Below are 57,671 nucleotides of genomic sequence, written 5' to 3' on the forward strand. Positions count from 1 at the left end.
CGTGGGCCGGGGTTCCACAGATCAGCCAGCTGACTAGTCCGTGAAAACTGGCCGTGAGCTGGGGAAATGCTGATCGGCCCGGTGACGGGGCGTTCACTAGGCCGTGGTGTTCGTCCTGGTCAGGGCGTCGCGGGGGTGGCCTCGAAGATGCGGCGTGGTTCGGGCAGGCCGAGCGCGGCGAGGATCTTCTTCTGGCCGGCGGTGAGCTCGGTGCGCTGCCGGAAGGAGCCGGCCGGGCCGGTGAAGGTGCCCAGGTGCAGGCGCTGGAGCTCGTCGCGGATGGCGGCCCAGGTCTGCCCGGTCTTGGTTTCGGCGATGCGGATGAGCAGCAGCGCCAGCCAGCACAGCAGCACGTGAGCACGGATCCGTGCCTCGACGCGGTGATAGACGGGCCGCATGTCGATAACCGACTTCATGTCCCGCCAGCCGCGCTCGACTTCCAGTAGCTGCTTGTAGCCCAGGGCGATGTCCTCGGCCGAGGGCTTCGGGTCCGAGCAGCGCAGCAGGAACTTGCCGTCCAGGTTGGCCTCGGCGTCGATGGCCTTCTTGTCCACCCGCAGCAGCCCGCCGGGCGTGGTGCGCAGGTAGCGGTTGAGCCCGGGCTTGGTCGAGATGACGCCGCGCAGTTCGGCGCGCTGGTCCCGAGACAGCGTGTCGGAGCCGTTAATCATCTCCTCGAGCAGCGCGACGATGCGTGCTCGGATGGCAGCGTCGCGGATCGCGGCGTCGGGGTTGAAGCAGATCACGAACCGGTCCTCAGCTAGATCCGACGACAGACGGACCTCCTTGACCTGCAGGTTGTCGGCGACGTGGCGGTAGCGGCCCTGTCGGGACAGCGCGGCGTCGGCCTCGGCGGTGCCGCCGCGCAGCTTCTCCCCGAGGATGTAGTGCCCGCCGGCGCGCTGCAGGTAGCGCCTGTTGGCGGCGGAGGCGAAGCCGCGGTCGGCGACCCACACGATCCGCGACAGCGACCAATCCCGCATGTCGTGTTTCACCTGCCGGATCAGCGCGGAATCGGCGGTGTTCCCGGGCCAAGACCAACACCTGACCGGGATCCCGTCCCGGGTCACCGCCATGCCGACCACGATCTGCGGCAGATCCGGCCGGGAGTCCTTGCTCTTGCCGAGGGTGCGAAACCCTGCCTGCTTTGCTGCGGCCGAGGCGTCGGCGACCGGCATCCCGCGCTCGTCCCGGCCGACCGGCGCGTCGGCGTCCTCGGCCTCGAAGTACGTGGAGATGGTGTCGAAGAACAACAGGTCCACCTCCAGATTCAGCAGGTCGGCGGTGTTGTCGAACACGATCCGCCCGAGCTCGGGCTCGGCGTCGATCAACCAGTCCATCGCCCGATAGCAGGACTCGTCCACGACCGGCACGTCCAGCCCGTCGATGACCACGTCGTGCTCGATCCACCGGGTCGCGCCCAGCTTGGAACTGGGGGCCAGCGCACGGTTCGCCACCAGCGCGAACAGGATCCGCTCCACGCGCGGCTCCATCCGCGTGGTCACCAGCATCCGCCGCATCACGGCATCGATCCCCAACGCATGCCACAGCCCGTCCAGCGCGAACGCCCCGCCCAACGCCTTCGACTCGGTGAACCGCAGTTCCGCTGGCGCGGTCGCGACCAGCGCCTCGCCCTGCTCGAGCAGTCGGCACAACGCCGCGACCAGCCGCCGGATCCCGGCGACGTCGAGCTGGTCCTCCCGGCCGAAGGAGTACAGCACCTTCGTCCGCGACGCCTTCGCGGCCGGGTCCCACTCGTTATGGGCCAGCTGCAGATAGCCCACCGTCTTGCCGTCGGCCATCCTGCGCGTCGAGCGCTTCACATACACGGACGGCGACCTTAACGATCAAGCCGCTATGAGAACAAGACCACGCAGCAGTTCACAAGCAGGCCACGGCGCACACCGTGTCACTAGTACTTTCCGCCGCTTCCGCTAGGTCGCAACCCTCTGACCAGCGGCGCGAGCCTCCCACGAGTCCCGGATCATCTGTGGAACCCCGGACTGGGGTCGTCCGGCCGGCGGCGTGCGACGCATATCGCGGGTGCGGTTGGCCCGTTGGCCCGCCCGTTAAGGGTGCCCCGGCGGCGATGCTGGCCGGTGGTCCCTTCCGTGTCTCGACGCGCCACCGGCTGCCTCGTGGCTCCGAGCCTGCGCAGCAGGTATCACGTCGAAGTGTGGCTACATGCGTTCGGGGGCGCTGATGCCGAGCAGGCCGAGCCCGTGTTGCAGCGTGCGCGCGGTGAGCTGGCAGAGGGCGAGTCGGTTGCTGCGAATGGGTTCCTCGGCGCCCAGCACGTGGCAGGACTCGTAGAACGTGGTGAAGTCGCGGGCCAGGTCGTAGAGGTAGCCGCACAGTCGGTGGGGTTCCAGGGTGTCGCCGACCTCGGTCACCGCGGTGCCGTAGGCGTCGAGTTCCAGGGCCAGCGCGCGCTCGGCGGGTTGGAGTTCGACGGTGGGGTCGATGTCTACGTCGGGGTCGCCGGCCCTGCGCAGGATCGAGCGGATGCGGGTATGTGCGTACTGGAGGTAGACGCCGGTGTTGCCGGTGAACGACACCATGCGGTCGACGTCGAAGACGTAGTCCTTGATCCGCGAGCTGGACAGGTCGGCGTACTTGACCGCCCCGATGCCCGCCTGCTCGGCGATTCGGTCCAGTTCGTCGGCGTCAAGCTCAGGGTTCTTCTCGTGGACGACGGCGCGGGCACGGGCGACGGCGTCATCGAGCAGGTCCATTAGGCGGACGGTGCCGCCCGAGCGGGTCTTGAAGGGGCGCCCGTCGGGGCCGAGTACCGTCCCGTACGGGACGTGGGCGGCTTCGATGCCGTCGGTGAGCCAGCCCGCGCGGCGAGCCGCTTCAAAGATCATTTGAAAGTGGAGGGCCTGGCGCGAGTCGGTGACGTAGAGCAGGCGGTTGGCCTTGAGGTCGTGGATGCGGTAGCGAATGGTGGCGAGGTCGGTGGTGTCGTAGCCGTAGCCGCCGTCGCGCTTGCGCACCATGAGCGGGGCGGGGTTGCCGTCCGGGCCGGTGACCTCCTCGGAGAAGATCACGATGGCACCTTCGCTTTCCACGGCGATTCCGGCCTCGGTCAGTTCGGTGACGACATCGGCGAGGAGATGGTTGTAGAACGACTCGCCGACCGAATCTTCCGGGGTGAGGAGCACGCCGAGCCGGTCGTAGATGTCGCGGAAGGCTTTCTCGGATTCGGCGACGATTTCCTTCCAGCGGGCGATGGTGGCCGGGTCGCCGGATTGCAGGGCGACCACCCGTCGGCGGGAACGGTCGGCGAAGTCGGGATCGGCGTCGAAGGCGGCGCGGGCGGCCCGGTACAGCTCGTCCAGCGCGGAGACCGCCGAGGTGCCGGGCTCCAGCTCGTCGTGGTGCCAGGTGGCCTGCGGGTGCTCGTCCAGGTACTGGATGAGCATCCCGAACTGGGTGCCCCAGTCACCGAGGTGGTTCTGTCGGATGACCTCGGCACCGAGGAAGCCGAGCACGCGGGCCAGGCTGTCCCCGATGATCGTGGTGCGCAGGTGCCCGACGTGCATCTCCTTGGCAATGTTGGGCGCGGAGTAGTCGATGACGGTCCGCTGGCCGTCGTGGGGCGTGCCGACCCCGAGGCGGGGGCTGGCCAGGCGCGCGGCGAGTTGGTTCCAGATGACCTGGTCGGGCACGGTGATGTTGAGAAAGCCCGGTCCGGACACCTCGACGCGGGCGATCGGCCCGCGGTCGTCGGCGAGGGCCGCGCTGAGCGCTTGGGCGAGGTCGGCGGGCTTGGTGCGGGCGCGTTTGGCCAGGGCGAGGGCTGCGTTCGACTGGAAGTCGGCGTGCTCGGATCGGCGAATCACCGGGTCGGCTCCGGCCAGCTCGGGGCGGGCGTGGGCGATCGCCTGGGACACGCTGTCGGCCACCTGGCCGAGCAGCGGCAGCACCTCATGGTTCGTCACTGAGTAGACCCTCCTTCTCGGCGTGCATTGTCCCAGGTCCTAATAACTGTCGTGTCAGCACGTCGGTGGCACCCGGCCGGCGTGGTGCCCGAAGTTGTTCGATAGCGGTCAGGCAGGCGCCGTAGTCAGGTTCGAACCGGGTTCCATCGAGGTGGCGGAGGATGCCGTGCCGTGCAAGCCGGGCGAGTCCGCGGCGCAGCGTCGCAGCCAGGTGCCGGTTGGGGGTGTAGCCGAGGAAGTCTTCGCCGGTGGCCTGCTGTGGACCGATGGTGACGGCGGTGATCGTCTCGTCGAGTGTGATGCTGGTCGCTTCACCCAGGAGGGTGATCGCCAGTAGGGCGACGGCGTGTTCGGCGCGCTCGCGATGCCGCCTGTAGGTGATGGCGTCGCCGCCGAGGAAGACGTGCGGGCTGGTCAGCGCGTTGAGTAGGAGTCGGTGGGCGAAGGTGCGGGAGTTGAGAAACCACGGCTCAACCACCACGGCGGACACGCTGAGGTGTCCGTCGGCGTTGGTGTCGAAGCAGCTCAGGCTGACCGCTGCGTCGACATCGGCGAAGCTCGCGTACACCTTGACCGCGTAGTCGACCTCGGTGTCCAGATCAAAGCCGTGGACCCGGTGCAGGTCGCAGACGGCCTCGATGAGCTGGGCCAGTTCGTCGTCCGCGATGGGCTGGGGGCCGATCAGCACGAGGTCGAGGTCGGAGCGTGGTGTCGCGGTGCCGGCGGGATGGGAGCCGTAGGCCAGTCCGTAGCCGGCGTCTCGAACGAACCTGCGACGCAGGGCGCGCGCAGTGGCGAACGCCGCGCGCTGGTTGGCCTCCACGGCGCTACCTCGGTAGGTGGTGGCTGGGGTGTGGGATGGCGTGGAAGTCGGCCACGTGCACCCCGCTCGGTAACGTCACCTCGCCCGAGGGCTGCTCGTAGTGGTCGATGAAGTCACGGATCTCGTGTTGGACGCCCGCGTCGTTCACCAGTGCGGGGAAGCTCTTGAGGTGGACGACGTTGAACCAGGCGATCGCCGCTTCGGCGTTGGGTGCCCATGCGGTGCCGCTGCGGCGGGTGTGGGTGAGGGCGCCGTGGCCGGAATCTTCGAGCTGCCGAAGTGCGGTGAGCAGCAGGTTGCGGGTGTAGCTGCGGCCTTCCTCGGGAAACGGTGCGATTCGCTCCCAGAGACGGGTCACCAAGCGTTGTTCGGGGGTGTCGGAGTCGAAGAACAGCGCCAGGAGGTGACCGCCGGGGGCGAGCAGGCGGGTGATGTCGCGGACGAATGCGATGGCCTGTCTTCGGGCGGCGGCCACGTCGGAGACCGGTTGGATGCCGTCGGCGGTCATGGTTTCGAAGAACTCGCCGAGTGGGTAGCTCAGCGACCAGAACGCCCCGACGAGGTCGAAGGAGCCCGCCCGTCCCTCGCCCAGCAGTTGGGCCACGGCATCGCGGGTATCCGCACGGATGGTGCGAGCCAAGGGGTATTGCACGCGGACGGTGTCGATCATGGTGGTGCTGTAGTCGGCGAGGATGAGGTGTCGCGCGTAGGGGGCGAGTCGGGCGGTGACGCGCCCGGTGCCGCACCCGAACTCGACGACCGTGAGGTTGCCTGCCGGCTCGCCGTGGTGGGCGGTCACTAACTCCCTGACCAGGTCGAGGTCTTCGCGGCCGTCGTAGTAGTGGGGCAGTAAGCAGCGGTCGTACACGCCGCCGGTTTCGTAGACCGAGCGGAACTGCTCGACATCGGTCACCGGATCTCTCCTTCGATCTCGCCGCCGAGCTTGGTCACGTAGTCGATCACTTCGGCCATGTGTTGGTCGTCGGTGCGCGGATTGTTGGCCATGAACCGCAAGGGGTACAGCGTTGATCCGGCCCGAAGGCGCGCGTGATCGTCGGGCAGGCTGAACTGGTGGAGGTGCCAGGTTCCTTCGGTGAGCATCCGATCGTGGATGCGTTGGTTCACCGTGTTGATCCGCGCGATGTGGTGCTCCGGCACGGGTGGTTCGCGCCGGATGTCGGTGGGCAGGTAGACGAACGCCACCGCGGCAAGGTCAGGATCGTGTAGGCGCAGCAGGCGCGGGTGTTCGTCGAGCAAGGCGGCGAAGCGGTGCGCCTTGCCCACCCGCTCTTCGGCGAGCGCGGCGAGGCCGGTGCGGCCGTGGGCGAGCATCATCATCCACAGCTTCAGCGACAGCCAGCCTTTGGTACCGATGAACGGCGTGACCTGGCCGAAGGCGTAATCCTCTTGCATGATCAGATCTGAATAGCTCGACACCGCGCGCAAACTGGCTGGGTCTCGGACGAGCAGGGCGCTCAGGCTGTAGGGCACGGCCATGACCTTGTGTGGGTCGACGGTCACGCTGTCGAACTCGGCGATGCCGTCGATGCGGTGGCGCAGCCGGTCGCTGAACGCCGCGACCAGTCCCCAGCAGGCGTCCACGTGCAGCCAGACTGCGGGGTCGGCCGCGCGGATGACATCGTGCACCTGGCGCAGATGCTCGACGGTCTGGGTGCGACTGTCCCCGGCGTAGGCGACCACGGCCATGACCTGCCCACGGTGCCGGTGGACCGCCCGCTCCAGCGCGGCGAGGTCGTAGCGGAACGCGCGTGTGTCGACTTCGATGGCCTGGTTTCCAACACCGATCCAGGTGAGCGCGCTTTTGATGCTGTAGTGCCCGATCCCGCGCGGCACGATGACACCGAACTGGCTGGGATCGCGGACACCGGCGCGCATGGTGTCGGGAGCCTTGTGCTCGCGGGCGAGCATCATCGCGGTCGCGTTGCTGCTTGTTCCACCGTGAGTGATCACACCGCCGACATCCCAAACCGTGCGGATGTCCGAAACCGGCGGGTTGTCGTAGCCCAGCAGGTCCCGTAGCCACCGCAACACTGCGATCTCGACGAATGTCGCGCTCGGCGAGTCGAAACTTTGGTTGATCAAGTTCTGTTGCGTGAACAGGGCCAGCAGGCCACCCACGAGCGCGGCGGGGTCGTCCCCGGTGTCGCCGAAGCCGAGGAAGCGGGGGCTGGCCTCGTTCTTGCACAGTGGGAGGACGACCTGCTCGAACAGCTCCAGAACGACGTCCAGCGTGCATCGTTCCCGGGGCAGATCGGACACCAGCAGATCTCGTATCCGCTCCGGCGGTAACCGGTCACGGAATATGTCTGGCTGGAGCTTGAAGCGCACACCGAGGTCGATCACTCGACGCAGCAGCTCGGACGCCGCGTCGACAGAAGCCGTGGTAGACATCCTGGGGGTCGATTCGTGATCCACCGGCCGGGCACTCACGTGGACTCCTTGTCACCGCAGGAAATACGGGCACAAACGATCAAGACTAGTCACCGGATCGGCTGCGGCTGTTCCGCCGAACAGGTCGCGCACCGAGCCGCGCATCACACCCCGCGACGACGGACGGTGATCGTCGGGGACAATGCCGACCGTGCAGAGGACGCCAACCACCCCGTACGAGCCGTGGATGCGCCGAGCACTCCAGGTCGCGCGCACATTGCCCGACCCAGGAGCTGACGATCCGCCCGTCGGCGCGGTGATCTACGACCGCGACGGCAACGAGATCGCCGCCGCCCACCACGACCGCGCCCGGACCGGCGACCCCACGGCCTACGCCGAAATCCTCGCGCTGCGTCAGGCAGGCCAAGCGTTCGGTACCTGGCGCCTGGAGGGCTGCACCCTCGTAACCACCCTCGAACCCGGAACCATGTCCGCGGGCGCACTCGTACTCGCCCGCATCCCGCGCTTGGTCATCGGCTCCTGGGACAAGTACAACGGCGCGGTGTGCTCCCTGTGGGACGTGGTCCGCGACCGCCGCCTCAACCACTACGTGGAGGTCATCCCCGAGGTGCTGATGGCCGAGACAGACGCCCTGCTCAACGCCTACCTCGACACGCCACAAGCGTCCTGATCCCGCGTTCGCCGTGTCTGGGCGGCCACGGCGCGATGTCGCGCCTGTTCAGGCCGCTTGATCCCGCTCGCCGGGTGTGGTGGCGTCGGGGTTGAACCAGACCAGGCGGGCGCGGATGTGGCTGCCGAAGTGGAAGGCGGGCAGCGTGTCTTTCGGCTTGCGCAGGCTCATGCGCAGGCTGCGGTCGACCGAGACGACCTCGGCGTGGTCGGCGAAGGCCATGCCCCATGCGACGATCTGGGCGTCCACGCGGTTGCCGTACTCCTGGACGACGGCGAACAGCCGAGGTGCCTCGTCCGCGACCATGCTTTCCAAGATCGCGACGAACTGTTGCTCGTCGCACAGCGGTGGGACACCGGTCGGGTCGGGCACAAGCGCGTCCAGCGGGTGGCGTTGTTGCTGCTGGTCGTGGGCGGTCTCGTTGAGCTGCGCTGGGGTCGGTGCTGCTGTCATGTGCGCCTCCCTGGGTTGGCCGTACACGGTCGTGGTGAGCGTGGGTGGCGCGGTCATGGCGGGGCATCCGCGTCGTCAGGAGGCCACCCGGAAAGGTCCGCCCTGGTCAGGGGTCGTAGGGCCGACGCCGTGAACCGGCGGGCACGTCGCTGGTGGCCAGCAACCAGTCCAGGGCATTGAGGACGTAGCCGGATCGGTGTTCCACGATCCGGCCGTGGTCGGCGGGGTGCTGGTAGTCGAAGGTGGCCTCGGCGCGCACGGCGTGGGCCAGCCCGTTCGGGCGCAGCGCGAGGTATTCGACGTATCCGGAGCGCACCCGCCACAGGCGGGTGCCGATGAGCATGCCGCCGTTGTCGGCGTCGGGCAGGGGGCGGAAGCCGGCGGCGTACAGGCGTCGCCCCAACTCCTGGGCTGTTTGCCGAGATAGAGGGCTCATTGCTTCTCCTCCCGGCGCGCGTGGCGGGCGGCGATCTGCCCGTCCACGCGGGCGCGGTAGAGCGCCGCTGAGAGCCGGACCAGGAACACCAGTGCGGCGATCGCCACGAGGATGGTTTGCGCGGCGGGGCTCATGCGTGGGCTCGCACGGTGGGGATGGCGTGCTGGTGTTCGTCGAGCGTGGCGCGGTTATCCAGCGCGTACACCACGTCTCGCAACGCACCCCGGAGCCGACCGGCCTGTAACGGGTCCAGCACGGCCACCTCGCCGGACGGCAAGACCAGCGCCACGCGGTCGTCATCGGTGGGCACGACAAGGATCTGGCGTCGTCGTCTCGCGATGTCCCGCCACGTTGAGACCTGCTCACCCGGCTTGCGTCGCCTCCGCCGCATGGTCACTCCCCGGCTGCCACACCAACCCGCGTGGGGTCGGCCGTCGGTACCGGCGGAGCCGGGGCCAGGTCGGGGGCTGACTGGCCCGGCTCCGCCAGGCTGGTCCTGACGCAGCCCTGATCACGAACGGCGAGGGCGGTGATCAGCGCCGCGTCAGGAGGGCTACGGTGTGCTCTGGCACACCATCCATGCAAGGCATAATGCCAGGCATTATTGCCGATCGGGAAGTGGTCCAAACGGGTGGTCGCGCGCGTCGCGCGTGATGGCAGCGTGGAGTGCGAAGCGGAGGAAACAGGGATGCGACCCACCGTGCGCAGCCGCCGACTCGGCAGCAGGCTGGCCCACTATCGGCGCGAGAGCGGCTTGTCCGGTACCGAGGTGGCCGCGCGGCTCGGCATCCACCAAGCCACCTGGTCCAAAATCGAATCGGGCAAGACCAAAGTGTCGCCGACGGTGTTGGCCAAGGCCGTCGAGGTGCTGGACATCCCCGCCTCCGTGGCCGCCCAGTTGGACACCTTGCGCCGCAAGTCCGAGGAGCAGGGCTGGTGGCAGGACTACGGCGACATCCTCTCCGAAGCCGTGCAGATGCTCATCGAGCTGGAAGCCGACGCCTCCTGGATCCGCACCTACGAAGGCCATCTGATCCCCGGCCTGCTGCAAACCCGCCGCTACGCCGAACGCGTCATCACCGCGGTCTCGCCCCACATCCGGGTCGCCGACATCGACCGGTACCTGGAACTACGGATGCGCCGCCAGAAACGCATCGATGAAGGGCTCCGGCTGACCGCGATCCTCGGCGAGGCCGCGGTCCGCCAGCAGGTCGGCGGACCCGACACGCTGCGCGAACAGCTCCGCCACGTCACGCGCATGGTTCGGGAGCACGACGTGACCGTCCAGATCGTGCCCTTCACCGCCGACGCCCACGCCGCGCTCGGCGACTCATTCACCGTGATCCAGTGGCCTGACGAGGCCGATCCCGAAGCCGTCTACGTGGACGGGGTGACATCCTGGACCGTGCATGAGCGCGACGGTGTGATCCGCAGCTACCTGCACGCGCTGGCCTCCGTGCAAGCGCAAGCCCTGGCTCCGCGAGAATCACTTGACCTCATCCACGACGTGATCAAGGAACTGCCATGAACACCCCCGCCCACACAGCGCAGGCCCCGACCGCGTGGCGCAAGAGCAGCTACAGCACCGGCACCGGAAACTGCGTCGAGGTCGCCCCCGCCGCGGGCGGCGTGGTGATCCGGCACAGCAAGCACCCGACCGCCGGAACGATCACCTTCGGCTTCGCCGATTGGAAGTCGTTCATCCACGAAGTTCAGAACGGGCCAAACAGCACGAACAGCGCCGTCACCGTCACCCGCAGCGGCACTGACACCCTGGTCAGGTCGCTGCACACCGGCGTCGAACTACGCTTCGACCAAGCAGAATGGTCCGCCTTCGTCGCCGGAGCCATCGACGGCGAGTTCGACCTCGCTGACCGACTCACCACGACCGTGAACTGACCGCAAACACCAGGCAGCGATCGATACGGCCGGCAGCCACACCGCGATCTCGAACGCTCGGCCGGGGTTCCACAGATCAGCCAGCTGACTAGTCCGTGAAAACTGGCCGTGAGCTGGGGAAATGCTGATCGGCCCGGTGACGGGGCGTTCACTAGGCCGTGGTGTTCGTCCTGGTCAGGGCGTCGCGGGGGTGGCCTCGAAGATGCGGCGTGGTTCGGGCAGGCCGAGCGCGGCGAGGATCTTCTTCTGGCCGGCGGTGAGCTCGGTGCGCTGCCGGAAGGAGCCGGCCGGGCCGGTGAAGGTGCCCAGGTGCAGGCGCTGGAGCTCGTCGCGGATGGCGGCCCAGGTCTGCCCGGTCTTGGTTTCGGCGATGCGGATGAGCAGCAGCGCCAGCCAGCACAGCAGCACGTGAGCACGGATCCGTGCCTCGACGCGGTGATAGACGGGCCGCATGTCGATAACCGACTTCATGTCCCGCCAGCCGCGCTCGACTTCCAGTAGCTGCTTGTAGCCCAGGGCGATGTCCTCGGCCGAGGGCTTCGGGTCCGAGCAGCGCAGCAGGAACTTGCCGTCCAGGTTGGCCTCGGCGTCGATGGCCTTCTTGTCCACCCGCAGCAGCCCGCCGGGCGTGGTGCGCAGGTAGCGGTTGAGCCCGGGCTTGGTCGAGATGACGCCGCGCAGTTCGGCGCGCTGGTCCCGAGACAGCGTGTCGGAGCCGTTAATCATCTCCTCGAGCAGCGCGACGATGCGTGCTCGGATGGCAGCGTCGCGGATCGCGGCGTCGGGGTTGAAGCAGATCACGAACCGGTCCTCAGCTAGATCCGACGACAGACGGACCTCCTTGACCTGCAGGTTGTCGGCGACGTGGCGGTAGCGGCCCTGTCGGGACAGCGCGGCGTCGGCCTCGGCGGTGCCGCCGCGCAGCTTCTCCCCGAGGATGTAGTGCCCGCCGGCGCGCTGCAGGTAGCGCCTGTTGGCGGCGGAGGCGAAGCCGCGGTCGGCGACCCACACGATCCGCGACAGCGACCAATCCCGCATGTCGTGTTTCACCTGCCGGATCAGCGCGGAATCGGCGGTGTTCCCGGGCCAAGACCAACACCTGACCGGGATCCCGTCCCGGGTCACCGCCATGCCGACCACGATCTGCGGCAGATCCGGCCGGGAGTCCTTGCTCTTGCCGAGGGTGCGAAACCCTGCCTGCTTTGCTGCGGCCGAGGCGTCGGCGACCGGCATCCCGCGCTCGTCCCGGCCGACCGGCGCGTCGGCGTCCTCGGCCTCGAAGTACGTGGAGATGGTGTCGAAGAACAACAGGTCCACCTCCAGATTCAGCAGGTCGGCGGTGTTGTCGAACACGATCCGCCCGAGCTCGGGCTCGGCGTCGATCAACCAGTCCATCGCCCGATAGCAGGACTCGTCCACGACCGGCACGTCCAGCCCGTCGATGACCACGTCGTGCTCGATCCACCGGGTCGCGCCCAGCTTGGAACTGGGGGCCAGCGCACGGTTCGCCACCAGCGCGAACAGGATCCGCTCCACGCGCGGCTCCATCCGCGTGGTCACCAGCATCCGCCGCATCACGGCATCGATCCCCAACGCATGCCACAGCCCGTCCAGCGCGAACGCCCCGCCCAACGCCTTCGACTCGGTGAACCGCAGTTCCGCTGGCGCGGTCGCGACCAGCGCCTCGCCCTGCTCGAGCAGTCGGCACAACGCCGCGACCAGCCGCCGGATCCCGGCGACGTCGAGCTGGTCCTCCCGGCCGAAGGAGTACAGCACCTTCGTCCGCGACGCCTTCGCGGCCGGGTCCCACTCGTTATGGGCCAGCTGCAGATAGCCCACCGTCTTGCCGTCGGCCATCCTGCGCGTCGAGCGCTTCACATACACGGACGGCGACCTTAACGATCAAGCCGCTATGAGAACAAGACCACGCAGCAGTTCACAAGCAGGCCACGGCGCACACCGTGTCACTAGTACTTTCCGCCGCTTCCGCTAGGTCGCAACCCTCTGACCAGCGGCGCGAGCCTCCCACGAGTCCCGGATCATCTGTGGAACCCCGGGTGGGGGCCGGAGTGAGATGCCCATGTAGTCGAAGCCGTGCTTGCGGCCGTGGCCGCAATGGAGTCGGGCCGTGGGAGCCGGAGTGAGGGAATTCAGCCGCTCCGCTACCTCAGCCGTGATCGGGCCGCAATGGAGTCCGGCCGCGGGGGCCGGAGTGAGCAGGACCGGGCTCGGGCGACAGTGAGCCCCGGGTTAGGCCGCAATGGAGTCCGGCCGCGGGGGCCGGAGTGAGGCGCCTGGTCACCGCCGCGATCCGAGCCGGAAGCCGCGAGCCGCAATGGAGTCCGGCCGCGGGGGCCGGAGTGAGCAACGGCGCGCTCGCCGCGTCCGACGTGCTGGTCATGCCGCAATGGAGTCCGGCCGCGGGGGCCGGAGTGAGCGCCGCGCGCTGTGGCAGCAGGCGTACACCGCGCTGGGGCCGCAATGGAGTCCGGCCGCGGGGGCCGGAGTGAGGGAACAGGCGGCGGCCGACGACGGTCAGGCGGACCTCGCCGCAATGGAGTCCGGCCGCGGGGGCCGGAGTGAGGATTACCGGGCTGATGTAAACGACCAGGTGTTTTGATGGCCGCAATGGAGTCCGGCCGCGGGGGCCGGAGTGAGAGCGCCGGCATCGACGACGTGCCCGACGAGCAGTGGGCCGCAATGGAGTCCGGCCGCGGGGGCCGGAGTGAGCCGCGAAGAAAACGAGGTGATGCAGTGACATGATCTGCCGCAATGGAGTCCGGCCGCGGGGGCCGGAGTGAGGACGTGGTGGCGTCGGCGACCTCGCTGCGTTCCCGGCCGCAATGGAGTCCGGCCGCGGGGGCCGGAGTGAGACCCAACCGGACCCATTCCGGGTGTCGACACTCCCTACGCGCCGCAATGGAGTCCGGCCGCGGGGGCCGGAGTGAGCGCTGGCGATCGAGCTGGCCGCCGTGCGGCTGGGCACGCCGCAATGGAGTCCGGCCGCGGGGGCCGGAGTGAGGTCGGTGGCGTGCGTGTTGCCCGGGGTGTAGTTCCGGCCGCAATGGAGTCCGGCCGCGGGGGCCGGAGTGAGCGTCGAGGATGGCGCCGATCTGAAGCGTGAGATGACGAAGCCGCAATGGAGTCCGGCCGCGGGGGCCGGAGTGAGCGCACACCTCGTCGAGCTGGCCGAGACGCCCAAGGGTGCCGCAATGGAGTCCGGCCGCGGGGGCCGGAGTGAGGCACCGCCGAACTCCGCGCCCTGCTCCTGTCCGTCGCGGCCGCAATGGAGTCCGGCCGCGGGGGCCGGAGTGAGCAGGGCCTCCACCGCTTCCGGCAGGCTCATACCAGCCGGCCGCAATGGAGTCCGGCCGCGGGGGCCGGAGTGAGGCCAGGTCGTCGGCGGGAGATGTTCCCGGCAGTTGAGCCGCAATGGAGTCCGGCCGCGGGGGCCGGAGTGAGGGCCACCACGTGCGTGCCGTGCAGTAGCGCCACGGAGCCGCAATGGAGTCCGGCCGCGGGGGCCGGAGTGAGCGCCGCCCGGGCAAAGAAACCATCTCTGTGTGGCTGCCGCAATGGAGTCCGGCCGCGGGGGCCGGAGTGAGGTACTCGGGTGTCGATCGTGTTGAGCGCGACGATGTCGCCGCAATGGAGTCCGGCCGCGGGGGCCGGAGTGAGGCCAGGTCGTCGGCGGGAGATGTTCCCGGCAGTTGAGCCGCAATGGAGTCCGGCCGCGGGGGCCGGAGTGAGGCGTCAAGATCTCGTTCGCCTTGAACGCCTGGTTGCTGGTGCCGCAATGGAGTCCGGCCGCGGGGGCCGGAGTGAGCCTACAGCCCATACGCCTTCGTGGGCACCGAGCCGTTGCCGCAATGGAGTCCGGCCGCGGGGGCCGGAGTGAGTACTCCACGTGCTTCCCTGTGCAACTCAACTACAGTGCGCCGCAATGGAGTCCGGCCGCGGGGGCCGGAGTGAGCCCGCTGCCCGCGCACGCGTAGGCCATATGTAGAAATGCCGCAATGGAGTCCGGCCGCGGGGGCCGGAGTGAGAACATGATGATCACATCCCGGTGGAGTCGGTTTTGATGCCGCAATGGAGTCCGGCCGCGGGGGCCGGAGTGAGCGGCCAACGCGTGCAGGGCGGCTTGGCCTTGCACCGAATTGCCGCAATGGAGTCCGGCCGCGGGGGCCGGAGTGAGCGTGCCGTGGGACGAGCTCGGGTTGCTTTCGGTGAAGAAGCCGCAATGGAGTCCGGCCGCGGGGGCCGGAGTGAGCGGGAAGCAACTCGGTGTAACCCTTGCGAAGGTTGCGTAGCCGCAATGGAGTCCGGCCGCGGGGGCCGGAGTGAGCTCGCGGGGCGAACGACCAGATGTTGGCCCGGTTGAAGCCGCAATGGAGTCCGGCCGCGGGGGCCGGAGTGAGCTGCAGGTCCCGCCGTGGATACCCCCACAGCACCTGCTGGCCGCAATGGAGTCCGGCCGCGGGGGCCGGAGTGAGTCCCGAAGCATCATTTCGAACGACATTGGGCAGTCGGCCGCAATGGAGTCCGGCCGCGGGGGCCGGAGTGAGAGGGACTCCGGACGTGCCCCCCCTGGCCCTCACTCTGATTGCCGCAATGGAGTCCGGCCGCGGGGGCCGGAGTGAGCATGTCGCTAGAAAATATCGACGGTGGGTTGTTCTGCCGCAATGGAGTCCGGCCGCGGGGGCCGGAGTGAGGGCTCGGCTGATTCGGTGGGTTTGACCTGCGGAAATGTAGCACGTTGCGAGCAACCCCGGAAGAGGGATCTTCGACGAGATCAACAAGCCTCCACTGAATCGCACAAGATGGCCCTGACCTGCATGCGAGCATCTACGCCTGACGGTGTCGGCACCGGGATGCTCGCAGAGATCAAACTATCTTCGGGCCTGCGTCCGGCAGCCGGCGGGGACGTCCGAGGCTGCGCACCCGGGCCGGCGAGGACGTCAGGCCGAGATCGATCTCCACCACGCTGTCCTCGCCGAGATCCATCACGTCGGTGACGGCGGACTCCAGTTCGGCGAGTTCGGCCACGCTCAGATCGCACAGGAACACTGAATACTGCAGCCGTTCGCCGTGGTCCTCCATGAGCGCGCAGACCCGGCGCAGCCGCTTCGGGTCCGCGATGTCGTAGGCCATCAGGTATCGCCGCCTGGCCATCGGCTCACCTCGTGACCATCGGCGTGTACTGGGGTATCTCGCCGACCAGGACGGCGGCGAGCAGACGGGCCTGGAGGTCGAGCACCCGCCGGTAGCTGATCTTGTAGCCGAAGAGCGGGTGCCGGATCTCCGTGTCCAGCCGGCGTTCGTAGGCGCGGAGCACGGTGCGGCGGCCATCGGGCGTCAGCGAGACCGCCCCGGCACGGCGGAGGAAGTCGGCCGTGGTGATCTCACCCTTGTTGATCAAACCGAGGACCACCGAGTCGGCGATCAGCGGCCGGAACTCCTCGGCGAGATCGAGCGCCAGCGCCGGTCGGCCGTAGCGGGAACGGTGATAGATGCCGAGGTGGGGATCCAGTCCGACGCCGAGCGTGATGGCGACCAGATCCTTGGTGAGCATGGAGTAGCAGAACGAGAGCGGGGCATTGACGGGATCCGGAGGTGGCCGGCGGTTGCGCCCGAGTTGGGAGAATTCGGCGGCGAGGCCGTCGGCGCCCGGGTTGACCATCGACGGGAACGCGGCGAAATACAGGCGAGCCGCCGTGCCCTCGACGCCGAGCAGCGTGGAGAAGTTCTCCGCCGTGCGCGCCTGCTCGGCGAGCCTCTTCATGGCGTCGAGCGTCCCAGTGACGTCTCCGCGCGCATTGCGACGCAGCAGAGTCCGGCAGTTGAGGATCTTGCCGGCGATGATCTGCCCGGCGATGCCGTTACCGCCCTGCGCGTGCACGGCGGTCTGGCGGCGGCGTAGCTCGACATACTTGGGCGGCTGGCCCTGCGCGAACCCGTGCAACCACCCTCCGCTGCTCAGCCAGAGCACCGGAATACCGCGGGCGAAGCATTCCTGGAGGGCCTGTGTGCTGATCTGGACACGGCCGAACACGGCGAGCTGTGCCACGTCGAGCATTCGGAACGAGGCGAGCTTCGCCTTGTCGCGGGTGACTTCGAGGCGCCCACCACGCACGCCGACGAAGGCGCCGGGTTCGGTCACATAGACGGGGCGCTGGTCCGGGTCTCGGGGCACCAGCCGTCGGGGTGGCTGCTGCCGCCGGGCGAGCAGGGCGTTCACCTCGTCGGGAAGGCAGAGGCCGACGAGTGAACACCGGACGCACTTGGGACTGTCGACCAGCGGCAACGGCGGGCGGGCTCGGTCCGCCACGGCACGGGCGCCGGCCACGACATCCCGCACCCAACCGATTCGCTCCGGGCTCAGCTCGACACGGACCCGCTGCCGGGTCTCGGCGTAGTACAGCTCGGCGTGGTCACAGCGATAACCACGATCACGCAACACGAGCGCTTGCAGGCAGACCTGCGCCTCGTCCGCCGGCCACGGTGTCCCGTCCGACCGTGGACCGCCCTTCTTGAAATCGACCGGGACGACGCTGTCACCGTCACCCTGGATGACGTCCACCTTGGCGATCACGCCGAGGTCGTCCGAGCTCAGCGTCACCGCGCGGGCGGCACGGAGATCGCCTTCCCCGGGCAGCGGCGCGGCGCCGGACTCGACATCGACCTTGCGGTGGACCTGCTGCCCGAGCCGGGTGTCGTCGTTGTCCGCGAAGCGGCCCTCGACCCATTCCAGATAGAACAACCGCGGGCAGTAGACGTACTCGTTGACCATGCGCGCGGGAATGAGATCACTGTCCACCGTCACCTCCGATCGGGACGGAACAAACCCAATCCAAAGTGGGACAGGTGGCCGAGGGCAAGGGGCCCACGGACAGGGTGGTCGAGAGCCAGCCGCAGGAACGCACCGGGACGGCTGGCCTGGCCCTGGTAAGGGTCCCGGCGCGCTCGCGCGACAGGACGGTAACGGCGGAACGCCCGCCAGTCACGGTCGAGCAGTTCGATCTCACGGAGGCGGACGGAGTCGCCGTAGCGGTACGAGAGCTCCCGATTGATTTCTTCGCGGAGAAAGGCGATCCAGTTGGTATGGCGCTTGGGGTAGCGGGACGGGGTGAACGGCGTGGCCGAGCACCAGTCTGCGGTTTCCACGGCCAGATCGGGGGCGGCCTGCTCGACGTCGCCCAGCCCGGCGACGCGGATGGTGAGCCGCCAGTCCTCGTTCCGCCGCGAGTAGAGGCGGCGGACGGCGGTGAGTGCCTTGAGTTCCTCCTCCGGCAACCCGTCCGGCGCCCACACCAGCAGCCCGGCGAGCCGGCCCTCGTTGAGCACAGGCAGGTAGTGGGCGTGCCCGTGGTTGGTCCGGGCCACCGCTCCCCCGAATCTGCCGCCGAGAACGGTGCGGTCCCGGCCCTCCCGGTCGCCGGGAAGGTTGCTGAGCGCCGCCTGACGCAGCAGGTCGGTGTACACCACGCTGTCGGTTTCCGGTGGGCAGGCGGGTTGCAGCACGGAGAACCGCACCGCGGTCACCGGACGTCCCGGCCCGCGGACCGCGGAGACCCTGCCCACCGGCGGGGCCGGCTGCTCCCGGTAGTAGCCGAGCAGGCGGGTGCCGGCGGGGAACAGCAGGCCGCCCCGCCGCACGTCGACGGGCCGGGCGAGCAGGGTGTCGAGCCGCAGCGGAAGTTCGGGCGCGAGGACGGCGGTGGCCGGCCGGTCGTCCGGGACGGTCTCGGCGACGTCCGTCGGTTTCCACACCTCGTGCCCCGAGGGTGTCCACTCGTGCGGCACCGCGCCCGAGCAGATGCTGTCGGCCCGGCCGAAGTACGGAAGGGAGATGGCCAGCCGGGTCAACGCCTTCTGCTGCTCGGCCGGCAGGTCGAAGGGCCACCGGACGGCCAGGTCGGCGTCGCGTTCGAAGACCGCGGAAGCGTCGAGAGTGTTGTCCGTGCTACTGCTGCCGCGGCGGTGGGTGGTGTCCGGGTAGTAGTGCCGGGTGTGCGCGAGCACGTGCCGAGGCACGTAGAACACGGGCGGTTCGGCGAGCCTGGCGAGCAGCCGGTGCACCGTCTCGGCGTCCAGTTCGGGCGCGCGGGTCCGCCACACCGCGTAGAGGGCACGCAACACGCGCCACGGGGACGGCGGCAGCTCGACGGCGCCCTCGTTCACGTGCCGTCCCCACGGGTTGGCGTGGTAGCGGCCCCACGGGAAGGTGAGGACCAGCGTGGTGGGCATGCGGTTCAGCCCTTCTTCCCCGACCACTCGACGGTCAGCGGCGCCTCGCCGCCGAGAACGTCCCGCGCCGCCGGCACCAGCTTCTCCAGGCGGTCGGTCAACTCGGCCAGCGAGGGTAGCGCGCCGCCGCGGCGGGCCTGGACCTCGCCGACCACGTCCAGGTCGCATGCGGTACGCAGGCGCAGCCCGCCGTCGAACAGGCGGCGGACCTCCCACAACGCCATGGTTTCCAGCAGTTCGGTGAGCGGGTCGGGCAGGCCGTAGGAGGCGATGAGTTCCGCGTCCACGACGACGTTGGCGACGATCCGCCTGGCCGTCCACTCGGTACGGTGGAACGGCACCGATCCGTACCCCTCGGCGGCGCCGCCGCTGTTCTCGTCGATCTGGTGGCGGACCCGGTCGGACTTGCGGCCACCGCTGACCGCGCGCCGCACGTCGTGGGCCTCGATCACCGCGGAGATCGCCCGCACGAACTTCGGCTGGCCCCACCAGTCCTTCTGCGCGAAGAACACGCCGTGCAGCAGGCAGAACGGGTCCAGTTGGGCGACCGCACGGGCCATCGCACGGTAGTCCAGCGGGGTGTCCTTGGCCAGGCCGAGGCGCTCCCGGATGAGGTCGAACATGCCACGTCCGTCCACGGTGGACGCATGCACGAAGGGCGAGGCGAGCCGGTGTGCCTCCAGGCGGCTGGCGGTGAGGAACTCGCCGGTGCCGGCCCGCACGACGCGCACCCACGGCAGGTCCGCCACCTCGGGCACGGGCTGGTCGGCCGCGCTGTCCCAGGCGGTCGCCTCCAGCCGGTTGGCCATCGACTGCACGGATTCGACCAGCAGTGCCGGCACCTCCCGATCGTCCTGGAACCGGGTGAACGTGGCCGGGCCGATGTCGGGGAACCCGGTGGGCTGGAAGGTACTGCCCAGCACCGGGGTGAGTTCGGCTTCGTAGAGGTGGCGGCGGGTCATGCGGATTTCTCCTTGGACTTCTCGGACAGGACGGCGACGCGACGAAGCGCCGCCTTGTGGTCGTTTTCGGGGAAACGCAGCAGCAGCACGGCGGCCAGCGCCGCGCCGTCCAGCCGCGTCCCGGTCGGTGTGATGACGTGGCGCAGGCCCGCGATGCGCAGCCGGCGCGCCGCGTCGGCGAGCACCTCGTCGGCGCGGCCCGCGGCAAGGAGAGCTGGCCAGTGCGCGCCGGGACGCGGCAGGATCCGCCGCTCACCGTCGTCGGTCGGGACGACGATCGGGTCGACGGAGGTGAACGGCACGAGCAGGTTCACCGCCGGGTCGATGGTCGGGCCATCGCCGAGCTGGTCGTCCGGGGTGCGGTGCCAGTCGACGGTGAGCAGCCCGGCCAGCAGGTCGCCCAACCGGTGGGTATCGACTCGGTCGCGGGCGAACGCCTCGGCGTCGGCGGGACGCGGCCGCAGGCCACGGCGCCAGGCCAGGCGGACCCCGCGCACCGCCGCCGGCACCTCGGTGACGACTTCGCGTACCTCCCCGGGGAAGCCGCGACGGCGGGCCGCCTCGGCCAGCGCACGCGCCACTCCCCCCGCGAGCGACACCCGCTGCGGCGCGTCCGACCAGCGCGGCACCCAGTCGCGGCCAACGGTGCCGATCACCGGGGACAGCAGGGGCCGGAGGCCCCCCATCGTCGGTACGGCACGTGGCCGACGCACATCCGCGCCGGTTTCGTCGGCGGCTTCCGCATCGGCTTCGTCGGCGGCTTCCGCCTCGGTTTCGCCGGTCGCTTCGGGCGTGTCGCGCGCGGTGGCCCAGGCCAACGCCAGCCGGAGTTCGGTGTCGGTGGCGCAGGCGGGCCGCAGTGCCCGCCACAGCGCGGGCCCCTCGTTCAGCACCAGCGGCCGGACGCGGTCCCGCACGACCCCCGAACGGGCAACCGCCTCGTGGCATCGGCCCACCGCCAGGAACACGTCGACCAGGTCCCGCGTGTCGCCACGGGCGGCGTGGGTGAAGACGGCCTGCTCGACGGCGCGCACGCGGGTGGCCACCGCCGCGGGCGGGTCCGCGCGGTTGAGCGCGTCCAGCCAGCCGTCCAGCGCGGCCAGCAGTCTCACCCCGCCCCGGCGCCGCACCTCGACGCGGCCGGCAGGGATCGCGAGCGGGTTCTGGCCGAGCCGGTTGACGAAGACGTTCCGGTTGAACGCGGTGATCCCGCGGTCCACGCCGAGGGTGGCGACGGCGCGGACGAAGTCCAGCCCGGAGCGGGCCGGGTGCTCGTTCCACTCCGCGCGCCCCTCCCCCAGCAGGTGCGCCACCTCGCCGAGCGTGGCCGGCGACCCCCATTCGGGCGCCCACAGCTCGCCGAGCGCGCCCTCCTCCGTGGCGGCGGAGGCGTAGCCGGCGGCGGTCGCCCGCACCTGGAACGGCAGGGCCGCCCGCTGGTAGCCGGCACCGTGCCGGCGCACGACCGCGGTGGCGAACAGCAGTGCGCCCTCGATGGTGAGCAGGAACGCCCACGGGTTGACGAATCCCTTGTCGTCGGACTTCTCGTTCGGCGAGGACTGGATGCCGCCGGCCCGACCCGGGTCGAACTGGCCGACCGCGTCCCGCAGGTACGGCACGTCCTCCCGGCTGGTCAGCAGCGCGCGCAGCCACCGCAGTGACCGCCGATCGGTCCGGACTACCGACGCCCGCGCCAGGTAGGTGACCGACAGGTCCTGCCGGCCGAAGTTGCCGCCGGTGCCGAGCAGCCGGCTGTAGGCGGGGTCGGCGTCCTGGCCGAGCGCCACCGCGGCGTCCACCCACGCCACCGCGCGGTCCGGGAACTCGTTGCGGCACAACCGAAGCACGTCAGGCTTGCGGGCCTTGTCCCACAGCTCCGGTCCCTTGCCGGCCCAGCCCAGCCGCCGGCCCGTCTCGACCACCCGGTCGCCGGCGGCGACGGCCTCGCGGAGGACCGCCCACCGCTCGTCGGTGGAGTCCCGCACCTCCCGCAGCAACCGTTCCGCGGTGGGGTTCCTGCCGTTGCCGGCGAATCCGGAGCCGGCGTTCCACGGCGACACGACCGCCTCGGGTTCGAAGCGTGCGTGCAGCCGGTCGGCCAGTTCGTCGACGGTGGTGCAGCGGCGGGTGTCCAGCACGAAGCGCTGCCGCTGCCACCGGCCGGTGACCTCGTCGTCCAGCAGGCGGGTGACGGCCCGCACTAGGCCCAGCGCGGTCAGGTAGCCGCCGAGCGGCGTGCTGCGGCAGCCGTCGAGCACGAGTTCGGTCACCGGGCGCTCCCGTCGTAGCCGGCGCTGGCCCGCCAGTCGGCGGCCCGGACGACTGCCTCGCAGAAGGCCAGCCGGAACGGACCGAGGTCTTCACGGTCACGCAGTGCCAGGGCTTGTGCCGTCAACGAATCGCGTCCCATGCGCGTCGGAGCCAGGGACAGCGGCCGCGCTCGCAGCACGGTTCCGTTCGGAAGTGGACAGTCGACAGTGGACTCTCCGTCGGTGACGCCGAGGATCTGGTCCGCGGGTTCGTCGGGCCGGCCGCGAACCGTCAACCGCACCTTGCCGTGATGCGCCAGCGCCAGGTACACGACGAGGTCCGGCTCCTCGACGGCTTCGAGGAGGCCGGTGGTCTCATCACGCAGTAGTAACGCGGAGACGAGTTCGTGCCGGAAGTGGCGGGGTTCATGGCGCAGCGGCCGCTGTCCCGGGGACTTCGCCCAGATGCCGTCCTCCGGTGTCGGGTAGTCCGCGGCGATCTTCTCCAGCGAGCGGGCGAACACCGGGTGCGCCTTGCCGATGTCGTGGTACCGCGCGGCCAGCGCGATCGCCTCACGATGCGGGTCCGTCAGTCCCGGCAGCTCACCCAACCGCTCCACGAGGTTCCGCGCTTCGCGTTCGGTGTCCGCCAGGTGCTCGGCCAGTGGCACCCAGCGCCGGCAGCCCACGGTCTGCGGATCGGATTCCACGGCGTCCGGCAGCGTTTCGGGTGGTATCAGGGGATCCACGGCGGCGCGGCTGTTCGGGTCGAAGCCGTACTCGGGACGGTATCCGCCACGGTCGGCGTCCAGCACGACGATCGCGCCCGGCCGGACGTCCTCGGGCCGCGCCCATCGCCACTCGCCCCTGAGGTGGTCGTAGACGAGTCCTCGGGTGACCTTGTGACGAAGCATGTCCTGAACGCCCGCGATCGGCGCCGGGCACAGCTCGCGGCGTCCGACCGCGGGCATGTCGGCCAGATCGTCCGGCCACGTCCGCCACGCCACCGACACCGTGCTGTCCCGGGTGTCCCGGATGAAGGGGCTGACGTCGATGTCGTTGCCCGAGAGGTCCGGCGCGGTGTCGAACAGGTCCAGCAGATCGCGCCGCCGTAGCACCGGGTGAACGGGCAGGGTCGCGTCCCGCGCCGCCTCGACCAGATCGGTGCTCGTCACCGTCCTGCCTTCCAGGCGGCGGAGCACCTGCTCCGTGTGCTGTAGTTCATCGTCGTCATAGGGCAGCGAGGCACCGCGCCCTGGTGGAGGAACCGTCCACAGCAGCCGCGCGCCCCTGGCCTGCCCGTCCCGGTTGCACCGGCCCGCACGCTGCACGATCGACGACCACGGGGCCGTCTCGGTCACCAGGGTTTCGCTGGTGACGTCCACCCCGGCCTCCAGGACCTGGGTGCTGACCACGATCAGGCCCGCCGGCCCCGGCTGCTGCAGCGCCCGCTCGATGTGCTCCGCGCGATCGTCCGGCCGGAACCGCGAATGGACGAGCACGACGCCGGCTTCGGTCCCTGCCCTGGCGAGGGCATCGAAGACCTGCACCGCGCGATCCACGGTGTTGAGCACGACGAGCGTCCGGGTGCCCGGACGGTGCTGGGCGACGACCCGCTCGGCGAGTACTCGCGGGTAACGCTTGGCATCGGGTTCACCCAGGTCCAGCCGCCGCACCGTGCGGCCGGCGTCCAGCCGCACGCCGAGCGCCCCAGCGCGGTCCTCGTCGTCCAGCCCGACCACCCGCAGCACGCGACGGAAGTCGACGGTGGACAGCTCGCTCGGGACGGTGGCCGACATCCACATCGACCGGCACGGCTGCGCCACACCGAGCAGCTCACGGAGGCCCTGGAGTTGCAGCGAGGTCGTCAGCCCCGGTCCCATGAGCTGCACCTCGTCGAACACGAACTGAACGCCCGCGTTGAGCAGGCCGAAACTCATCGGCCAGCCGGCGCGGGATTCGGCGAAGCCCCGCATGAGCACCCGTGACAGCACCATGTCCTGCGTGCCGATGAAGATCCGCTCCCGCTGCGGGTCCCGCTTCCAGTCGGCGTCCTCGGGATCCTCCCCGCCCATCAGCACGTGGACGGGAATCCCGTCACCCAGGTTCGCCATCCAACCTCGAACGACCGTGACCGTCTGCTCGACCAGGGTCCGCTGCGGAAGTACGACGACCAGCCACCGTAGCGTTTCCGCGCGTACCGCCGGGTCGGGATGACGCGTCCGCCGGAACAGCCAGGGCAGCACGGCGGCGAGCGTCTTGCCCGACCCGGTGGGCACCCGAAGCACGTCGGGTAACCCCTCCTCGGCCAACCGCCGCTGGTACGGATAGGGCACCGTCTCTGGTCCGGCCGCAGCACGGACGAACTCCACAAAGCTCATGGTGCACTACATGTCTCACCCCCGTGCTCGCGTGTTACACGCCCGCACCACGGCAGGCCCCGGCGCTGCACCCAGAGCTCCACCGCGACTGTGCGGGAATGCCCTGCCGCCATCGGATCCGACCGCGGAAGCCGGAGCCAGGGCTACGCCTCGGTCGACACCACGCTGCGGACCTAGCCGCAATGGAGCCCGGCCGCTCGCCGGGGGCCGGAGGCAGGTGACACGGTGTGGCACCTCGGCGACGTCGGCATGGGAGTCGCAATGGAGTCCGGCCGCGGGGGCCGGAGTGAGCCGCGCGCCGCGCGCCCCGTTGTTCCCGGTCGGCCCGCCGCAATGGAGTCCGGCCGCGGGGGCCGGAGTGAGCCCCATGTGCTGACAGATCAACGCTACCGGTCACACGCCGCAATGGAGTCCGGCCGCGGGGGCCGGAGTGAGATCATGTTGAACATGATCAAGCTGAAGGCCGAAGGCGTCGCAATGGAGTCCGGCCGCGGGGGCCGGAGTGAGCGGATCGCGGACAGCCCGCTCCGGCCGTCCGGATCGCCGCAATGGAGTCCGGCCGCGGGGGCCGGAGTGAGGTCCATCGACGAGCCCTACTGGATGGCGCCGGTCGAGCCGCAATGGAGTCCGGCCGCGGGGCCGGAGTGAGGCCCCAGCCCGTGGCGCTGCCCGGCCTGCCGGGAGTGGCCGCAATGGAGTCCGGCCGCGGGGGCCGGAGTGAGGCGTTGAGGTCGGTGGCGTGCACGATCTGGCCATCCGTGCCGCAATGGAGTCCGGCCGCGGGGGCCGGAGTGAGCTCGCGTTTGGTGCCAGGCAGGACTACGTGACCAGGCCGCAATGGAGTCCGGCCGCGGGGGCCGGAGTGAGGCCCCCCCTGGCCCTCACTCTGATCGAGTATTCGGACGCCGCAATGGAGTCCGGCCGCGGGGGCCGGAGTGAGTAAAGCTGTCGGAGTCGGTATCACGGTGACCGCCTACGCCGCAATGGAGTCCGGCCGCAGGGGCCGGAGTGAGTGTCCACGCGAACTCCACGGCGCTGGGAGACGGTCTACGCCGCAATGGAGTCCGGCCGCAGGGGCCGGAGTGAGTGTCCACGCGAACTCCACGGCGCTGGGAGACGGTCTACGCCGCAATGGAGTCCGGCCGCGGGGGCCGGAGTGAGCCGACGGTGGCGTGGAAACCGAGATCGAATACTTCCGCGCCGCAATGGAGTCCGGCCGCGGGGGCCGGAGTGAGTTCCTCCTCGGGCAGCTCGATAAGCGCCCAAAGTTTGAGCTGCCGCAATGGAGTCCGGCCGCGGGGGCCGGAGTGAGTTCCTCCTCGGGCAGCTCGATAAGCGCCCAAAGTTTGAGCTGCCGCAATGGAGTCCGGCCGCGGGGGCCGGAGTGAGATGAGCGGCCAGCCAATGAGGATCCGTAGGAAGCAGCCGCCGCAATGGAGTCCGGCCGCGGGGGCCGGAGTGAGCGACGAGCTGGTTGACCTCGCGGTGTTCAAGGACACCGCCGCAATGGAGTCCGGCCGCGGGGGCCGGAGTGAGGGCGGCCCCACTTCGGACATGGTCCCGGCGCTGTTGTCGCCGCAATGGAGTCCGGCCGCGGGGGCCGGAGTGAGAAGCCTGGCGATTTGGTCGGCCAGTTCTGGCTGCCCACGCCGCAATGGAGTCCGGCCGCGGGGGCCGGAGTGAGTCCTACCAGCGGAATGCTCCGCGCCCGCACTGCCCGAGCCGCAATGGAGTCCGGCCGCGGGGGCCGGAGTGAGTCTTCCCGGCGAACTCGTCACCCTCGATCACCACGCCGCAATGGAGTCCGGCCGCGGGGGCCGGAGTGAGGGAGGAGCTCGTAGCCGATCACCTTTTCCAGGAGATCGGGCCGCAATGGAGTCCGGCCGCGGGGGCCGGAGTGAGCCGGGCCAAGCAGATGGGCCTGACCAGCAAGGACAACTACCGGCCGCAATGGAGTCCGGCCGCGGGGGCCGGAGTGAGATGTGGCCACGTCGTGGTTGGCCTTGCGCTGCTCCACAGCCGCAATGGAGTCCGGCCGCGGGGGCCGGAGTGAGCCGGATGAAATGAGTCTCATTGCTTGGGCACACGGACGCCGCAATGGAGTCCGGCCGCGGGGGCCGGAGTGAGAGGCCGTCGCATGGGTACGACGGTACACGCAGATTGTCGGGGCCGCAATGGAGTCCGGCCGCGGGGGCCGGAGTGAGCCTGGAGCCGTGGGAAAACTGCAATCTCGGGCATATGCCGCAATGGAGTCCGGCCGCGGGGGCCGGAGTGAGCAGCGACACCACCATTAACTCTGCTCTAGACTTGATAGCCGCAATGGAGTCCGGCCGCGGGGGCCGGAGTGAGAGCCGAGAATGTCAAGGGTCTGATGTCCAAGCTGGCCAAGGCCGCAATGGAGTCCGGCCGCGGGGGCCGGAGTGAGGGCTCGGCTGATTCGGTGGGCTTGACCTGCGGAAATGTAGCACGTTGCGAGCAACCCCGGAAGAGGGATCTTCGACGAGATCAACAAGTCTCCACTGAATCGCACAAGGTGACCCTGACCTGCATGCGAGCATCTACGCCTGACGGTGTCGGCACCGGGATGCTCGCAGAGATCAAACTATCCTCCGGCCTGCGTCCGGCAGCCGGCGGGGACGTCCGAGGCTGCGCACCCGGGCCGGCGAGGACGTGAGACCGAGGTCGATCTCCACCACGCTGTCCTCGCCGAGGTCCATCACGTCGGTGACGGCGGACTCCAGTTCGCGAGCCCCGGCGAGGATCTTCTTCTGGCCGGCGGTGAGCTCGGTGCGCCGCCGGAGCGAGCCGGCCGGGCCGGTGAAGGTGCCCAGGTGCGGGCGCTGGAGCTCGTCGCGGATCTCGGCCCCGGGTCTGCCGGTCTTGGTTTCGGCGATGCGGATGAGCAGCAGCGCCAGCCAGCACAGCAGCACGTGGGCGCGGATGCGGTCCTCGACGCGGTGGTAGACGGGCCGCATGTCGATGATCGATTTCAGGTCGCGCCAGCCGCGTTCCACGTCCAGCACCTGCTTGTAGCCCAGGGCGATGTCCTCGGCCGAGGGCTTCGGGTCCGAGCAGCGCAGCAGGATCTTGTCGTTGGCCTCGGCGTCGAGGCGCCGCGGTCGGCGGTCTGGATCATGATCGGTGTGCGGGGTGAGCTTGCGGAGCCTGGTCATCCGGTTCCCACGATGGTGCGCGGGTCGAAGGCGTGACCGCGTTGCGTGTAGGGAACACGGTTGCCCTCCTTGTCGGCCGCGGAGGACACGTAGACACACCGGGCGCCGAGGGAGGCCGCGACGCGCAGCATGCCGATGGTCATCGCGGCGGTGCCGCCGGTGACGTCCACGAGGATCCGTTGCGGGGCCGCGCCGATCGCGCGGACGGCTTCCGCGATGCGTTCGCTTTCCCCAATCACGGCAGCGGGGCTGTACGCGTCGATGATGCGGACCGGGACGAAGGTGATGCCGTCGGCGTCGAATTCCTTGGTGAGGGCATCGACCGCACTGTCCAACTGGGGTGTGACGATCCCGACGACGCTCCGCGGACGGGTACCTTCGCAGAGAAATTCTGGTACCTCTGGTTCGCGGTCACCCCGGCCGGTGCGGTTGTAGGGCAGCCGATCTCTTCGCGGGCTCAACGGCACGACGAGCACATCGGCTTCGGGGAGTTCAGTCAGGGGCAGGGGTCGGCGGGCGCGGCCTCGCACCCACAGGTGACGGGCGAACCCGACGACGAACGCGGCGACGAAAGCCGCGGCGACGGCGGCCGCGCGGAGCCATGCGTTGCGGGGAGAGTTCTCTGGGCTGCCCCACAAGTCGACGAACACGTCGGGCGCCACTGGCACCAGCAGCACAGCCGTGAACACGCCTTCGAGGTGCCGGCGGGCACCGAAGATCCGGTCGCCCAGCCACCGCGTCACCTTCATTCGATGTACTCCTTTAGCATCCGCTCGCCCAATTTCGGAAGTGACTGCGCCTTGCCACTGAGACTGGCTTTCTCGTTTTTGACGAACCACTCGTAGCCGGGTTCACGCGGCTTGTTCCTCGGATAGCTGACCTGTTCGTCGGCGGGGTAACCGGCGGCGGCCCGGCGGAAGGCTTCCAGGATGTCGGAATTCATGTGTGCGGCGAACTCGGTCGCCAGATGCGCGACGTCGGTGGTGGGAGTTTCGGCGCGCAAAGTGCGCAGGCCGTGCCGGATCTGGGCTCCCGTGGACGCGGTATGCGCGGTCGCGCTGAGTTCGACGGAACCGAAGCCCAGGGGCTTTCCCCAACCCAGTCGCAACCGTCCTGGTTTGCCCGGTTCACCGATGAGATGGGGGTCGAGAAGCCACAGCAGGGCGCCGAGCTCGGCCCGGTGCAGGTTCTCATACTCCACGGTGAACGTGAATTCTGCGCCGGGCTTGATCCAGCCGTGGATGGTCGCGTTCTGCTTGTCCTCCCGCTGCCTTCCATCGAGTAGCTGGTAGCGGATGTGGTTCACGATCTCGTTCGTCGAGGCGTTTTCCATCCACTGGTGGTGCGGATACACCTTCCGGCCACGGACCTTCTGCCCGCGCCGGAACAGCCCGGACCGCTTCACACCGCCCCCGAGCGGGCGGTCCTCGTCATCGGCGAGATAGAAGCGGCCTTGCGTCGGCTTCGGCGTCGCAAGAGGGGGCAGAGTCAGTGGGCTCAGGCTCTGGACGGCCTCGCGGGTCGGGCAGGTCAGCCGGGTGATGCGGAGCTGGGCACGGTGTGCGCCGGTACCGTCCTGGTTCGACCAGCCGAAGACGCGGTCCGCCGGCGAGCACTGCTCCGCGGATTCGGCAGGACGTAGGGAAGGGTCCAACAGCTCGATCGGTGCGCGATCGTACGGGAGCCGGCTGACCATCACCGGACGCAGCCGCCAACCACCGCCCGGCAGGGGTTCCGCCCAGCACGGCAGTGGTGCCCCGTCCTCGATCTTCTCGACCACCGTGTCCGGTCCGGTCCAGGGCGGCGCGCTGCCACCGGCTTCGTAGAGGTGCCGGGACCAGGCCGTGCGACCAGGCTCATGGCCGAGGTATTCCCAGGCGTGGTGGCCGTCGCGGTCGCGGATCTCGCTGTTCCCGGCGTGCTCGTTCACCTCGATCTGGTCTTTGATCAGCGCTTTCAACTCGTTGACGAGTTCGCCAGATTCCGGGATGCGCCGGGGCTCCTTGCATGTCAGTTCGCCCCGGCCGTCGACGACTTCGGTGACGAAAAGCCGTTCGGCCCGCTTGCTCTCGATGTTCGGGCCGGTGATGTGCAAGATCCCACGAACGTGGTACCAGTCGTCGCTCTCCGGCGCGAGCGGAAGTTCTTCGTCCTCCGACAACAGGGTTTCCACCCGCCAACCGGTTCGCGTCCGGGAGATGAGCGCCTCAACGACCTGCCGATGCGTGAAGGAGCCGAGTTGCCAGTCCCGCCGGTTCTTGTTGTGCTTCCACGTCGGGATCGGGATGGCAGGCTTGCACCGCCTGTCCCCGTGGACCAGATCGCCGAGGATCTCGACGCGCGGGCCACTGTGGATGAGAGCAGGTTGGAGCTTCTTCAGCTCGTCGGAGACCTCGCAGCGGTAGCCGAGCCGGCGGTCGTGGTCGAACACGGACAGGCGGGAGTTGGTGACGGCCTCGTAGGCCGAGCGCAGCATGCCTTTGACCGAGGTGGCGGGAAGATCGCACCGTTCAACGCCGTCCGGATCCGTGGTGAGGGCGACCTGGAGGTGTGTGTGGCCGTCGATCTCCTCCCCACGCATGACCAACAGTGGAGTGACGACGGTCATTCGCACGTCGATGCGGCCGCTGAGCAGGTTCTCGTGCCATCGGTGGTGTCCCGCGGGTGGGGCATCGCGTAGGCCTTCCGGCATGCGGTCGCCGTCACGCCGCAGCGCGGGAATGAAATTGTACGGGTTGTGGAACGGCATCTCCTACCTGGTCTCCCCATACGTAGGCGTCGTCTCGGCCAGGCCGAGCAGTCGTTCCTCGGCGACGCCGGTGTTGCCGAACTCGTCGATGGTCAGATATTCGCGGTAGCGCAGGCAGAGATACCGGCTCGGGAAATCCTGGCCGGCCTCGGTCTCCGGCGGATCGGCAGGCAGCTCCACCCCATTCAGCCGCCCCTCCAACGCGCGGCACCATCCGGGCATGATCGCCTCGAACCGCCCGCCCCACAGGGCATACTCCCCATCCACCGTGGACGTCACCGGGATCTCCTCAGCGGCCCAACCGGAATGCGCGCCGGGGTTCTCGGTGACGGCGACCGCGCGTCCCCGGCCGCCGCCGTCGTGCAGCCAGCGCAGATCGGTTTCCCCGTCGAACAGCCGCGCGGAGAACACGCCGGTCAGCTCGCAAGGCCCCCGTGCGGTGCGGAGGACTTTCCCATCCCAGCGGGTGACCTGATGTGCGGTCGCGGAGCTGAGGAAGGCGATCGCACCGGCGGGACGTCCGGCCGCGCCGAGCGTGTCGGCGAGGGTCAGCGGACCCGGTGCGATGCACCAGTAGGCGGTCATGCCGTTACGCCTTTCTCGATGCCCAGCAAGGAGTCCAGGCCGGTCCCGTCGGCGAGTGCGCGCAGCCAGCTCCACCAGTCGCCGGCGAACTCTGGCAGCCCGGCCGCTCCGGTCACGGTCACCTCGCGCACCTCGACCTCGCCCAGCCCGCGGGTGCTCGCGTGACCGAAGCCGGCCGCGCCGTCGATGATCCGGGCGAGGGCGACGCCCAGCAGGACAACGGCGGCGCGGAGCCGGTCGGCGGGTATACGAGCCGGGTCGAGCCGCACGACAATCGGATCCCACTCCCAGACACGCGGTTCGGCCGTGGTGAACAGGCGCGCGTCGGCGGCACCGCCGGTCCAGCGATCGACCGCCACCCGGGTCCGCTTCGCGAGCCATCCCGGCGTCCGCGCTTCCACCCCCGTGAACTCGCGATCCCCATCTGCCGGCGCCACCGGCTCGTCTGGTCGCGCGGTGACGTCGGCGATCCGGATGGCGGCAGCCCGGTCCGGAGAGCCGAACAGCATCGCCAGTACCGGGACCCGGGTGGCGAGGTCGGCGACGCTCGCCACCGGATCGCCTGTCGGGTCAGCGTCCGGCCCGAGCAGCGTGCGCACCACGCGTTCGGCCTCGGACCGCAGCACGCCCTTGATCGACGAGCCGGGCAGCACCGGCGCGAATCCACCGTCCACAGTGGTCAACAGCGGGAGCAGTTCGCCCTTCGCGCCGGCCGCGGACGCGGCGACGACCACGGGCTGCCGCGGGCGCCAGTCCAGCCTGATCTCCATGCCGGTCGTCTCGCCGGCCGGTTCGATCTCCTCCGGTTCCGTGCGTCCGGCGAGCATGGCCAGCACGGATCGGCGCGAACGCAGGTCGGCGCGCCTGACGGTGGCCGAGACGCAGTCCAGCAAGCCGAGACCGCGGCTGCTCGCCGCGCCGATGGTCAGCCCGTGAGCCCGGACGTGGGCGATCAGTTTGCGCAGGCTGGGCCGGTTCAACCCTTCGTAACGCAGGTCGAGGACCAGCTGCTGGCCGGAGGGCAGGACGAGCCGGTCGTAGAGCAGCGCCGTCGCCGCGGCACCGGTGCGCCGGTCGATACCCACCCCGGTTCTGAGCTCGACACCGCGGTCGGGGACGACGGAGTCGAAAACGCTGAGCCGGCTGGCCTGGCCGTCTTGACCATCGGCGTAGCCGAACACCTCCATTTCGTCCTCCGGAGCGATCTCGCGGATCAGCGCCCGCAACACCCCGGTCCACGAACTCCCCGGAATAATCAACCGGTCCTGACCGTCCGCCGCCAACGGCAGGTCGGCCACCGCGTCGGCTCCTGCGGCGCCGACGTGCACCGGCGTCCTAGCCCGGAATTCCAGCCGATAGTCGTCGCGCACATAGTGGGGTGGCGTCACGCGGCATCCTCCCGCCGCAGCTTGTCGACCACGTCGGCCACCAGTGCCGCGAACGCGGCGGCTCGATCACGATCGCTTCGGACCGCGATCCCTTCCGCGGCAAGCACGTCCCACCAGGACCGCAACGACCGCATCGGCTGACGCCCGACCAAGCAGTTGATGACCTCCGCGGCCTGGCGCTCGGGTTCGCGCCTGGGGAGCCTGCGCTGGGACACCTGCCCGATCTTGGCCGTCACCGGCCTCAGGTTTCCGGCGACGGCGGCCGCGACCGCCGTCGCCCGCCAGGCGCCTCGCTGGCTACGGCTGAGCTTGCCCAACGTCTTCGCCAAGGCGTCGTACTCGGGCTTGGCGCGGGCGTCAGGCAAGGCCATACGAGCGCGCTCGGCGACCACCGCCGCCGTCACCACCTGGAAGACCTGCTCGTCCGCACCAGATAGTTCCACGGCTGCCTCCACAGACGGGCCGGGCGGTTCCGTCGATTCGGCGATCCGGGCGCTGCCCACGGCGAGCAACGGGGCGTCGGCGACCAGTTCGCCGTATCCCTCGGCCACCCGATCTCCCAGTCCGTACCTGAGCAGCTCCGCCCATGCCGCGGCCGGTGGCGGGCCGTCGGGGAAACGGATCGTCAGCACGGTGCCGGCCGCGAGCCCGACGATGCTTTCCCTCGGCAGTTGCCAGCTTCGCTGCCAGCTGTCCCGGCGACGGGTCCGCGCGGTGACGTCGACCAGTTCCACCGCGACGCCCAGCTGCGCGGCCATCGCGGCCACCGCGTCCCGCGGGCTCGCCGACAACCGGAGTCCCCGCCCACGCACCGCAAGGTCCGACACCGCCCACAGCGTCGCCACCTCCCCCGGCGCGGCGAACTCGGGCATCGCGGTCTCCCGCGCCTCGACGGTGACCGCGCCGTATTCGCCGCGCCGTCGAGCGCCCAGCCGCGCCGGTCCCGCCAGCGCCTGCCACGGGTCGGCCAAGCCGTCCAAAACGGACCAGCGCACGATCACCCGCCCGCGTAGCCGGGTGCCCGCCGGGATGACCTCCAGTTCGAAAATGCCCATGTCGGTGTTCGGGCGCTGGCTGACCTCCTCGACGGTGTTGTGACTGATCCGCGCCAGCGACGACGACCACACCGTGACCTCGCCGTCGGTGACCTCGCCGTCGGTGTAGGCCTCGCGCACCTGCCGCCACCCGAGCGGCAGATCGTCGACCGGGTGGCTGGCCGAACGGAGATCACGCTGGTCGCCGTCGCGCGACCGGTACAGCGACAGCGGCACCGGCATCCCGCGCCGCCCCGCCACTTCGGGCAGCGCATGGCGGATCACCAGGGCCTGCTCCCAGATCGCCCTCCGGACGCGCTCGGCGCCCCACCGCTGGGACAGCCACGGCAGCAACAGGCTGCCCGGCACGTAGTCGAGCCCGCGCACGATGTTCCCGGTCACGTGGCTGGACACCCGAACCGGCGCGGTCGTGGTGACCATGAGATCCGCCGCCACCCAGTCGCCTCCCGCCGGGTGCGCCGGAATCGCCGGTGGCGCGTCGGATCGTGGCTCGGCGGGCCGCGGCTCCGGCGGCGTCCATCCCGTGTCCGCGAGCCAACGGACCCACCTCCCCGAATCCTGCCCCCCGCCGATGCCGATCTGGACCCGCCCCAGGCCGCGCCGCCGATCGCCGCCCAGCTGGGCGCACCACCCCGCGCCCGCCATCAGCAGGGCCGTCACCGCGGTCCGCTGATCGGCGTCGTCCGGAAACGGGTCGATCACCAGCTCGGCGTGCAGTTCCATGCCGCCGCGCGCGACTTCGGTGAACCGTAACGCCCTGTCCAGGGCCCGGCCGGTGTCCCGATCGATCGCTACACCCGCGCGGCGAATCGTCGTCGCCTCGACCAGCCCGGCCCGGCGAAGTCTCGCCCGCAGTGCCGGACTCAGTCGCGCCGCTCCGATCCCCACCAGCGCCGCGCCGAGCTGCCGCTGCTGGCCGGGCGGGGCCGTCGGGGGCGCGCCGAAGACGTGCCGATGCCAGCGCTGCCACACGCCGTCGACCGCGCCGTCGTCCAAGGCGATCGCCACCACCCGGCAGGCCTCGCGCAGCACCCCGGTCAGCGACGTCCCCGGCACATAAGGCAGACCGTCCGCGTCGCGACGCACCACGGCGTCCACGTCGCCAGGAATCCCGTGCCCGGCCCCGACGTGCCAGTCCGACAACATGCGCACCACCACCGGCGACACCGCCGGCAGTGCAGCCGGAGCCGCCCTCACGCCGACACCTCCAGTTCCGCGAACTCGGCGAGTTCCAACAGATCCAGCGCCGGCAGCACACCCGTCCCGTTCCTTACCCCGGCGGAGTCGCCCGCCAGCGCCCGCAACATCGCGCGGTCTTCTTCGGTGACCGCCCGGCGCTTCAGGTCGGACAGCCGTCGCTCGGCGCGCTTCACATCCCGACGCAGCTCATCGCGCAACGCGTGCAACTGGGTCCGGGTCACCACGCGGCCGTCCGCCGCGACCGGCATTTCCCGTACGACAGTCAGACGCTCGGCCAGCTTCGTCCAGTCGCGGTCCGGCGGGATGGTCGCGGATTCCCTCGTGGGCACCAGGAACGGCCTCGCCGTCACGGAAAGCTCGCCGTCTCCGTCGACGACCTGATAGCCCTGGCGAATCCGCTCAAGATCGGTGAACGTCGAATCCAGCAGCACGTGGACGTCCAGCGCATGACTGCCGCGATGTTCCTTCGCGACGCTCTTCGCGCTGTCGCACAACTCGCCGGCCAACTGGTAGGCCGTCGAGAACGGGAAATGCGGCTTCACCACCGCGACCCCGGCGGACACCGTCAACGCGCCATTGCCGATCGCGTGCACGGCCGCGCGCACCACCGGATCCGCCGCGGCGTATTCGCCGAACGCGGTCAGATACCTGGTCGTGAACGCCAGCGCGTAACGGCCGTCGACCAGAGCGGTCAGGTCGTCCCCGCCGATCACCAGCGGTACGACGGGCAGTTCCTGGGTCCGCTTCGCCAGGCCGGCCACCTGAGCCACCGCCTCGCCGAACGCGTTCTCCGCGCACCGCTGTATCGCCGTGCTCAACGCGCCCATCTGCGTATTGGGCAGGCCAGCCGCGTCCACGAAGAACTGGCCGAGCCGGTTGGCGTCCGCGTGCACGACACCCACCCACTCCACGTCCTCGAACAGCTCCGCCGTGCCTACCAGCCGGAGCCCCTTGCCGGCCGGGGTTCGGTCGAGCAGCGCTTTCATCCGCCGATCCGCGGCCGGACGAGCCCGCCGCTTCGCGATCACCTGCGCGGACAGGGGCCGCGGCACCTCGGCGTCAGAAGGCGTTCCCCTCCTCGGGACGCTGTCCGAATACCACGCCGCCGCCGGCGCGTCGGTGGAACCGCAGGCCGCGACCACCGGCAACCGCGGCCACCGCGCCGCCACCCCAACCGACCGCGACGCATGCCACCGCCACAGCCGGTAGATCTCGCGGATCTCATCCGGCGACGGAGGCACGGCACCGATGTCCATGTGCACACCCAGGACCTGCAATCCCGGCGCCTTCCGCACCGCATGCTCGGTCACCGCGGCCACCAGCCCCCGAGCGTGCCCCTCGGTCGGCACCACCACCAGCGCCGACCCGGAGGAACACTGCAACACCTCAGCTTCGTGGTCTTTGCCAAGGTCCCGCACAACCGAGGTGGTCGCCTCCGAGATCAGGTACGACGCCCCGACGGCCTCCCGCAGCCGGTTGCTCGCGAAGACATACGCCTGGTTCCCGCTTGTCCCGAAAAGCACCAGACGCATCAACACCCCCCTACACCCGGCAGCAACGCCGGTCACGTCCGCTAGAGGCCTACACTCTTACACCAAGACCCCCTCCCCTTTCAACGACCCAGCCACTCACCCGACGCCTGACTCCCGGAGAAACACGAAAAATTACCGTTTGCCCGCTCCGAGGTTCGTGCACATCGACCATTGCCATATCGTTGCTGTTCATCGAACGTAGATTCCCCACCAGTGGCCAACTTCCATGAGCAGCTTGGGCCTGCACACGGTAGATGATTCGGTAACGCCGACACGATGCCGGAGACTGCAGGGCACGGACTTCACCGCTACGACACCGACCGGCGGGGTTCTCGGTAAGTTTGTCGATCGCGCTTCTGACCTCGGGCCGAGGCCACGGGAGGGAACACCACACCACTATGGAATCCGGTCGTTGGGGGCCGGAGTCAGGCCCGAACACCAAGCGTCCCTTCCACGCCAGGGCCACCATCATGGTCCTGCCGCCCCTGAGCCTCCCCTGAGCCCGGCGGAGGTCGGGTCCATGCTGGAATTGGACGCCCCGGACGCGTTCGACGCTTACCTGGTTACCGGCGGGCTGCCCCTGGTCTGCCAGGAATGGGAGCCCCGACGGTCCCTGGAGTCCTTCCTGGCCAACCCACGTCGGCGCTGCTGGTCCACCCGTCCCTCCCGGGAGCGCCGCTATCGCATCGCAGATCCCTACCTGCGCTTCTACCTCAGCTTCTTGAGCACCGCGGTCAGCCGCAGCGGGGTCGCCGACGGCTTGCCCGTGCAGGCCGTCGGCCCGGACGAGCTGCTGTCGGGATGGCCGGCCAGCGACGCCGACGTCCGCTGAATCGCCGCGGAGGGCCGGCCCACGAGGTCGACGTGGGCCGGCCCTCCGCCGATGATGCGTCAGTCGAAGGTGATGGAGCGGACGACCTGGGCGCCCACGGCGGCGCCGATGGAGTCGGTGACGCTGCGGTCCACCGGGCGGTCCACGCGGAGCAGCATGATCGCGTCGGTGCCGTCCTTGGTCTGGCTGATCTGGGCGGCGACGATGTTGACGCCGGCCTCGCCGAGCAGGGTGCCGACGGTGCCCATCACGCCGGGGCGGTCCGGGTACTCCAGCAGCAGCATGTTGCCCTCGGCGCGCAGGTCGAAGTGCCGGCCGTTGACCTCGACGAGCTTCTCCACCTCGTCCAGACCGGACAGCGTGCCGGAGACGACCTGGGTGGAGCCGTCCGGCAGCACCGCGCGAACGGTGACCAGGCTGCGGTGGCTGGCGCTCTCCGGCTCCTTGGCCAGCTCGACGGTGACGCCGAGGTCCTCGGCCAGCCGGGGCGCGTTGACGAAGGTGACCTGGTCGTCCACCACGCCGGAGAACACGCCGCGCAGCGCGGCCAGCGGCAGCACGGTGACGTCCTCACTGGACAGTTCGCCGCGCACCTCCACGGTGACCGAGGACGGCGCCTTGGCGGCCAGCGCGGACACCACGATGCCGAGCTTGTGGGTGAGCGAGAGGAACGGCCGCACCTCGTCGCTGACCGCGCCGGTCTGCACGTTCACCGCGTCCGGCACGAACTCGCCACGCAGCGCGTGCAGCACCGAGCGGGCCACGTCGGTGCCGGCCCGGTCCTGCGCCTCCGCCGTTGACGCGCCGAGGTGCGGGGTGACCACCACGTTGGGCAGCTCGAACAGCGGGCTGTCGGTGCACGGCTCGGTGGCGAACACGTCGATGCCGGCGCCGCCGACCCGGCCGGAGCGCAGCGCCTCGGCGAGCGCGTCCTCGTCGATCAGCCCGCCGCGGGCGGCGTTGACGATCAGCACCCCCGGCTTGACCTTGGCGAGCTGGGCGGCGCCGATGATGCCCTTGGTCTCCGGGGTCTTGGGCAGGTGGATGGAGATGACGTCCGCGCGCTCCAGCAGCTCGTCCAGGGTGACCAGCTCGATGCCGAGCTGGGCGGCGCGGGCCGCGGACACGTACGGGTCGTAGGCGATGAGCGTGGTGCCGAACGCGCCCAGCCGGGCGGCGAAGAGCTGGCCGATCTTGCCCAGCCCGACCACGCCGACGGTCTTGCCGTGCAGCTCGACACCGGTGAACGCGCTGCGCTTCCACTCGCCGCCGCGCAGGCTGGCGTCCGCGGCGGCGACCCGGCGGGCCACCGCGAGCAGCAGCGCGACGGCGTGCTCGGCGGCGGAGACGATGTTCGACGTGGGCGCGTTGACCACCATGACGCCGCGCTCGGTGGCCGCGGGCACCTCGACGTTGTCCAGGCCGACGCCCGCCCTGGCCACGACCTTCAGGTTCTTGGCGGCGCCGAGTACCTCGGCGTCCACCCGGGTCGCCGAGCGCACCAGCAGGGCGTCGGCCTCGGCGACGGCGTCGAGCAGTGCGGGCCGGTCGGTACCGTCCACGTGGCGGACCTCGACCTCGTCCCCGAAGACCTCGACCGTGGACGGCGCGAGCTTCTCGGCGATCAGGACTACGGGTCGGCTGGAGTTGGTCACGCGCTGGCTCCCAAGACTCGTCGGGCTCGAAGGAGACGCGGGCCGCACGGCAGCCGTGACGCCCGGCTCGAGCACCCGTTCCGCGTCCCGGGATGCCGGACGCGGCGGAAAGCCGAGGGGTCGGGCGCGGCGACGCCGCCCGCGCCGACCGGCCACCTCACTGTGCCCGGACGCACGCAGTCTAGAGCCTGCCGCCCGGGGCGCCAGTCCCGGCCGAACCCCGCCCGGGGATGGCCGGCGGGGTCACCAGGGCTCGTCGAACTCGCCGTCCTTGGCTCCCTCGATGAAGGCCTCCCACTCGGACTCGGTGAACACCAGCACCGGACCGTCGGGCTGGGCGGAGTTGCGCATGGCGACGTAGGTGTTGCCGTCGGTGTGCTCCACGAAGGCCACCTCGACGTGCTCGCCCTCGCCCTCACCGGCCCGGATCCACTCGGCGTCGGTGAGGTCGAGGTGGTCCCGCACCTCGGCCTTGTCGTCGTAGACCGGTACCTGCTTGTTGCTCATCCAAGGTTTCCCTTCGCTTCGTCCCGGTGACTCCGGGTTACGTCGCGCTCACGGTATACCCGGCGCGCCCGGGGCTCAGCGTGGCCGCACGGGTGAAATCGGGTGGCCACCCGCGGGTGCCGCGCCGTCGCCGGGGAGCGGGGTCGCGGACGGGCGGGAGCCCGCGGCGCCGTTGCGGCGCCACGGGCTCCCGCGACGGTGGCCTGCGGGTTACTGCAGCGGGCGGCCCACCCAGGACATCAGGCCGCGCAGCCGCTTGCCGACCTCCTCGATCGGGTGCTGCTCACCCTCCTTCTGCAGCCTGGTGAAGTTCGGCCGGCCGTTCTCGTCCTCGGTCACCCACTCCTTGGCGAAGGAGCCGTCCTGGATCTCGCCGAGGATCCTGCGCATCGCCTCCTTGACCGCCGGCGTGATCACCCGTGGGCCGCGGGTGAGGTCGCCGTACTCGGCGGTGTCGGAGATCGAGTACCGCATGTTGGCGATGCCGCCCTCGTACATGAGGTCGACGATCAGCTTCAGCTCGTGGAGCACCTCGAAGTAGGCGATCTCCGGGGCGTAGCCGGCCTCGGTGAGCACCTCGAAACCGGTCTGCACCAGCGCGGACGCGCCGCCGCAGAGCACCGCCTGCTCACCGAACAGGTCGGTCTCGGTCTCCTCCTTGAAGGTGGTCTTGATGACCCCGGCGCGGGTGCCGCCGATGCCCTTGGCGTAGGAGAGGGCGAGCGCCTGGGCGTTGCCGCTGGCGTCCTGCTCCACCGCGATCAGGCAGGGCACGCCCTTGCCGTCCACGAACTGCCGGCGCACCAGGTGCCCGGGCCCCTTGGGGGCGACCATGGCGACGTCCACCGTGGACGGTGGCTGGATCAGGCCGTAGCGGATGTTGAAGCCGTGCCCGAAGAACAGCGCCTTGCCGGCGGCGAGGTTCGGCTCGATGTCCCTGGCGTAGATCTCCCGCTGCTTGGTGTCCGGCGCGAGGATCATGATGAGGTCCGCCTCGGCGGACGCCTCGGCCGGGGTGAGCACCCGCAGACCCTCCTCCTCGGCCCTGGCCCGCGACTTCGAGCCCTCCGGCAGTCCGATTCGGACGTCCACACCGGAGTCGCGCAGGCTCAGCGCGTGCGCGTGGCCCTGGCTGCCGTAGCCGATGACGGCAACCTTGCGGCCCTGCACGATGCCCAGGTCGGCATCGTCGTCGTAGAAGATCTCGGCACTCATATCCGTTCCGTACTTCCTTCCTGGGAGAAACCTGGGGTCAGCGCACCGCGGTGGCGGTGATGGAACGGGCGCCTCGGCCGATCGCCACCATCCCGGACTGCACCATCTCGCGGACACCGTACGGCTCCAGCATGCGCAGCAGCGCGTCGAGCTTGTCCGCCGTGCCGGTGGCCTCGATGGTGACCGCCTCCGGCGACACGTCCACCACCTTGGCCCGGAACAGCTGCACCGTTTCCAACACCTGGCTACGCACCGTAGCGTCCGCCCGCACCTTGACCAGCAACAGCTCCCGCTGCACCGAGGCGGACGGGTCCAGCTCCACGATCTTGATCACGTTGACCAGCTTGTTGAGCTGCTTGGTCACCTGCTCCAGGGGCAGCTCGTCGACCGAGACGACGATGGTCATCCGGGAGATCTCCGGATGCTCGGTCGGCCCCACCGCCAGCGACTCGATGTTGAAGCCGCGCCGCGAGAACAACCCGGACACCCTGGCCAGCACGCCGGGCACGTTCTCCACCAGCACGCTCAACGTATGCCTGCTCATCGTTCACTCGCTTCCGTCGTGAACAGCTCGTCCTCGTCGAACTGCGGGCGGATGCCCCGGGCGGCCATGATGTCGTCGTTGCTGGCGCCGGCCGCCACCATCGGCCACACCTGGGCGTCCTTGCCGACCACGAAGTCAATGACCACCGGCCGGTCGTTGATCTCCATGGCCTCCTTGACGACCCGGTCCACGTCCTCCCTGGACTCGCAGCGCAGCCCCACGCAGCCCAGCGCCTGGGCGAGCTGGACGAAGTCGGGGATGCGGTGCTTGTGCGTGCCCAGGTCGGTGTGCGAGTAGCGCTCCTCGTAGAAGAGGTTCTGCCACTGCCGGACCATGCCCAGGTTGCCATTGTTGATCACGGCGACCTTGATCGGCAGCCGCTCGATCGCGCAGGTGGCCAGCTCCTGGTTGGTCATCTGGAAACAGCCGTCCCCGTCGATCGCCCAGACCGGCTTGTCCGGCTGGCCGGCCTTGGCGCCCATCGCGGCCGGCACGGCGAAGCCCATCGTGCCCAGCCCGCCGGAGTTGATCCACGTCCTCGGGTGCTCGTAGCGGATGAACTGGGCGGCCCACATCTGGTGCTGGCCGACGCCCGCGGTGTAGAGGGCGTCCGGGCCGACCAGCGCGCCGATCCGCTCGATCACGTACTGCGGGGAGAGCGTGCCGTCCTCCGGCCACTCGTAGCCCAGCGGGAACGCCTCCCGCCACGAGTTCAGCGTCTTCCACCAGCCGTCCAGGTCGGGCTCGTTGCCGGCCTCCCGCTCGGCGCGCACCGCGTCGACCAGCTCGGCGATGATCTCCCGGCAGTCCCCCACGATCGGCACGTCGGCCTTGCGGTTCTTGGAGATCTCCGCCGGGTCGATGTCGGCGTGCACCACCGCGGCGTCCGGCGCGAAGGTGGACAGCTTGCCGGTGACCCGGTCGTCGAACCGGGCGCCCAGGGCGATGAGCAGGTCGGACTTCTGCATGGCGGTGACCGCGGCGACCGAGCCGTGCATGCCCGGCATGCCCAGGTGCTGCGGGTGCGAGTCGGGGAACGCGCCGCGCGCCATCAGCGTGGTGACCACCGGGATGCCGGTCAGCTCGGCCAGCGCGCGCAGCTCGTCCGAGGCGCTCGCCTTGATCACACCGCCGCCGACGTAGAGCACCGGGCGGCGGGCGCCGGCGATCAGCTTGGCGGCCTCGCGCACCTGCTTGCCGTGCGGCCGGGTGGTCGGCCGGTAACCGGGCAGCCGCAGTTCCGGCGGCCAGGAGAACGAGGTCACCGCCTGCTGGACGTCCTTGGGCAGGTCCACCAGCACCGGGCCGGGCCGGCCGGTGGCGGCCAGGTGGAACGCCTCGGCGATCACCCTCGGGATCTCGTCCGGGTCGGTGACCAGGAAGTTGTGCTTGGTGATCGGCATGGTGATGCCGCAGATGTCGGCTTCCTGGAAGGCGTCGGTGCCGATCAGCGCCCGGGTCTGCTGGCCGGTGATGGCGACCACCGGCACCGAGTCCATGTACGCGTCGGCGAGCGGGGTGACCAGGTTGGTCGCGCCCGGCCCTGAGGTCGCCATGCACACCCCGACCCGGCCGGTGGCCTGCGCGTACCCGGTGGCGGCGTGGCCGGCGCCCTGCTCGTGCCGCACCAGCACGTGCCGCAGCGCGGTGGAGTCGAGCAGGGCGTCGTAGGCGGGCATGATCGTGCCGCCCGGGATGCCGAACACGACGCTGCAGCCGGCCGCCTCGAGCGAGCGGACGAGCGCCTGCGCGCCGGTGACGCGCACCGGAGCACTACTGGGCGCCACCGGCTTGGGACGGTTGGCCTGCGGCGGAGGTTTCGGGACCGGGTTGGATCGCGACGTCGCGCTGGTCATCTGTTTGCCCCAGTCTGGTCGAGTGGTAGGCGGGTCCGGACACGAAAAAACCCCCGTCGGCCGCCTTGGGCCGTACGAGGGTCGCGCGTCGACGCAGTCGCTCTCGCTAGGCGTCGACGCGCCCACTAAGTACGAGGACGAACTTGCGCTGCATGATGCCGACGGTAGTGCGATCGGCTCGGCCGCGTCAATTGTGCGGGACACCACTCCCGAAGCTTGGACTCGTCCGGGCGACGGCGGGTGCACCCACCCGGGTCTGTCTCCCCGCGCCCGGGCCGGCCGCACCGGACGTGGCGGGGATGCGACGATGGGGGCGTGGAAGCCGAGCCCGCCACCCCCGAGGAACCCACCGGCCGCCGGCAGCAGGAGGCCCCGGCCCCCGCCGAGGTGACCGAGCCGGCAGCGGCCACCGCCGAGGCGGACGAGTCGGCACCGGCCACACCGGGGAAGGCGGAGGAGCAGGGGCGCGAGGCGGCGGAGTCCGCGCCCGCCGACCGGCCGTACGCGGCGCCACCGGCCCCGGCGGCGGTGGTGTTCCGGGTCCCCACCACCGCGCTGCTCGCGGTGGCGTTGCTGGCGCTGTGCATGTCCCCGGTCGGGCTGGCCTCCCCGGCGCTACTGGTGATCTTCGTGGTCCCGGTCGCGCTCGCCGTGTGGCTGCTGCGCACCCGGACGCGGGCGGACGCCGAGGGGCTCACCGTGCGCACCCTGTTCGGCCGCAGGTTGATCCCGTGGTCCCGGGTGACCTCGCTGCGGCTCACCGAGAAGTCCGCGGTCCGCGCGGTGGTGGACGGCGACGGCGAGGTCACGCTGCCCGCCGTCCGGGTGCGGCACCTGCCGCTGCTGGCCGCGGTCAGCGGCGGACGGATCGCCGACCCCCGGCAGCCTCACCCGGGCGAGTGACCGCGCGGACCGGGTGCCGCGCCGGGGAAGTCGACCGGCGCGGGTCGCGGCGGGAGTAATCTCCGGACCACCGCATCCTCCCCCGGCGCCCTACCCCGGTGCCCCTCGTATGTCCCCGCCGGCCCGCCGGCGAGCAAGCCGATTTGGAGGAGCCGTGCCCGAGCTGCGCTCCCGGACCACCACCCACGGCCGCAACGCCGCCGGGGCCCGCGCCCTGTGGCGGGCCACCGGGATGAGCGACGACGACTTCGGCAAGCCGATCGTCGCGATCGCCAACTCCTACACCCAGTTCGTGCCCGGCCACGTGCACCTGCGCGACCTGGGCGAGCTGGTGGCCGGCGCGGTGCGCGAGGCCGGCGGGGTGCCGAGGGAGTTCCACACCATCGCGGTGGACGACGGCATCGCCATGGGTCACTCCGGGATGCTCTACTCACTGCCCTCCCGCGAGATCATCGCGGACTCGGTGGAGTACATGGTCAACGCGCACCAGGCGGACGCGCTGGTCTGCATCTCCAACTGCGACAAGATCACCCCGGGCATGCTGAACGCCGCGATGCGGCTGAACATCCCGACCGTGTTCGTCTCCGGCGGGCCGATGGAGGCCGGCAAGGCGGTGGTGGTGGACGGGGTGGCGCACGCGCCGACCGACCTGATCACCGCGATCTCCGCGTCGGCCAGCGACACCGTGGACGACGCCGGGCTGCTCACCGTCGAGCGGTCGGCGTGCCCGACCTGCGGCTCCTGCTCCGGGATGTTCACCGCGAACTCGATGAACTGCCTCACCGAGGCGCTCGGCCTGGCCCTGCCCGGCAACGGTTCCACGCTGGCCACCCACGCGGCGCGGCGAGACCTGTTCCTCCGCGCGGGCTCGCTCGTGGTCGAGCTGGCCAAGCGCTGGTACCGCGACGACGACGAGTCGGTGCTGCCCCGCTCGGTGGCGAACCGGAAGGCGTTCGAGAACGCCATGGCGCTGGACATGGCGATGGGCGGGTCCACCAACACCGTGCTGCACATTCTCGCCGCCGCCCGGGAGGGCGAGATCGGCTTCACGCTGGACGACATCGACGCGATCAGCCGGCGGGTGCCGTGCCTGTGCAAGGTGTCGCCGAACTCCGACTACCACATGGAGGACGTGCACCGGGCCGGCGGCATCCCGGCCATCCTCGGCGAGCTGGACCGGGCCGGGCTGTTGCACCGGGACGTGCACGCGGTGCACAGCCCCTCGCTCGCCGAGTGGCTGTCCACCTGGGACATTCGCGGCGCCGCTCCGGATCCGCGGGCGGTCGAGTTGTTCCACGCCGCGCCCGGCGGGGTGCGCACCACCGAGGCGTTCTCCACCGGCAACCGGTGGTCCTCGCTGGACACCGACGCGGAGTCCGGGTGCATCCGGGACGTGGCACACGCCTACACCGCGGACGGCGGGCTGGCCGTGCTGCGCGGCAACCTGGCCGAGGACGGCGCGGTGATCAAGACCGCGGGCATCCCCGAGGAACTGTGGCACTTCCAGGGCCCGGCCCGGGTGGTGGAGAGCCAGGAGCAGGCGGTGTCCGCGATCCTGAACAAGGAGATCCAGCCGGGTGACGTGCTGGTGGTCCGCTACGAGGGTCCGGCGGGCGGGCCGGGCATGCAGGAGATGCTGCACCCCACCGCGTTCCTCAAGGGCGCCGGGCTGGGAAAGGTGTGCGCGCTGATCACCGACGGCCGGTTCTCCGGCGGCTCGTCCGGCATCTCGGTCGGCCACATCTCTCCGGAGGCGGCCGACGGCGGCGCCATCGGGCTGGTGGAGGACGGCGACCAGGTCCTCATCGACGTGCCGTCGCGGCGGCTGCAACTGCTGGTCGACGACGAGGTGCTGGCCGAGCGGCGGGCCAAGATGGAGTCCAGCGAGCGGCCGTGGCAGCCGGTCGACCGGCAGCGCCCGGTGTCGGCCGCGCTGCGCGCCTACGCCCGGCTGGCCACCTCGGCCTCGTTCGGCGCGGTCCGCGACCCGAACCGCTGAGCACGAAAACCGGAGGCCCCGGCAGCGGGAAACGCCGCCGGGGCCTCCGGTTTCGCCGGCGCGGGTTCAGCCGAGCCGGAAGCCGCGGTAGCCGTGGAAGGCGAGGTAGACGCCGGCCGCCGCGGCGCCGGCGATGACCAGGAAGGTCCACGCGAAGGCCACCGGGTGCCGGTACCACACCCGCCCGTTGTCCAGGGACACCCGCCCGGGACCGGTGAACAGCAGACCGAACGCCAGGACACCGATGGCGGCCTCGAGTTCGAAACCGCCGGCGGTGGCGAAGAAACCGTGGCCCACCTTGAGTGCCGCGGCGTTCGCCATCACTCCGAGGATGGCCGCCGCCGCGACCGGAGTGAGCAGCCCGAACACCAGCAGCGCACCGCTGCCGAGTTCGACGCTTCCGGTCACCATGGTGAGAATCTTCGTGTTCTGGTAACCGTTCTGTTCAAGGAACCTGGCGAAACCGTCCGGCCCGGGCCCCTGGAAGGTGCCGAACAGGATCTGCGCCCCATGCGCCAGGAACGTGCCCGCGAGGAACAGCCGCATCACCAGCAATCCGAAGTCGGCGCCGCCGTGCCACCGGGTCCGGGGCCGCTCGTCGTCGCCGAACCTGCCCTCGGGTTCGGGAAGCGACGGCTCGTCCAGGCCGATCTCGCGCTCGTCGGCGGACCGGGACGGCACGTACGCCGTCTCGTCGGCGGCCCCGCCCTCCCGCCGCTTGCCGACGCTCAGCGGATCGGTGCGCTCATTCGGCACGCGGTCCTCCGGTCCGGTATCGAGGTGATGCGCTCCTCGTGTCCCCCCGCTCGTCGATCGGTCGGCCGCGAAATAGTCGCGACTCGACCAGTTAGTCGTCGTGCGGTCGTCATGAGTAGCCACGGCCAGGCAGGTTAGACGCCGCCGTGGGTCCACCGCGACCCCCGCGAGGAGAAAAGCAATACGACCCGGCCCTTTCCGGGCAGGGGAAACAACGCGCTGATCGATCAGTACTCCCCGTGCACAAGATTCTCCAGTTCGGCTCCCCGCGCGAACCGGGAGATCTGCTCGGCGGCGACCGCGTAGGCGCGCTCCCGCTGCCCGTGGCAGCTCGCCGCGACGTGCGGGGTGAGCAGCAGCCCGGGCGCGGACCACAGCGGGTGGCCGGCGGGCAGCGGCTCCGGATCGGTCACGTCCAGCGCGGCGCGCAACCGGCCGGCGCGCAACTCGGCCAGCAGCGCCTCCGTGTCCACCACGGGGCCGCGGGCCGCGTTCACCAGCACCGCACCGTCTGGCATCCGGGCCAGGAAGGCGGCGTCCGCCATGCCACGGGTGCGGCTGGTCAGCGGCACCGCCAGGATCACCGCGTCGTGCCGGCCGACCAGATCGGGCAGCGCGTCCTCGCCGTGCACCCCGTCCCGCGACGTGCGGCCGACCAGCGTCACCGACACGTCGAACGGCTCCAGCCGGCGGCGGATCCGCTCGCCGAGATCGCCGGCGCCGACGACCAGTACCCGCCTGCCGGACAGCGTGTCCGTGTAGTGGTAGTCCCACCGGCCCTCGCACTGGGCGTCGCGGAAGGCGGGCAGGTCGCGGTAGACGGCCAGTAGCACGGCCACCGCCCACTCGGCGGTGACCCCGCCGTGCGCGCCGCGGCAGGTGGACAGCGCCACGCCGTCCGGGAGCCGACCCACCCACGCCTCGGCGCCCGCGGAGAGCAACTGCACCAGCCGCAGCTTCGGCAGCGCGTCGACCAGCGCCAGCGCCTGGGAGCCGACCAGGAACGGCGGCACCAGCACCTCGGCCGCCGCGGCACCGTCCGGCAGCGGCTGGTCGATCCGGTAGCGCACCGGGCGCACTCCGTCCACCCGGGACAGCACCGCGGCACCAAGCTCGTCGGGCACGAGAACGGTGAGCGTCACGGCGGCACGGTAACCCGCATGCGGGCCTCGCCCGCCACCGGGCGGGCGACCCGGCCGGGCGGGCACGCCGGCCCTCGGGAGACCCGGCCGGGCGGGCAGGCCGGTGAGCGACGCGCCCGCCGGGCCGCTCACCGGCGGTTCACGGCGGGCTGCCTAGCCTGGGTCACCGTGCCAGGTCCGCGCCGCCCGTCCCGCGTGCTGATGGCCGGGGCGCTCGCCGCCGGTGTCGCCCTCGGCGGATGTGCCAGCTTCCCGGACGCCGCGCCGCCGCAGGCCTGGCAGGCCCAGCCGCAGCTCACCGCGCGGCCGGGGCCGCAGCCGCAGATTCCCGGCGAGGGCGGCGAGGGCGGCGGCAGCAGCGGAAACCCGCCGGCGCCGTCGCGCGGCCCGACCCAGGTTCCGCCGCCCAACGGCTGCCAGGACTTCCACGCCGAGGTGGTGGGGACCTGCCTGAACACCGTCTCCGCGGTGGCCGTGCTGCCGGACGGAAACACCGGGCTGGTGGCCGAGCGCACCACCGGCCGGGTGCTGCGGGTGGCCAGGCACACCGACCCGGTGGTGGTGGCCACCATCCCGGTGGACGCCTCGGGCGGCGGTGGGCTCACCGGGCTGTCGCTGTCCCCCACCTACGAGGAGGACCAACTGGTCTTCGCCTACGTGACCACGCCCGCGGACAACCGGGTGGTCCGGTTCGCACCGGGGGACGCGCCGAAGCCGGTGCTCACCGGCATCCCGCGCGGCGCGACCGACAACGCGGGCGCGCTGACCGTGGACCGCAGGGGCGCGCTGCTGGTGGCCACCGGCGACGCCGGCAACCCGGCGGCCGCGGCCAACCCGGGCACGCTGGCCGGGAAGGTGCTGCGGATCGACGGCACCGGCCACCCGGCGCCCGGCAACCCCACGATCGGTTCCCCGGTGGTGGCCAGCGGCCTGCACGCGCCGCAGGGCATCTGCACCTCGGCGGACGGGACCCGGTCCTGGGTGACCGACCGGGCGCCGGACGAGGACGTGCTCTACCGCCTGGCGCTCGGCCAGCCGCTGGACGTGCCGGCGTGGACCTGGCCGGACCGGCCGGGAGTGGCCGGCTGCGCGTCGTTCTCCGACTCGGTGGTGGTGGCCACCGAGCAGGGCGCGGCGGCGCAGGCGTTGCTGCTGAACCGGGACGGCTCGTTCAACGGCAAGCCGGTGGTCGCCGAGCAGAACACCTTCGGCCGGCTGTTCGGCATGGACACCATCGGCGACCAGAAGGCGTGGGTGGGCACCGTCAACAGGTCCGGTGGGCAGCCGGTGTCCAGCGACGACCGGGTGTTCGAACTGCTGCGTCCCTCACCCGTCGCCGGCGGCAAGGACTGACGACGGGCTCAGGACGCGGCCGGCTCGGCGGGGGCGTTGCTGGCGAGCAGGTCGAGGAGCCCGGGGAAGCGGGCCTCCAGGTCGGCCCGGCGGAGCCGGGTCATCCGGCTGTTGCCCCGGTCCACCTGCCTGATTAGCCCGGCCTCGCGAAGCACGCGGAAGTGGTGGGTGCGGGTGGACTTCGACACGGGCAGGCCGAAGGAACTGCAGGTGCGCTCGGTGCCGTCGGGTTCGCGGACCAGCGTCGCCACCACCCGGTAGCGCATCGGGTCGGCCAGGGCGTGCAGCACGGCCGGCAGGTTGATCTCCTCGCGGTTCGGGTGACCGTCCGCGTCAGGCATCTCGGCGGACCTCCCCGGCAGGCACGACCACGCAGGTTCAACAAACATCATACCTGCGACGCCGACCCGAGCGGGCGGATCGGCCGCGGGCCGGGCCGGCGAGCATCGTCGGCGCGCCGGCCCCGCCCCGGCCGATCCCTCCGCGGGTCAGCTGCAGCGTTCGATGACCAGTTCGCGGACGCGCTTGGCGTCGGCCTGACCCCTGGTCGCCTTCATCACCGCGCCGACGATCGCGCCGGCCGCCTGCACCTTGCCGCCGCGGATCTTCTCGGCCACGTCCGGCTGCGCGGCCAGCGCCTCGTCCACCGCGGCGAGCAGCGCCGAGTCGTCGGAGACCACCCGCAGGCCGCGGGCGGCGACCACCTCGTCCGGCTCGCCCTCGCCGGCCAGCACGCCGTCCACCACCTGGCGGGCCAGCTTGTTGGTCAGCGCGCCCTCGGCGACCAGCGCGATCACCCTGGCGACCTGCTTCGGCGTGATCGGCAGGTCGGCGATCTCCACGCCGCGCGCGTTGGCCTGCTGGGCGAGGTAGGACACCCACCAGCCGCGGGCCTCGTCCGGGCTGGCCCCGGCCTCCACGGTCTCCGCGACCAGTTCCAGCGCACCGGCGTTGACCAGGTCGCGCAGCTCCGCATCGGACAGGCCCCACTCCTCCTGGGCCCGCTTGCGGCGCTCCCAGGGCAACTCGGGCAGGGTCGCGGACAGTTCCTTGACCCATTCCCGGGACGGGGCCAGCGGCACCAGGTCGGGCTCCGGGAAGTACCGGTAGTCCTCGGAGGTCTCCTTGCGGCGGCCGGCCGCGGTGCTGCCGGTGGACTCGTCGAAGTGCCGGGTCTCCTGCACCACGCTGCCGCCGCCGGTGAGCACCGCGGCCTGCCGGCACATCTCGTACCGGACCGCCCGCTCCACGCTGCGCAGCGAGTTGACGTTCTTCGTCTCGGTGCGAGTGCCGAACTCCGCGGTGCCCTTCGGCTTCAGCGACACGTTGGCGTCGCAGCGCAGCGAGCCCTGGTCCATCCGCACGTCCGAGACGTCCAGGGCGCGCAGCAGGTCCCGCAGGGCGGTGACGTAGGCGCGGGCCACCTCGGGTGCCCGCTCGCCGGCACCCTCGACCGGCTTGGTGACGATCTCGATCAGCGGCACCCCGGCGCGGTTGTAGTCCAGCAGCGAGTGCTCCGCGCCATGGATGCGCCCGCCTGAGCCGCCGACGTGCAGCGACTTGCCGGTGTCCTCCTCCATGTGGGCCCGCTCGATGCCGACCCGGAACACCTCGCCGTCGTCCAGCACCACGTCCAGGTGGCCGTTGAACGCGATCGGCTCGTCGTACTGCGAGGTCTGGAAGTTCTTCGGCATGTCAGGGTAGAAGTAGTTCTTCCGAGCGAACCGGCACCACTCGGCGATCTCGCAGTTCAGCGCCAGGCCGATGCGGATGGCCGACTCCACGGCCTTGCGGTTCACCACCGGCAGCGACCCGGGCAGGCCCAGGCAGGTGGGACACACCTGGGTGTTCGGCTCGGCGCCGAAGGCGGTCGGGCAGCCGCAGAACATCTTCGTGTTGGTGTTCAGCTCGACGTGCACCTCGAGCCCGAGCACCGGGTCGAACCGTTCCACGACCTCGGCGTAGTCCATCAGTTCCGCGACGGCAGTCACTTCTCCTCCCCCCCGCGCACGCTGCGCACGGCGAGCGCGGCGCCGGTGATCACCGCGAGAATGTTCAGCACCGCGTTGGCCAGCGCGAGCCGGTCCTTCTCCCGCCGGGCCTCGCGCACGTCGGACACCGCGTTCACCGCGGCGAACGCCGAGGTGGCGAGGCTGAACAGCAGGCGGAGCTTGGCGAAGGACGTCATCGTGCGGTCACCTCCAGGTCGGGCACGCGGTGGATCAGCGGGCCGCCCTCGGCGTCGTCCCTGGCCGCCTGGTAGGCGGCGGCCACCCGGTACATCCGGTGATCTTCCATGGCCGGGGCCATCACCTGCAGCCCCACCGGCAGGCCGTCGTCCTCGGACAGCCCGCACGGCACGCTCAGCGCGGCGTTGCCGGCCAGGTTGGCCGGGATGGTGCACAGGTCGGCCAGGTACATCGCCATCGGGTCGTCCACCCGCTCGCCGATCCGGAACGCCGTGGTCGGCGTGGTCGGCGCGACCAGCACGTCGACCCGGTCGAACGCGGCTTCGAAGTCCCGCACGATCAGGGTACGCACCTTCTGCGCCTGGCCGTAGTACGCGTCGTAGTAGCCGGCGGACAGCGCGTAGGTGCCGAGCATGATGCGCCGCTTCACCTCCGGCCCGAAGCCGGCCTCCCGGGTCAGCGACATGACCTCCTCGGCGCTGTGCCCGTTCTCCCGGCTGCGCAGCCCGTAGCGCATGCCGTCGAACCGGGCCAGGTTGGACGAGCACTCGCTGGGCGCGATCAGGTAGTAGGCCGGCAGCGCGTAGTCGAAGTGCGGGCAGGACACCTCGACCACCTCGGCGCCCAGCCTGCCGAGCTGCTCGACGGCCCGCTGGAACGCGGCGAGCACCCCGGGTTGGTAGCCCTCGCCGGAGAACTCGCGCACCACGCCGACGCGCACCCCGGTCAGGTCGCCGGAGGCGCCCTCGCGGGCCGCGGCCACCACCGGCGGCACCGGGGCGTCGATCGAGGTGGAGTCCAGCGGGTCGTGGCCGCCGATCACCTCGTGCAGCAGGGCCGCGTCCAGCACGGTGCGGGCGCACGGGCCGCCCTGGTCCAGCGAGGAGGAGAAGGCGACCAGCCCGTACCGGGACACCCCGCCGTAGGTCGGCTTGACCCCGACCGTGCCGGTGACCGCGCCGGGCTGCCGGATCGAGCCGCCGGTGTCGGTGCCGATGGCCAGCGGCGCCTCGAACGCCGCCAGCGACGCCGACGAGCCGCCGCCCGAGCCGCCGGGGATGCGGTCCAGGTCCCACGGGTTGCGGGTGGGGCCGTAGGCGGAGTTCTCCGTGGACGAGCCCATGGCGAACTCGTCCATGTTGGTCTTGCCCAGGATGACGATGCCGGCCTCGCGCAGCCGGCGGGTGACCGTGGCGTCGTACGGCGGGATCCAGCCCGCCAGCATCTTCGAGCCGCAGGTGGTGGGCATGTCGCTGGTGGTGAACACGTCCTTGAGCGCCAGCGGCACCCCGGCCAGCGGCGACGCGGGGGGCTCACCGGCGGCGAGGGCCTCGTCCACCCGGCGTGCCGCCTCCAGCGCGCCGTCGGTATCGACGTGCAGGAACGCGTGCACCGTCCCGTCCACCTGCTCGATCCGGCCCAGGTGGGCCTGGGTCACCTCGACGGAGGTGATCTCGCGCGCGTGGATCTTCTCGGCCAGCTCGGCCGCGGTCAGCCTGGTGAGGTCGCTGCTCATTGCTCCTCCCCCAGGATGCGCGGGACGCGGAACCTGCCCTCCTCGGCCGCGGGTGCGCCGGCCAGCGCCTGGTCCCGGGTCAGCCCGGGGCGCACCTGGTCGTCGCGGAAGACGTTGGTCAGCGGCACGGCGTGCGAGGTCGGCGGGATGTCCTCGGCGGCCACCTCGCCCACCTTGGCCACGGCCTGCAGGATCTGGTCGAGCTGGCCGGCGAACACGTCGAGCTCGTCCTCGGTGACGGCCAGCCGGGCCAGCCGGGCGAGGTGCGCGACCTCGTCGCGGGAGATATTGGGCACTCGGGACCCCCGAAGGTGTTTGCTTGTGGTGGGACCCGGCGAGTCTATGGCGGGGCCGCTGGACTGCCCGAACGGGTTGTCCGAGGGGCGGCGGACCCGGCAGGCGATTTTACCGTCTCGAAACGCGGACGGAGGATCGGCCGCCGATGCTGGGTCTGCGACAATCGGCGGCCGGCGAGGCGCGGGGCCGATGCTCCCGCGCCCTCGACACGCGCGGGCGGCGAGGTACCGCGCACGAGGCAGGAGGCGTGCACCTTGTCCTTCCTGATCCGGGTTCAGCTCCCGGACCGTCCCGGCACGCTCGGCGCGGTGGCCACCGCGCTCGGCGAGATCGGGGCCGACATCCTCAGTGTGGACGTGGTGGAACGGGGCAGCGGCACGGCGGTGGACGACCTGGTCGTCGAGCTGCCGAATGGCAGACTGCCGGACGCGTTGATCACCGCCTCGGAGTCCGTCGAGGGTGTCGAGGTGGACGCGGTCCGACCCTACGCCGGGGTGCTGGACACCCATCGTGAGCTGGAACTGGTCGAGGAGATCGCCGCCGAACCGGCGCGCGGCATCGCGGTGTTCGCCGAGGGCGTGCCGAAGATCATCCGCGCTGGCTGGGCGATGGTGGTGACCGACGACGGCGCCGGGATCCGCCGGCTCGCGGCGAGCAGCGCCGCCCCGGAGACCAGCGCGGTCGAGCTGCCCTGCCTGCCGTTGCACCGGGCGACCGTGCTGGATGGCGAGGAGGACTGGGTGCCGCAGACCTGGCGGCAGCTCGGCACCGAACTGGCCGCCACCCCGCTGGGCAAGCCGGACCGGGTGCTGCTGGTCGGCCGTCCCGGTGGCCCGATGTTCCGCGCCGCGGAGGTGGCCCGGCTGGCCCACCTCGCCGGGATCGTCGCGGTCGTGCTGGCGGACGCGCAGAACGGCACCACCGTGCCCGCCGACGACACCGTCTGAGCACCCTCTCCGCACCCGGCGGCCCCGGTCGGGCCGAGACGCGCGGCTCCCTCCTCCCGGCCGGCGCGGTCGCGCCGGGTCACCGGGCGAGCACGGCGACCGTATGCCCTGGTTCGTCCAGCCACACGGTGTGCGAGCCGTCCGAGGTGACCGTCAACCCGAACCGGCCCCATGCCGGCTCCCCCCAATCCCGCCACCGCCGGTGGGCATCCTCCACGATCGACCACAGTCGTCGGGGGCCGCCTTCGGTGACCTGATGCTGGCCGTCGTCGGCGACCAGGCTGATCTCGGCCCAGGAACCGTCCGGGGTGGCAATCCAGGTCGACCTCGGCCCGTCCGGCGAGCATCCGGCATACCCGTAGGAGATGCCGGGACCGAGGCCGAAGGACGCCAGGAACCACACGACGAGCGACGTCCACGGCGTGCGGGGGTCGACCGCCGTGATGCGGTGCTCGGCGTGGTGGTGGTCGCGGTCGACACGGCCGGCGGCCGGGTTGCCGCCAGGCTGCTGGCGCAGGTCCAGGAACGCCGCGTAGGTGGGGTCGAAATGTCCTTCGGCCCGGTCGGAGTCGATGCGGGTGAGCCGGACCAGGCTGCCGGCGCCGAGGGCGGGTTTGAGGTCGGTGAGGATAACCCCGCCGGGCGGGACCTGCTCCACCCACGTCCACGGAACGCGCGGCACGGCGCAGGTGGCGATGATCCGGTCGAATGGCGCGTGCTCCGGCAGCCCGGCGGCGCCGTCACCCGCGACCAGGGTGGGGTGGTGACCCAGGACGGCGAGCCGCTGGCGGGCGAGTTCGACCAGCTCCGGTTCGACGTCGACGGAGAACACGTGTTCGTCGCCGAGCCGGTGGGCCAGCAGGGCGGCGTTGTAGCCGGTGCCGGTGCCGATCTCCAACACCCGCATTCCCGCACGGACGTCGAGGGCTTCCAGCATCCGCGTCATCAGGCTCGGCTGGGTTGAAGAGGACAGCACCGTCGTGCCCGTCGGCCCGTCGGCGAGCGCGGTGATCAGCACGGTATTCGAGTAGACCTCCGCAAGGCCCTCGGCGGTGCCGCTGGAGATCCGCCACCACGACCCGTCGGCGTTCTGCCGGTGATAGCTGGGAACGAGATGGTGCCGGGGCACCGCGCGGATCGCGTCCCGCCAGCGCGGGTCGGTGAGCTTGCCGGCCCGTTCCAGGTCGTCGGCCAGCCGCCGGGCGTGCGCCCGCCAGTCCTGCGCCATGGTGGTGGTCACGGGCGGGCTCCTTCGGCGAGTAGGTCGGCGAGTGCGGCGGTGATCGGTGCCCCGGTCTGGGCTTCCAACCACCCATACTGGCCGGAGCTGTTGGATTCCAGGAAGAACCATTGCCCGTCCGCGTCGATGGCGAAGTCCACGGCGGCGTAGGCGAGGCCGAGCGCATTCATGTAGCTCCGTAGCCCCTTCGCCACCTCCGGTGGTGTGTCGACCAGCGCGTAGCGCAGTGCGGGGAAGTCTGCCCGCCAATCCACCTTTGCCTTGGCCGAGTCGGTACGGATGGTGATGGTGAACATCCGCTCGCCGATCACGATCACGCGGGCCTCGTGGGTCTTGTCCACCCACCGCTGCACCTGCGTGGCGGTCGAGGCGGCGCCGGACATGCCAGGGAGGTCGGCTGACCGCAGGCAATGAGTGAAGGCGACTTTCAGCTCACCACCTTCCGTGATCGTGTTCGGCCCGAACGACTTGCACACCACATCTCCCTGGTCCGCGGCGAAGCGGACGAGTGCCTCGGGCGAATTGGTGACGAGGGTCGGCTGAACATTCAGCCCGCAGGAATGGGCGGTGGCGAGCTGTAACGGCTTGAAGATCGCGTCGGCGGCGCGGTTGGGGTGGTTGACCCATAGCACCGGCATCGCGGCCAGTACCCCGCCGAACCCGAGCCTAGCCTCGCGGTGGGCGTAGGCGCGCTCGACCTCGGTCAGCTCGGCGGGGAAACGGAATGCGGCTGGATCGCGGTACCAAATGGAGCGGACCGCCTCCAATTCGACGCTGCGGTACTTGGTGCGCAGTTCGCCGGCCCAGCGGCCGACGGCCGGGTCGAAGTGCGCGTCGAGCACGAGCTGGCCGGGGAACCAGCTCGTGTCGGCGCGGAACACCGGGACCCCTCGCTCGGTCAGCTCGCACACCACCGCGTCCACGGGGGCATCAGCTTCCTGGGCGAAGATCACCACGGTGTCGGAATTCATTTCTCTTCCCAACCCCAGTTCTCCTCCGGGCCCTCGTCGCCGTCGGTGGAGGACTTGGACTCCCACTCCTTGCCCATCGTTTCGATCAACGGCCGCCCCTCGCCGTCGACGGCCACCTGCCGGTCGGGGCAGTAGCGGAACTGACGGGTCACCGGAGTAGGCACTGGCTGAGCGAACCGCAATGCCAACGGCCTGGTAGGCGCCGGACCAGGATGGTCGGCGACGACCGCTTGGCGGACCAGGTAACGCAGGCTCGCCGAGGACAACGGATTGTTGCTCAGCACCGCATCGCCGCCGGGATCGAGGGCGACGCCCATTGAGATGGTCACTGGTTTTCTCCTATACACGGACGGGTGAACCGTCGGCGGAACCGCCGTGGTGAGCCGTCAACGGCTGGTACTGGCGGAAGGCCGCGGGCGCTGCCGCTGTACCGGGACACCGCCGACGCTAGGGATCGGCCCGAAGGCGCAACAGGTCTTCCTGCCAGGCGCGCACGGCGGTTGCGCATTCGGCAAACCCCCTTGACATCGTGACCAGATGACTACGCTGAGAAACCACAGCATCTGGCATCGAAGTCGGGATGGTGAATTCACGGTGCGGGAGTGGTCACCAGCGCTATGGCAGGCCGCCGACCGCGGCGACCACGCCGCCGTGCTTCGGCTGGCCCGCACCGAGTTGGGCTGGACCCAGGACGAACTCGGCAGGCGGTTCGGCGCCTCCGGCTCAACGATCTCCCGTCTGGAAACCAAGCACCGCCCGCTGCGCGACATCGCCACTCTGCGCCGCTTGGCCTCCATCCTGGGACTGCCGGTGGAGGCATTTGGCTTGACCGGCCACGGCGACACGGCCGCCCAATCCTCCCGGACGACGGCGGAAACAGGACATAGGGTGGGCCGGGTCACGGTCCGACGCGCGGAGGAGGACGACCCGGTGCGCCGACGCGCGTTCCTCCAACTCGCCACCCTCACCGGTAGCGGACTCGCCGTGCCCAACACGACGACTGCCGTCGCGGCCGATGTCGACCCTGCCGCGTTGCTCGCCAGCAAGCTTGGTGACGTACTGCTCGGCTCGGCACAGTCCGGCGAGCCGGCACCGATCGGCGTGCTGGCCGAGGCCCTGACCACGGCCCGGCGGGAATTCGCCGCGTGCCACTACCTCCCCCTCGCGTCCCGACTGCCGGCACTGATCACCGCCGCCGAAGTCACTGCCAGCCACCGGGTCGACCCGAGCGTCCAGCAGGTGCTCGCCGAGTCCTACAACCTGGCCACCCGCGCGCTGATCAAGCTGGAAGCATCCGGGCTGGAATGGATCTCGGCCGACCGTGCCCTGCACGCCGCCCGCACCGCCGAGGACCCGCTGACCCTCGCCGAGGCGCAGCGGCTGGTCGCCTCGGTCGCCCGCCGCGCCGGACACCATGCCCGTGCCCAGGAGTTGACCCTGGCCGCCGCGGCCCATCTGGATATCACCGGTCAGCACCCGGTACCGGGTCATCTGGCCATGTACGGCACGCTGCACCTGTCCGCGGCCTACGCCGCCGCCCGTGCCGGCGACCGGGACCGCGCCGGCGACCTGCTTACCGAGGCCGAGGCCA

The 57,671-nt window shown here is 70.6% G+C and carries 46 protein-coding genes, 1 pseudogene and 3 CRISPR repeat arrays (1 of these 50 running past the window's edge); of the genes and pseudogenes, 9 read left to right on the forward strand and 38 right to left on the reverse strand.

The window, feature by feature from the left end; all coding sequences use genetic code 11:
* Positions 1–119: 119 nt before the first annotated feature.
* The 5 genes from FFT21_RS17000 to FFT21_RS17020 all read right to left on the reverse strand — a co-directional run bounded on the left by FFT21_RS17000 (position 120) and on the right by FFT21_RS17020 (position 7,218).
* Positions 120–1,829, reverse strand: coding sequence for an IS1634 family transposase (locus FFT21_RS17000; RefSeq protein ID WP_137814871.1), 1,710 nt, complete (start codon positions 1,827–1,829; stop codon positions 120–122).
* 351 nt (positions 1,830–2,180) lie between these two features.
* The gene (gene argS, locus FFT21_RS17005) at positions 2,181–3,944 is read right to left on the reverse strand and encodes an arginine--tRNA ligase (protein ID WP_137814872.1); all 1,764 of its coding nucleotides are present in this window, start codon (positions 3,942–3,944) and stop codon (positions 2,181–2,183) included.
* Positions 3,931–4,767 (reverse strand): nucleotidyltransferase domain-containing protein, encoded by an 837-nt coding sequence (locus FFT21_RS17010; protein ID WP_137814873.1) that lies wholly within the window; start codon positions 4,765–4,767, stop codon positions 3,931–3,933. Before FFT21_RS17010 ends, argS begins: the two co-directional genes overlap by 14 nt.
* Positions 4,768–4,771: 4 nt before the next feature.
* The gene (locus FFT21_RS17015) at positions 4,772–5,680 is read right to left on the reverse strand and encodes a class I SAM-dependent methyltransferase (RefSeq protein ID WP_137814874.1); all 909 of its coding nucleotides are present in this window, start codon (positions 5,678–5,680) and stop codon (positions 4,772–4,774) included.
* The gene (locus FFT21_RS17020; RefSeq protein WP_225978485.1) at positions 5,677–7,218 is read right to left on the reverse strand and encodes a pyridoxal phosphate-dependent decarboxylase family protein; all 1,542 of its coding nucleotides are present in this window, start codon (positions 7,216–7,218) and stop codon (positions 5,677–5,679) included. The genes FFT21_RS17015 and FFT21_RS17020 overlap by 4 nt, the downstream gene beginning before the upstream one ends.
* A 142-nt stretch (positions 7,219–7,360) precedes the next feature.
* On the opposite strand from FFT21_RS17020, the gene FFT21_RS17025 reads away from it, so the two are divergent.
* Entirely contained in the window at positions 7,361–7,849 is a 489-nt protein-coding gene (locus tag FFT21_RS17025; RefSeq protein WP_137814875.1) for a nucleoside deaminase, read from the forward strand.
* A gap of 48 nt (positions 7,850–7,897) precedes the next feature.
* Here the strand turns inward: FFT21_RS17025 and FFT21_RS17030 are convergent, their stop codons facing one another.
* The 4 genes from FFT21_RS17030 to FFT21_RS17040 all read right to left on the reverse strand — a co-directional run bounded on the left by FFT21_RS17030 (position 7,898) and on the right by FFT21_RS17040 (position 9,129).
* On the reverse strand, positions 7,898–8,302 hold the full coding sequence (locus tag FFT21_RS17030; RefSeq protein WP_225978486.1) for a hypothetical protein: 405 nt from the start codon (positions 8,300–8,302) through the stop codon (positions 7,898–7,900).
* Between the two features lie 106 nt (positions 8,303–8,408).
* Positions 8,409–8,738 carry an aminopeptidase gene (locus tag FFT21_RS17035; RefSeq protein ID WP_137814876.1) on the reverse strand — a complete coding sequence of 110 codons (330 nt, stop codon included), beginning with the start codon at positions 8,736–8,738 and terminating at the stop codon, positions 8,409–8,411.
* Entirely contained in the window at positions 8,735–8,872 is a 138-nt protein-coding gene (locus FFT21_RS29180; protein WP_192909594.1) for a hypothetical protein, read from the reverse strand. The genes FFT21_RS17035 and FFT21_RS29180 overlap by 4 nt, the downstream gene beginning before the upstream one ends.
* Entirely contained in the window at positions 8,869–9,129 is a 261-nt protein-coding gene (locus tag FFT21_RS17040) for a hypothetical protein (RefSeq protein WP_137814877.1), read from the reverse strand. The genes FFT21_RS29180 and FFT21_RS17040 overlap by 4 nt, the downstream gene beginning before the upstream one ends.
* A 297-nt stretch (positions 9,130–9,426) precedes the next feature.
* On the opposite strand from FFT21_RS17040, the gene FFT21_RS17045 reads away from it, so the two are divergent.
* Together FFT21_RS17045 and FFT21_RS17050 are read left to right on the forward strand one after the other, a co-directional pair.
* Complete coding sequence (locus FFT21_RS17045; RefSeq protein WP_137814878.1) at positions 9,427–10,266, forward strand: helix-turn-helix domain-containing protein; 840 nt, start codon at positions 9,427–9,429, stop codon at positions 10,264–10,266.
* Positions 10,263–10,637 carry a DUF397 domain-containing protein gene (locus FFT21_RS17050; RefSeq protein ID WP_137814879.1) on the forward strand — a complete coding sequence of 125 codons (375 nt, stop codon included), beginning with the start codon at positions 10,263–10,265 and terminating at the stop codon, positions 10,635–10,637. Before FFT21_RS17045 ends, FFT21_RS17050 begins: the two co-directional genes overlap by 4 nt.
* A gap of 174 nt (positions 10,638–10,811) precedes the next feature.
* Here FFT21_RS17050 and FFT21_RS17055 read toward each other — a convergent pair whose 3' ends face one another.
* From FFT21_RS17055 to FFT21_RS17120, 14 genes and pseudogenes are all read right to left on the reverse strand, one after another.
* Positions 10,812–12,521 carry an IS1634 family transposase gene (locus FFT21_RS17055; RefSeq protein WP_137814871.1) on the reverse strand — a complete coding sequence of 570 codons (1,710 nt, stop codon included), beginning with the start codon at positions 12,519–12,521 and terminating at the stop codon, positions 10,812–10,814.
* A gap of 225 nt (positions 12,522–12,746) precedes the next feature.
* Positions 12,747–15,349: a CRISPR direct-repeat array (repeat unit 36 nt; unit sequence GCCGCAATGGAGTCCGGCCGCGGGGGCCGGAGTGAG).
* Between the two features lie 172 nt (positions 15,350–15,521).
* Complete coding sequence (cas2, locus tag FFT21_RS17060; RefSeq protein ID WP_137814880.1) at positions 15,522–15,809, reverse strand: CRISPR-associated endonuclease Cas2; 288 nt, start codon at positions 15,807–15,809, stop codon at positions 15,522–15,524.
* Positions 15,810–15,813: 4 nt separating this feature from the next.
* Complete coding sequence (gene cas4g/cas1g / locus FFT21_RS17065) at positions 15,814–17,454, reverse strand: CRISPR-associated endonuclease Cas4g/Cas1g (protein WP_137814881.1); 1,641 nt, start codon at positions 17,452–17,454, stop codon at positions 15,814–15,816.
* 2 nt (positions 17,455–17,456) lie between these two features.
* Positions 17,457–18,884 (reverse strand): type I-G CRISPR-associated protein Csb2, encoded by a 1,428-nt coding sequence (csb2, locus tag FFT21_RS17070; RefSeq protein WP_137814882.1) that lies wholly within the window; start codon positions 18,882–18,884, stop codon positions 17,457–17,459.
* A 5-nt stretch (positions 18,885–18,889) separates the two neighbouring features.
* Positions 18,890–19,846: a type I-G CRISPR-associated RAMP protein Csb1/Cas7g gene (gene cas7g, locus FFT21_RS17075; protein WP_137814883.1), complete on the reverse strand. Its 957-nt coding sequence runs from the start codon at positions 19,844–19,846 to the stop codon at positions 18,890–18,892.
* Entirely contained in the window at positions 19,843–22,116 is a 2,274-nt protein-coding gene (gene cas8g1 / locus FFT21_RS17080; RefSeq protein WP_137814884.1) for a type I-G CRISPR-associated protein Cas8g1/Csx17, read from the reverse strand. Before cas8g1 ends, cas7g begins: the two co-directional genes overlap by 4 nt.
* A complete protein-coding gene (cas3g, locus tag FFT21_RS17085) occupies positions 22,113–24,467 on the reverse strand; it encodes a type I-G CRISPR-associated helicase/endonuclease Cas3g (RefSeq protein WP_225978487.1) in 2,355 nt (784 codons plus the stop codon). The genes cas8g1 and cas3g overlap by 4 nt, the downstream gene beginning before the upstream one ends.
* A gap of 264 nt (positions 24,468–24,731) precedes the next feature.
* Positions 24,732–25,055: direct repeats of the CRISPR family, unit length 36 nt; unit sequence GCCGCAATGGAGTCCGGCCGCGGGGGCCGGAGTGAG.
* A gap of 107 nt (positions 25,056–25,162) precedes the next feature.
* Positions 25,163–26,901: direct repeats of the CRISPR family, unit length 36 nt; unit sequence GCCGCAATGGAGTCCGGCCGCGGGGGCCGGAGTGAG.
* 328 nt (positions 26,902–27,229) lie between these two features.
* Positions 27,230–27,565 (reverse strand): annotated as a pseudogene (locus tag FFT21_RS30920) (IS1634 family transposase); the annotation flags it as partial.
* An 80-nt stretch (positions 27,566–27,645) separates the two neighbouring features.
* Entirely contained in the window at positions 27,646–28,398 is a 753-nt protein-coding gene (locus FFT21_RS17095) for a hypothetical protein (protein ID WP_137814886.1), read from the reverse strand.
* Positions 28,395–30,398, reverse strand: coding sequence for a TIGR03986 family type III CRISPR-associated RAMP protein (locus FFT21_RS17100; protein ID WP_137814887.1), 2,004 nt, complete (start codon positions 30,396–30,398; stop codon positions 28,395–28,397). Before FFT21_RS17100 ends, FFT21_RS17095 begins: the two co-directional genes overlap by 4 nt.
* 3 nt (positions 30,399–30,401) lie before the next feature.
* Positions 30,402–30,983 carry a type III-D CRISPR-associated protein Csx19 gene (gene csx19 / locus FFT21_RS17105; protein ID WP_137814888.1) on the reverse strand — a complete coding sequence of 194 codons (582 nt, stop codon included), beginning with the start codon at positions 30,981–30,983 and terminating at the stop codon, positions 30,402–30,404.
* Positions 30,980–32,371 (reverse strand): RAMP superfamily CRISPR-associated protein, encoded by a 1,392-nt coding sequence (locus FFT21_RS17110; RefSeq protein WP_137814889.1) that lies wholly within the window; start codon positions 32,369–32,371, stop codon positions 30,980–30,982. The genes csx19 and FFT21_RS17110 overlap by 4 nt, the downstream gene beginning before the upstream one ends.
* Positions 32,368–34,623 carry an RAMP superfamily CRISPR-associated protein gene (locus FFT21_RS17115; protein WP_137814890.1) on the reverse strand — a complete coding sequence of 752 codons (2,256 nt, stop codon included), beginning with the start codon at positions 34,621–34,623 and terminating at the stop codon, positions 32,368–32,370. Before FFT21_RS17115 ends, FFT21_RS17110 begins: the two co-directional genes overlap by 4 nt.
* Entirely contained in the window at positions 34,620–36,158 is a 1,539-nt protein-coding gene (locus FFT21_RS17120) for a Cas10/Cmr2 second palm domain-containing protein (protein WP_137814891.1), read from the reverse strand. Before FFT21_RS17120 ends, FFT21_RS17115 begins: the two co-directional genes overlap by 4 nt.
* A gap of 520 nt (positions 36,159–36,678) precedes the next feature.
* On the opposite strand from FFT21_RS17120, the gene FFT21_RS17125 reads away from it, so the two are divergent.
* Positions 36,679–36,990 (forward strand): hypothetical protein, encoded by a 312-nt coding sequence (locus FFT21_RS17125; protein ID WP_137814892.1) that lies wholly within the window; start codon positions 36,679–36,681, stop codon positions 36,988–36,990.
* Between the two features lie 59 nt (positions 36,991–37,049).
* Here FFT21_RS17125 and serA read toward each other — a convergent pair whose 3' ends face one another.
* The 5 genes from serA to FFT21_RS17150 all read right to left on the reverse strand — a co-directional run bounded on the left by serA (position 37,050) and on the right by FFT21_RS17150 (position 42,767).
* Complete coding sequence (gene serA, locus FFT21_RS17130; RefSeq protein ID WP_137814893.1) at positions 37,050–38,645, reverse strand: phosphoglycerate dehydrogenase; 1,596 nt, start codon at positions 38,643–38,645, stop codon at positions 37,050–37,052.
* Positions 38,646–38,888: 243 nt separating this feature from the next.
* On the reverse strand, positions 38,889–39,152 hold the full coding sequence (locus FFT21_RS17135) for a DUF397 domain-containing protein (RefSeq protein ID WP_137814894.1): 264 nt from the start codon (positions 39,150–39,152) through the stop codon (positions 38,889–38,891).
* A 210-nt stretch (positions 39,153–39,362) separates the two neighbouring features.
* Entirely contained in the window at positions 39,363–40,367 is a 1,005-nt protein-coding gene (gene ilvC / locus FFT21_RS17140) for a ketol-acid reductoisomerase (RefSeq protein WP_137814895.1), read from the reverse strand.
* Between the two features lie 37 nt (positions 40,368–40,404).
* A complete protein-coding gene (ilvN, locus tag FFT21_RS17145) occupies positions 40,405–40,911 on the reverse strand; it encodes an acetolactate synthase small subunit (RefSeq protein ID WP_137814896.1) in 507 nt (168 codons plus the stop codon).
* On the reverse strand, positions 40,908–42,767 hold the full coding sequence (locus FFT21_RS17150; RefSeq protein WP_137814897.1) for an acetolactate synthase large subunit: 1,860 nt from the start codon (positions 42,765–42,767) through the stop codon (positions 40,908–40,910). Before FFT21_RS17150 ends, ilvN begins: the two co-directional genes overlap by 4 nt.
* A gap of 315 nt (positions 42,768–43,082) precedes the next feature.
* Between FFT21_RS17150 and FFT21_RS29820 the strand changes: the two genes are divergently transcribed.
* Positions 43,083–43,670, forward strand: coding sequence for a PH domain-containing protein (locus FFT21_RS29820; RefSeq protein WP_225978488.1), 588 nt, complete (start codon positions 43,083–43,085; stop codon positions 43,668–43,670).
* A gap of 154 nt (positions 43,671–43,824) precedes the next feature.
* Entirely contained in the window at positions 43,825–45,669 is a 1,845-nt protein-coding gene (gene ilvD / locus FFT21_RS17160) for a dihydroxy-acid dehydratase (protein WP_137814898.1), read from the forward strand.
* Positions 45,670–45,735: 66 nt separating this feature from the next.
* Here ilvD and FFT21_RS17165 read toward each other — a convergent pair whose 3' ends face one another.
* On the reverse strand, positions 45,736–46,425 hold the full coding sequence (locus tag FFT21_RS17165) for a DoxX family protein (RefSeq protein ID WP_225978489.1): 690 nt from the start codon (positions 46,423–46,425) through the stop codon (positions 45,736–45,738).
* 227 nt (positions 46,426–46,652) lie between these two features.
* The gene (locus FFT21_RS17170; RefSeq protein ID WP_137814899.1) at positions 46,653–47,567 is read right to left on the reverse strand and encodes a 2-hydroxyacid dehydrogenase; all 915 of its coding nucleotides are present in this window, start codon (positions 47,565–47,567) and stop codon (positions 46,653–46,655) included.
* A gap of 201 nt (positions 47,568–47,768) precedes the next feature.
* On the opposite strand from FFT21_RS17170, the gene FFT21_RS17175 reads away from it, so the two are divergent.
* Positions 47,769–48,920 (forward strand): PQQ-dependent sugar dehydrogenase, encoded by a 1,152-nt coding sequence (locus tag FFT21_RS17175; protein ID WP_137814952.1) that lies wholly within the window; start codon positions 47,769–47,771, stop codon positions 48,918–48,920.
* 8 nt (positions 48,921–48,928) lie between these two features.
* On the opposite strand, the gene FFT21_RS17180 is transcribed toward FFT21_RS17175, so the two are convergent.
* The 5 genes from FFT21_RS17180 to gatC form a co-directional block, all read right to left on the reverse strand.
* Positions 48,929–49,261: an ArsR/SmtB family transcription factor gene (locus FFT21_RS17180; protein ID WP_137814900.1), complete on the reverse strand. Its 333-nt coding sequence runs from the start codon at positions 49,259–49,261 to the stop codon at positions 48,929–48,931.
* Between the two features lie 147 nt (positions 49,262–49,408).
* The gene (gatB, locus tag FFT21_RS17185) at positions 49,409–50,911 is read right to left on the reverse strand and encodes an Asp-tRNA(Asn)/Glu-tRNA(Gln) amidotransferase subunit GatB (protein ID WP_137814901.1); all 1,503 of its coding nucleotides are present in this window, start codon (positions 50,909–50,911) and stop codon (positions 49,409–49,411) included.
* Positions 50,908–51,108, reverse strand: coding sequence for a hypothetical protein (locus FFT21_RS17190; protein WP_137814902.1), 201 nt, complete (start codon positions 51,106–51,108; stop codon positions 50,908–50,910). Before FFT21_RS17190 ends, gatB begins: the two co-directional genes overlap by 4 nt.
* Entirely contained in the window at positions 51,105–52,625 is a 1,521-nt protein-coding gene (gatA, locus tag FFT21_RS17195) for an Asp-tRNA(Asn)/Glu-tRNA(Gln) amidotransferase subunit GatA (protein ID WP_137814903.1), read from the reverse strand. Before gatA ends, FFT21_RS17190 begins: the two co-directional genes overlap by 4 nt.
* Complete coding sequence (gene gatC / locus FFT21_RS17200; protein WP_137814904.1) at positions 52,622–52,921, reverse strand: Asp-tRNA(Asn)/Glu-tRNA(Gln) amidotransferase subunit GatC; 300 nt, start codon at positions 52,919–52,921, stop codon at positions 52,622–52,624. Before gatC ends, gatA begins: the two co-directional genes overlap by 4 nt.
* Positions 52,922–53,176: 255 nt before the next feature.
* Between gatC and FFT21_RS17205 the strand changes: the two genes are divergently transcribed.
* Entirely contained in the window at positions 53,177–53,869 is a 693-nt protein-coding gene (locus FFT21_RS17205; protein WP_137814905.1) for an ACT domain-containing protein, read from the forward strand.
* A gap of 79 nt (positions 53,870–53,948) precedes the next feature.
* Here the strand turns inward: FFT21_RS17205 and tgmC are convergent, their stop codons facing one another.
* Genes tgmC through tgmA form a run of 3 tightly spaced genes read right to left on the reverse strand, consistent with a single transcriptional unit; the run spans position 53,949 to position 56,409 of the window.
* Positions 53,949–55,109: an ATP-grasp peptide maturase system methyltransferase gene (gene tgmC / locus FFT21_RS17210; protein ID WP_225978491.1), complete on the reverse strand. Its 1,161-nt coding sequence runs from the start codon at positions 55,107–55,109 to the stop codon at positions 53,949–53,951.
* On the reverse strand, positions 55,106–56,065 hold the full coding sequence (gene tgmB, locus FFT21_RS17215) for an ATP-grasp ribosomal peptide maturase (RefSeq protein ID WP_264081648.1): 960 nt from the start codon (positions 56,063–56,065) through the stop codon (positions 55,106–55,108). Before tgmB ends, tgmC begins: the two co-directional genes overlap by 4 nt.
* Positions 56,066–56,076: 11 nt before the next feature.
* Complete coding sequence (gene tgmA, locus FFT21_RS17220) at positions 56,077–56,409, reverse strand: putative ATP-grasp-modified RiPP (protein WP_225978492.1); 333 nt, start codon at positions 56,407–56,409, stop codon at positions 56,077–56,079.
* A 265-nt stretch (positions 56,410–56,674) separates the two neighbouring features.
* Here tgmA and FFT21_RS17225 point away from each other — a divergent pair, with 265 nt between their 5' ends.
* Positions 56,675–57,671, forward strand: the 5' portion of a protein-coding gene (locus FFT21_RS17225; RefSeq protein ID WP_225978493.1) for a helix-turn-helix domain-containing protein. The gene runs 377 nt beyond the window's last position; the window shows 997 of its 1,374 coding nt (coding positions 1–997); the start codon lies at positions 56,675–56,677; the stop codon falls past the right edge of the window.

Origin of the sequence: Gandjariella thermophila (assembly GCF_005405885.1) — a bacterium.
GTDB lineage: Bacteria > Actinomycetota > Actinomycetes > Mycobacteriales > Pseudonocardiaceae > Gandjariella > Gandjariella thermophila.

Excerpts from the sequence above, each read along its gene's own strand:
- FFT21_RS17025 (WP_137814875.1), top strand. The coding sequence starts at position 7,361 with ATGCCGACCGTGCAGAGGACGCCAACCACCCCGTACGAGCCGTGGATG.
- FFT21_RS17030 (WP_225978486.1), bottom strand. The coding sequence starts at position 8,302 with ATGACAGCAGCACCGACCCCAGCGCAGCTCAACGAGACCGCCCACGAC.
- FFT21_RS17035 (WP_137814876.1), bottom strand. The coding sequence starts at position 8,738 with ATGAGCCCTCTATCTCGGCAAACAGCCCAGGAGTTGGGGCGACGCCTG.
- FFT21_RS29180 (WP_192909594.1), bottom strand. The coding sequence starts at position 8,872 with ATGAGCCCCGCCGCGCAAACCATCCTCGTGGCGATCGCCGCACTGGTG.
- FFT21_RS17040 (WP_137814877.1), bottom strand. The coding sequence starts at position 9,129 with ATGCGGCGGAGGCGACGCAAGCCGGGTGAGCAGGTCTCAACGTGGCGG.
- FFT21_RS17045 (WP_137814878.1), top strand. The coding sequence starts at position 9,427 with ATGCGACCCACCGTGCGCAGCCGCCGACTCGGCAGCAGGCTGGCCCAC.
- FFT21_RS17050 (WP_137814879.1), top strand. The coding sequence starts at position 10,263 with ATGAACACCCCCGCCCACACAGCGCAGGCCCCGACCGCGTGGCGCAAG.
- cas2 (WP_137814880.1), bottom strand. The coding sequence starts at position 15,809 with ATGGCCAGGCGGCGATACCTGATGGCCTACGACATCGCGGACCCGAAG.
- csb2 (WP_137814882.1), bottom strand. The coding sequence starts at position 18,884 with ATGCCCACCACGCTGGTCCTCACCTTCCCGTGGGGCCGCTACCACGCC.
- cas7g (WP_137814883.1), bottom strand. The coding sequence starts at position 19,846 with ATGACCCGCCGCCACCTCTACGAAGCCGAACTCACCCCGGTGCTGGGC.
- FFT21_RS17095 (WP_137814886.1), bottom strand. The coding sequence starts at position 28,398 with ATGAAGGTGACGCGGTGGCTGGGCGACCGGATCTTCGGTGCCCGCCGG.
- FFT21_RS17100 (WP_137814887.1), bottom strand. The coding sequence starts at position 30,398 with ATGCCGTTCCACAACCCGTACAATTTCATTCCCGCGCTGCGGCGTGAC.
- csx19 (WP_137814888.1), bottom strand. The coding sequence starts at position 30,983 with ATGACCGCCTACTGGTGCATCGCACCGGGTCCGCTGACCCTCGCCGAC.
- FFT21_RS17120 (WP_137814891.1), bottom strand. The coding sequence starts at position 36,158 with ATGCGTCTGGTGCTTTTCGGGACAAGCGGGAACCAGGCGTATGTCTTC.
- FFT21_RS17125 (WP_137814892.1), top strand. The coding sequence starts at position 36,679 with ATGCTGGAATTGGACGCCCCGGACGCGTTCGACGCTTACCTGGTTACC.
- FFT21_RS17135 (WP_137814894.1), bottom strand. The coding sequence starts at position 39,152 with ATGAGCAACAAGCAGGTACCGGTCTACGACGACAAGGCCGAGGTGCGG.
- ilvC (WP_137814895.1), bottom strand. The coding sequence starts at position 40,367 with ATGAGTGCCGAGATCTTCTACGACGACGATGCCGACCTGGGCATCGTG.
- ilvN (WP_137814896.1), bottom strand. The coding sequence starts at position 40,911 with ATGAGCAGGCATACGTTGAGCGTGCTGGTGGAGAACGTGCCCGGCGTG.
- FFT21_RS17150 (WP_137814897.1), bottom strand. The coding sequence starts at position 42,767 with ATGACCAGCGCGACGTCGCGATCCAACCCGGTCCCGAAACCTCCGCCG.
- FFT21_RS17175 (WP_137814952.1), top strand. The coding sequence starts at position 47,769 with ATGGCCGGGGCGCTCGCCGCCGGTGTCGCCCTCGGCGGATGTGCCAGC.
- FFT21_RS17180 (WP_137814900.1), bottom strand. The coding sequence starts at position 49,261 with ATGCCTGACGCGGACGGTCACCCGAACCGCGAGGAGATCAACCTGCCG.
- FFT21_RS17190 (WP_137814902.1), bottom strand. The coding sequence starts at position 51,108 with ATGACGTCCTTCGCCAAGCTCCGCCTGCTGTTCAGCCTCGCCACCTCG.
- gatA (WP_137814903.1), bottom strand. The coding sequence starts at position 52,625 with ATGAGCAGCGACCTCACCAGGCTGACCGCGGCCGAGCTGGCCGAGAAG.